Below are 57,671 nucleotides of genomic sequence, written 5' to 3'. Positions count from 1 at the left end.
TCCCTGCCCCAGAAAAAATCATTTCTCACCACTCTGGCGCGATACCCCTTTTCATTGACCTTTTTGCCCCATACACTCTGACCGGTCACCGCCTTCGCATAGGGATCAAGAAGAATATGGTTTTCATCAAACAACAGACCTTTTTCCCTGTCCCAGACTCCCCCCAGCCGGTAAGCATACTCGAACTCCCCGATATCCAGGCCAAATACCATCATGGAGTAAACATCCCCGATTTTAAAGTGTTCCGGAAATCTGAGGACCGCATAAGGCTCCTCCTGGGTCCTGTGAAACAGAAGCAGCTCACAGAATTCAGCCCCTTTGGAATGCACTGTAAAATTAACGGCTGTCTGGAAGACCGTGGCACCATAGTTGCCATACAGGCCCGGACAGACCTGAAATCCTTCCACCTCATCTGTAGGTATCCACTTTTGCAGTTCATCATTCATATTGCCATCCCTCCCCGGATATTCTTACGACATCAGTCAGCGCGGTTTCTCCTGTCTTAAACCATTCCTTGTCTTAGACCATTCCTGCACGGAAAGGAAAAAGCCCGGCAGCAGCCAGGCTCCGGAAGTCTCATGCATTCTGCCGCAGCACTGACAACAATTTTCTCATCTGCTCCAGACGCTCCTCAAACTGTGCATAAAAATCCGCTCCGCTTTCATACGGTTTTGTATAAAAAAGATTCAGGACATACATATTCAACTCTTTTGTAAGCTGCTCATCCTGGTTTTCTTCCAGAAGATTCTGGATATCTTTCAGCAGAAAATGCCATGCTGCGGCAAACTCCTCATATTTTTTCAAGTCCGGCATATCCAGCCATTTGCCCACCTTGATCTTGGTCTTATTTTTCTTTGGACATTCCTGACTCTGCAGGTAATAGGAAAACCCGCCCTCCTCATAATACCTTCCCAGAGGAAAAAGGCGGCAAAGCCCCGGGCGGAACCCATGGACAACGCATCTCCCCTCCTCATTCAAAAAGGTACAGCGCTCTTTTGTTCCCTGCATCCTCAGATTGGGCAGAATACTTCCCTCTGTTATATGCAGCTCCATATGGCTGTTCATCAGTTCCTCAAAGGTAAGGCCCAGGTTCGTTTCCAGCCTGTATACATCAAGCGGGTCCAGCTTAATGGAATCCCCCATACCCTGACAGCATGCGGAACAGCCCTGACAGCCTCCGCAGTCAGCTTTTACCAGATCTCCTGCCTTATATAATTTTTTTAAGTCCTCCGCAAGAACTTCTCTCTCCATGTGTAAAACCTCTCTGTCTTATGTATTTCTGTATTAGGGCCTTCCATTGCCAGGCGCTCTCATGGGACTAGTACAGCATTGCGTAAATACCAGTGAAGTCAGTGCCTGATATCTGCGTCAGGTGTGCGTCTGCAAAGCGACGGCGTAGTGGGCGCTACGACTAGCTTTGCAGGCGTGCTCCTGGCGTAGATAGCGGGTGCTGAATTCACTGGTATTTGCGCAATGCTGTACTAGTATGGCGCTTTACCTAGTATGGGGCTTTATCAGCTGTCAATAGCCGGGAGACCCCTCTTGCTACACGCCCCTCCGGGTCATCAAAATGCCCACCCGGGTTGCTCTCAAGGATGACCGGACATGATCTTTCCCAGTGAGCAGCCAGAAGTTCTGTATTCTTTTTCACAGAAGCCATACGCGCATTACGCACCTTATGCTCCCGGCTGCCAAGAGATACATAGATGACCGGCTTTTCCGCTTTCATGGTGTGGCTCAATGCGTGATCCGCCCAGCCGTCAAACCAGAGGGATCCGGAAATGCTTCCGATTCTTCCAAACTTTTTCGAATGATACATGGCATATACGGCAAATAATCCGGCCATGGAATACCCCACGATGCCTCTGTCTTTTACTTCAAAAGAAAGGGCATGTTCTGTTTCCGGAAGAATCACATGTTCAAAATACTGCAGATACTCCCCCGCACCGCCTGAAAAATCCGTGTCCTTCCCATAGATCTTATCCGCCTTCCAGGGAGAAAAATCCCGGTTCCAGTCTCTTCCTGATACACAGGCAAAAACGCAGGGTTCTGTGATCCGGCTCCATATTTTTTCTCCTTCCTCCCGGGAAAAAATATGACACCAGATCACAGGAACCGGTTCTTTTGTCTCCTCTCCCCAAAGGAAGATTTCGTACCCTTCTTCTCTCCAGCTCTTCATGACAGCCATCATACCTTTCTGTGTAACGATCATTTTAATTATAAAGGAAGGGATGCAAAACCGCAATCCTTTTATTCTTGCCAGCATATGTCTGTCAAAGGCCACTTGAAGACCGCGAAAAATGTAGTATAATGATGAGTGTCCGGATAATTTCCCAACTGCCGGACCAAAGAACAGAAAACTGCATGGGAGGTTCCTTGAAAATGGATCTGATATTCCGAAAAAATACAAAAAATGCCGTGGAACGTGTCCTTCATGTTCCGCATAATTATACGGGTGGTATTCTGGAGATGACATTTGTGGTGGATTATGCGCTTCCAAAAGAAACTGCCGTATCTGTGACAAAAGAGACAGCCGCTTTACTCCGCTCCCACAGCCAGGTCTTCCAGAATGTCCGGCTGAACCTGCTGCACTGGAAGACAGACAGCGTACTCACAAACCAACCAATCCCCCTCTCTATGCTGCAGCTCGGCAGAGGACTGGAAGGTTATGAAACCCTGCCCGAAAAAAAATCTTTAGATGCCCTGACTGATACCCTGAAACGGTTTCATGCCAGATCCAAACTGGTTATCTGCCTGCTGGGTAAGGACGCCGTTATGTTGGATGAGAAAAGGATCCGGGAAAATCTGCAGCCCTTTCTGGGACGGAAAAGTATCTTTTTATGTATGCCTGAAAATGAGGTGGATGGGCGCCCTGAAATTGTGATGGGGGCTGGGGTTCTTGCGAAAATGTGAGGATGCCAAAACGGAGACTGGAGTAGCGGTGAGTATCTCCACTGACTCCAGTCTCCATTTTCTTTTGTTCCCTCTGCTTCCTGGCCTATTCTGGCAGGGCCTCTTTTATTTCCGGTACTGCCTTCTCCACGACCTCTTTTATCCTCCCCAACGCCTCTTTGTCTGACGCCTCTATCCGAAATGTCATGGCCTGTTCTGTCACAGATTTTCTGAGCAGGAACCAGCCATCCCTAAACTCGATACGCACACCGTCCATTCTGCTCATGGGATAAAACTTTCCCATCTCTGCCGCCTTTTCCAGCCATCTCTCCTGATCCTCATAGGGACAGAAAACTCTCAAATCGGCCGTAATGACTGAATCCGGAAATTCTTCTGCCATCTGTGCCAGACTCCTCCCATCCGATTCTATAATTTCGCACATTTTCAGAGTTGCGTAGAGCCCGTCATCTCTTCCGATTTCATGAAAGAAAAAATGTCCGCTGATCTCCCCCGCCGCCAGAGACTCAGCTTCTAAAAAGCGTTGTTTAATAAAACCATATCCGCTCCGCTCCACAATAGGTGTTCCGCCGTAGGCCAGTATTGTGTTTTTCACCAGGGAAGCACTTTTCTGATCATACACGAAAGAACCTGTCTCTGCCTTCAGATAATGCCGGATAAAAATAGCAAAACTTTTCTCACTGGTCAGATAACGTCCCCGGTTGTCAATAAAAACCACTCGGTCTCCATCTCCATCATAGGCTGCTCCTAAGTCTGCGCCTGTTTCCAAAACTTTTTTACAAACGTCTGCAAGGCATTCATATTCTGCGGGATTTGGATTCCTGTTCGGAAAATTCCCATCACTTCCGCAGTAAAGCGGAATTACTTCATAGCCCATTTTTTCCATGATGTCCGGCACTATTTTGCTGGCAGCACCATCACAGCAGTCAAGGACTATCTTTAGTCTGCCTTTTCTGCAGTGTTTTTCTATAAAGACCGCATACTCCCCATCTATGCGTCTTGTTCCATAGGACCCGATTCCTGTGCAGAAGTTTTTCAGATGCACCAGCTCTTCCACCTTTTTAATCTCTTCCGCTGTCACCGGGGCGTTTCCGAACATCATTTTAAACCCATTATACCTGGCCGGGTTATGGGACGCTGTGACCATGATCCCTCCCTGGGGCGCTGCCGCATGAAAAAACTCTGCGTCTAAAGCAAAGTAAAACATGGGTGTTGTCACGCATCCTATATCCAACACATGTATCCCTGTTTCCATCAGTCCCTGAATAAGATATTTTTTCAAAACAGGGGTGGAAAGGCGGACATCCCCGCCCACCACCAAGGTTTTTCCTCTGTGCAGAGTTCCCACTGCTTTTCCGATGAGATACGCATCCTCCTTGTCAAATTCTTCTCCGTAGATCCCCCGTATATCACAGTCTTTATAAATACTCATGTGACACTCCTTTGCCGTTCATTCCTGTTTCAGCTGGTAACTATTCTGTATATAAATGGTTGGATCATTGCCTGGCTGAATACGTTCTTCGGCCAGCGCAGTAAAGGCGCAGCACTACCGAACAGTTACACGATACCTTTCTTTATATGCCTGAAACGCCCTTTGATAAAGCTGATCATATGCTGCAGTAAGCCTATGCACCGGCTCTATGATCTTTCTGTAAGATACCATGTGTCCGGCCGCCTCTGTCAGGCTGCCATAACAGGAAGCAGATGCCGCCAAGATCGCACATCCAATGGCGGCCCCTGTATGCTCCGGCACTTTCAGCACCCTGTCCAGCACACTTGCCCGAATCTGCAGCCACTCCGATGAACTGCAGGCACCCCCTGTTGTGTAAATCTCATTCCCCACAGCAGCACCGCAGTGCTGCATATGTTCTAATGCAAACCGCTCTGCATAAGCTACTCCCTCCATCAACGCGGCATAGTGGATTTGAGGGTCCGAGATATCTCCCAGAACAAATGCTTTTGCTTCCGGGTCCAGAAAAGGAAAACGTTCCCCCCGGCCATGGAGCGGATAACTGATGACCTTGGTGGGTATCACATCCATCACTCCACGGTTCCACATCTCAAACTGTTCTTTGTCAAAAGAATCGTTCAGGCACCTTCCTCCTATATTGGAAGCGCCCCCGAACATCCAGTCACCGGAAGGCAGTTTATGAGAATAGCTGCTTCCCCCTGCATCACAGAGCAACTTTTCTGTTACCCCTTTCAGAACCATGGTTGTACCTATGACAGATGCCCAGTCACCTCTTCTGACTGCCCCTGTTGAAATGGCAGATACATAACCATCTGTTGCCCCTGCAGCAACCACTGTATCTTTCGACAATCCGAATTCCTCTGCAGCTCTTTTAGTAATAGTTCCTATACCCTGTCCCGGCGGGATCACAGACGGGAAGATCGTCCGGTCAAGCCCCAGTACATCCAGCAGTTTTGGCCACTCCTCTTCCTTCAGATCAAACCCGCTTTTCAGCGCATTGGAATAGTCTGTCACCCCATATTCGCCTGTGAGCATTCCCACTATGTAATCTGATTGATGCACCATATGTCTTGCTTTTTCATACACATATGGTTCCTCCTCTTTTATCCAAAGAACTTTCGGCAGGGCAAAGGAAGCGTTAAAGAGATATCCCATCTTTTTTTCCAGCTCACCAGCATACCTGTGTATCTTCTCCGCCTGGGCTGCTGCGCGCATATCGTTATAAAGGAGTGCATCCCTGAGAGGACGTTTCTCTTTGTCTAAAAGTACAATTGTACCGGATGTCCCGTCTATAGTGATGGCCCGGATCTGTGAAGGTTTTCTGCCTGTCTGCAGGAGGCTATCCATACACTCTGTTATAACCTGTTTAACCGCGTTCCACCACATGATCGGCGCCTGCTCATATTGTCCTTCCTTACAGCTTGTGTTCAGACTTCCAAAATTACACGTCCCCTGTGCAAATACCTTCCCCCGTTCATCACACACAATCCCTCTGGTCCCCTGGGTTCCCAGGTCAATTCCCAAAAAAAGCATTCCATCACCTTGACCCTTTCAGCACTTCCGGGTTCATGAGAAACCTGGGTGTCTCTCCAGCAAAATACCGCTCTGCCTGCGTCAGGACCATGGCCGGACTATCTGCAAAAGCTTCCACCGTATCCCCGCTTTTATGACAGCTGAATGTCAGATTATCCAGATTGAGAAGCGGACTGTCCTTTGGCACTGGCTCCACCTCATAGTTATCAATGGCCGCCCCGGTGATCCACTGTTCTTTAAGCGCCTCATAAAGAGCATCCATATCAACCAGAGGGGAGCGGGCTGTATTAATAAAGACCGCTGTTTTCTTCATTATCCGGAACTGTTCCCGGCCCATCATACCCTTAGATGTCTCAGACACCCTTGCATGCATGGAGACAATATCGCTACATCTTAACAGTTCCTCCAGGCCGACTGCCTCCCCTCCTGCTTCCCGTATCTCATGCTCCTTCACATAGGGATCATAGACCAGCAGTTTTACCTTGAACGCGGCTAAAAGCTCTGCGACGGCCCGCCCAATCGTTCCAAATCCGATCAGTCCCACTGTCCTGCCTTTCATTTCATGGATTCTGCCAAAGTTTGGAAAGTGTTCCAGCCATTGGTGGTTTACCCGCATGGATGCATGACAGCGGCCGATATTTCTTGTCTCTGCAATCATCAGACCTATTGTCATCTCAGCTACGGCATTGGCATTGTGTGCCGGATTGGCGAGCACAGGAACCTCCGCCCTTGTGGCGGCTCCCAAATCAATATTTTCAATTCCTCCCCTGTTTGTCAGCAGCAGTTTCAGATGTCCTGCCTTTTCAAACACCTCCGAAGGAATAGGACACTGATGCGTCTGAATCACATCTGCATCCACTATCTCTCTCATGATATCGTCCGGCACAGGAACACAGCGCGAACCTGCAGTCTCCATATTTTTTATGTAAATCCGCATCTCCTCATGGGATTTCGGCCCAAAATAAAAATATCTTTTCTCATCATAACGCTGAAAGTTCTCCGTAGCCCTTTCCATCATTTCCGGTGGAAGGAGCAGGTCACCGATGCACACAATCTTCATACGTTTCCTCCTCCAATTGATATGTCCCTCTGCTTTTCTGTCTCAGCATATGCGAGTCAAAGCAGGGAAGCAGACATTTCTGCAGTTCACAATACGTTTTATAATTTATTTCATACTGCCTTTGATTTTCAGGATCGGGCAAGTATGTCCGGCCAATGGTCTTCATCTTTCCTGCCCCTTCTTTCAGGTTGGAAAATATACCGGCCGCGCAGCCTGCAACCACCACATCCCCTATAGCTGCACCCTCTGTATTTTCCTGTATGGTCACCGGAATGCCCAGGATATCACTGAGCATCTGCATCCAGGCACTGCTTTTACACGGGCCTCCTGTGGCAACTATTCCCTCGACGGCATCCGGCTTCATCTCCTGGGCATCCAACACAATATCCACATTCTGCCTGACTGCATAACAAGTTCCTTCCATTACCGCTCTGAGCATCTCTTTTTTCGTTGATGTCCCTGACAATCCAAAGAATACACCCCTGGCGTTGGGATTATAGATAGGAGACAGTTCCCCTGCAAGATACGGAAGAAATACAATTCCGTTTGCTCCGATAGGCGCCTCCGTCACATAGTCACTCATAACAGTAAACACATCCTTATGCAAAGTCACTGCACACAGGGTTTCCATATCACAGACCGCCTCCTTCATCCACTTGAAGGCTCCACCTGTGTTGGACATGACCCCAATATTCATCATATAATCTTTATCCGCATACCCAATGGTGATCAGCCGGTCATCCGTCTTATACGTCTCCTTCTCCGTGCATTCCCGGAGCATGACCACACTGCTTCCTGTCCCGCAGGAATAGGCCATTTGATTTGTATTGAAAATACCCGCACTCAACGCAGCCATAGCAGTATCTGAAGCACCTGCCGCCACCAGGATATGTTTAGGCAGGCCCAGCTCCTGAGCTGCTTCTTCCGTTATACACCCTATTACCTCATTGCAGTCGCAGACCTCCGGAAAACAATCCAAATCTATCTGTAGTTTTTCAGCCAATCCGCTGTCCCACTTTTTTTCAAAGATATTATAGAAATGATAGTTTGTGGCCATGGAACGATCAATGGTAAAACGTGAGGTAAGTCTGTATGTAATGTAATTGCTGCAGTCCAGAAACATGACTGCCCTGTCATAAATATCCTTCTTATGCTTTTTCAGCCAGAAAAGTTTCGAGATAATATGGTATGGTCTGATGAAGGCAGGATTCACCAAAGCGATCTCCTCCCCATAATCTCTTCGCAGTTCCAGGCTCTCGGACACGGCCCTACCGTCTGCCCATATCATACCGTTCATCAGAGGTTCTCCGTCCTCTCCTATGGGTGTAAGTGTCGGCGTGTGGCTGCTGACACACAGGGCCGATACCTGGTCCTTTTGAAAAGTGTTCTCTGCCAAAAGTTTGCCTATACACCAAACAAATGCATTCCACCATTGTTTCGGTATATGCTCCGCCTGATTCTTATAAGGGGTCACCACTGGATAACTTTTATAGGCGGACATCACTACTTTTTCCTGTTTCACACTATATGCCACAGCCTTCACTCCATTGGTGCCAAAATCAAACCCCATCAGAATTTTATCATCCATATATATCACCTCTTTTGTCACTTATGTAAGCGGATATCTTCCAAACTCATGGATAGCTTCATACATGGCGATCACATTTTCCATAGGTACACCGCCCTGTATATTATGAGAAGGAGCACACAGATAACCTCCGCCCTGCCCCAGATCATGAATCCTCTTTTTCACTTCTCTTCTTACATCCTCCTCGTTTCCAAGAGCCAGTACATTTACGCTGTCTATGCCGCCATGAAAACAAAGACGGCTGCCGAACTCGTGCCCGATAAGCGCTGTGTCCATCCCCGCCGCGGACGGCTGGATTGGATTTAGAATGTCTGCACCGGCTTCTATAAAATGCGATATAAAAGGATAGACGCCGCCGCAGGTATGGATGGAAAGTTTTCCCTGAGGATTGTATTTTCTAAACTCTTTTTTTACATGGTTCCATTCTATCTGGTGACGTGGTTTTACTACCTGTTCGTAATATATTGGATTGATCAACGGGCCATTCTGTGTTCCCACATCTTCCCCGTTCAGTCTGACATAGGTAAGGTATTCCCCTATGGTTTCCATCACCATGGTTTCCACTTTCATCTGGATTTCCCTGGTCTTATCCATGATAGCTTCCACAATCTCCGGTTCTGTATATAGATATGCCAGATAATCTTCAAATCCCAAAAGAAACTGTCCCATTTCAAACAGATGTCCTCCTACCTGACAGGTAAGCGCAAAATCCGTCTCTTTATACAAGCTTCTCACCAACGGCACCGCTAAATCCGGGTCATAGAGCTCCTCCGGTTTCGGCCAGTGATAAGCGTAAACATCCGCTACATCTTCGATTCCGGCCAAAGGTGCATCTCCATTGATATACATAAAGTCTGTATCTGTATCCCAGATCTTTTTTCTGAGTACCCCCCACTGGTCCCGGAATTCATCCTGTTCGATAGAAAAATCCTTTGGTACAAAGGCATTTGCAGAAAAATGCATGATATCAATATCCAGTTTTTCCAACACTTCCACGGATGCAAAAGCATGATTGCAGTCATCCCACCAATATGGTTCAAAAGGCACATGCAGATATTCACACAGTTCCATATACGCCGGGGGCGCAATTGTCATATCACAGGGAACCCGGTCCGGCTCCCGGTGGTTCAGTGCAGTCTCAACACGTTCTCTTCTGGAATATACTTTACCCATATTCATCCTCCTTTTTATTCTCTTATCCGCTCTCCTGTCTCTCTGTCAAAAAGATACAGCAAGTCCTCCTTCATTTTTACATATATCTTATTTCCCTTCTGGAAAACCAGCATATCTTCTATGACTATTGTCAGAAAATCCTCCAGGATACGGATGCTGACAATTCTCTCATCACCCAGGTTTTCAAATACATCTACAGTAAATTCTGCGTCAAAGTCAATCTCATCTGCAATGGTAATACTGGTAGGACGGATCCCCATAGTATACTGCTGGCCCTCATCTAAAACGGAATTGAATTTAGCAGGGGCTTTTATCTTCGTCCCGTCCTGCAGGACAAAACAGAAGCCGCCGTTCAGTTTTTTTACCACCACAGGCAATAGATTCATAGGCGGTTCACCGATAAAATCCGCCACAAAAACATTGACCGGGTCATTGTAAATCTCATCCGGTGTACCATACTGCTGCAGAACTCCCAATTTCATGATCGCGATGTGGTCAGCCAAAGACAGTGCCTCCATCTGGTCATGTGTCACAAGAATAGTGGTACATTTCATCTCCTTATGCAGTCTTTTGATTTCACCTCTTAATATCTGCCGCATCTTTCCGTCCAAATGAGACAAAGGTTCATCCAGCAATAATATCTTCGGATTCCTTACAAGGGCTCTGGCTATATTGACTCTCTGTTTCTGTCCTCCGCTCAGTCCCTCCACTTTCTCATCCAGCAGGTCATCCACCTTCATGATTTTTGCGATTTTTCTTACTCTTTGGTCTATTTCTTTTTTATCCACTTTGTTTGCTTTCAGGCAAAAAGCAATATTATTGTACACGGACAGAGGCGGATATAAAGCATAATCTTCAAACGCCAGGCCGATTTTTCTCTCTTTCGGATGGGTATTGTTGATAACAGTATCCCCGATAGCGATCTCACCTTTTGTAATCTCTTCCAATCCGGCAATCATACGCAAAGTCGTGGATTTTCCACATCCGGAAGGGCCGAGAATACCGAGAAATGTTCCGTCTTCAATCTCCAAATTCAAATTGTTTACCGCGTATTCATTGTTTTGCTGTATACTTTTTTTCTTATTTTTCCCATTGCCCTGTTCATACATTTTATATAGATTCCGCAGCTTTAAATTAGCCATTTTCTCCACCGCCTCTCATGATTTCCTCATTATGGCGTACCAGATATTCTTTTGTCTCACTGTGAAAAAAAATACCTTTATCCATGTTAAAACGAAGATAAACTGTCTCATCAATTTCAAATTTCTCGTCCACATGTACAATAAAACGAATCATGTCATCACCAAGGCTTACCGTAAGCTCTACTTTGTTCCCAAGTGGTTCATGGGTATAAATACTGCCCTTGATAAACCCTTCCTGCGGATTCCTGCTATAGTCAATAGCCCATCCTCTAAAACCGATATCCACCTGCTTCACGTCCGCGCTTTTCAGCTTATCTCTGATGTCTTCCGGTACCGGATAGCTTTCCTGCCCGTAAGGAAGACGAATACTGATTTTTCCTTCCTCCTCCACAACCTGGCCCTTTAGGATATTAATCTCGCAATCCCCGAAAAGTTTTGCCACAAATTCTGACTTAGGCAGATAATACACTTCGTTGCCTGTACCCACCTGACAGATTTTCCCCTGATCTATAACAGCAATTCTATCGCCAAGGCTCATAGCCTCTGTGTAATCATGTGTCACATAAATTGTGGTTGTGTGAAATGCTTCCTGCATAGATTTCAACTCTTTGCGCATAGAATTTCTAAGTTTTGCATCCAGATGGGCCAGCGGTTCATCCATAAGAAATACATTTGGATTTCTAACCAGGGCACGGCCCAGGGCAATCCTCTGCCTCTGTCCATTACTGGCCTGGGCGGGCCTTCGTTCCAAAAGCTCAGAAATATTCATAAGCTTTGCCACTCTTTTGACTTCACGGTCAACAACCGTTTCCGGCTGCCTGTGTTTTTTTGTCCTCATACTGGACGCAATATTTTCGTACACTGTTTTGTGGGGATACAGGGCATAATTTTCAAAAACCATTGCCACATCCCTCTCTCTGGGCTCCACGTAATTCATATTCGTATCATCAAAGCGGATGTTCCCCTCCTCCGGGTCTGCGATCCCCGCTATCAGATTCAAAACAGACGTTTTGCCTGCACCTGCCGGACCGAAAATAACATAGAATTCGTTATCTTGTACATCGATAGATACATCCTCAAGCGCTGTGATTTTTCCATATTTTTTTGTTACGTGTTCCAGCCTGATTCTCGCCATACCACTCACCTATCCTTTCACAGCACCGAAGCTAAGTCCACGGACCAGATGTTTCTGAATACACAGACACAAAATTATCTCAGGAGCAATGGCGATCAGAGAAGCTACAGCCATCTGTCCGTAATGTATGGTATCCGTAGCAATATAAGTCAGTGCGGAAACTGTAATTGTCTGGATGTTAAATCCACACAGCATCAGCCCAAAAGTAAAATTATTCCAGCAGAAAATAAATGTCAGCAGGGCTGCTGCCACAAGCCCCGGCCGGATCAGTGGGATCAACATTTTAAAAAACACCTCAAACCAGCTGTATCCGTCAAGCTCTGCCGCCCTCTCCATTTCTACAGGTATATCTTCAAAATAACCGCGCAGCACCCATATTAACAGCGGAAGGCCTATAAACTGATAAATCCAGATCATTCCGAAATAAGTATCATATAAATGCAGTTTTTGGAATATTGCAAATAGCGGGATTATGATCAAAATCTCGGGGGCAAATTTGAAGGAAAGTATAGTAAATGCCACGGTCTCTTTCCGTTTAAAATTATACCTTGCCAGAGCATATGCTGCCGGAACGCCTACGATCACAGACACCAGTACTGCCCCGGCACAGATAATAAAGTTATCTCCAAACGCCTTTACATAGTTTCCCGTGGTCAGGACATTTCTGAAGTTATCCAGTGTGGGTTTGAAAATAAAAAGTGTCTTAAACATATCCACATCACTTTTGAAAGATATGATAACCATCCATATGAGCGGGAAAACTGAAAAAATTGTGTATATCACAAGAAAAACTGTACTGCCAATCCCCAGCAGCTTAGTAAATTTCGATTTGTTCTGATACATGGCTTATCCTCCCCCTCTACCCGTTATTCGTCGACTTTGCTTTTAGCCAAGCTTTGACTAATTTACTGCTGATAAAGTTTATGATCACCCACAAAACCAATATCTGCGGAACTGCTTTTCCGATGCTGGAGTAGGTGAATGCATCCCGGTAGGCGCTGAGTGACAGATTCATTAAAGTATCACCCGGTCCCCCCTTTGTTGTTGAATAAATAATAGAGAATTCCTGTATTGCGGCACAGAGCCTGAATATGAGTGTGATCAGAATAACGGGCTTTAAAAGTGGCAGCGTGAGGGTCTTAAAAGTAAACCAGGCACTCCCCCCGTCTATCAAAGCTGACTCATAGGGAGACTTTGGCAATCCCTGGAGTCCTGCTAAGATCAACAACAGCACAAAGGGTGTATATACCCAGGTATCAATCAAAATAACAGAAAACAACGCGGTGGAAGAATCAGCTGTCCATGGAAATCCATATACGCCCAGTAGATTCAAAAAACGCTCCACAACTCCAACAGATGAGTTGGTCATCAATTTGAAAAGCAGTGTAGCAATGACCGGGGATACCATAAGTGGAAAAATCAGGACCACCTTCAGTATTCTGGTGAAAATATTGTCTTTCCGATTCAGGGATAATGCAATCACCAGTCCCAGCCCCATCTCCACCACCAGAGCCGCTATGGTATATTTTGCTGTAACCCACAAAGAATGCCAAAAATTCACTCCTTTGAACATTTCCAGCCAGTTTTTTATCCCTACAAAATGCCAGACTGGTTTTTTTAGTGAATAATCCGTTAAAGAATAAAAAACAGCCTGATAAAACGGATATAAAATACCAAGTGTCACCACCAAAGTAGGCAGTATGATCAGCCACGGCCGCAGGCGCAGATTCAAGGGTTTTTTATTCATGACCCAACCTCCTCATTTTCGTAAAAACGGTCAAAAAAAGCCCGCCCAGACACCAAATCAAGGCGGGCCCGGTTTTTACTCCGTAATCTCTATGTGTGATACGATTTCATCCAGCTTCTCTTTCAGTTTATCCATTCCCTCCTGCGTGGATGAATATTTTCCTTCCACCAGTTCCTGCAGTGTCTGACACCAGGTCTGTGACACCTCAAAGAAATATGTTTCCGGGGTGTAGTACATCTTAGTCTCATCTACTGTGGCATCAAAGGTTTCTACAAATCCCTCTGAATTTTTAAGCAGTTCCTGGTATTCTGCCTGGTCATAGCTGGACTGCCTGGGGGTATTCACGATCTTTGCGCTTACAGAAGATTCATTCTGGTATTCTTTACCTGAGAAATACTGTAAAAACAGCCATGCAGCATCCTTATGGGCAGACGCACTGTTCATTGCCAGAGACCAGGTCCAGAGCTGAGATTTTGTATCTGCGGCTGTCTTTCCATCAGGAAGCGGTATTGGAGCGATCACCAGGTTCTTTGCCTCTGCCGCATTTTCAGGGATGGTCTGGGAAAAAGCATTGTTGGTGGCATCCAGCATTATGGCTGCTGTTCCGGCTCCCAGTTCACCGCCGCAGGATGACCAGGTCGCACTGGCCCAGGTTGGGCTTCCCCCTTCCTGAATCAGCTTTACATACCAATCTGTCATCTCCACAGCTTCCAGGCTGTTTACTTTTGAAACCAGTTTATCCCCCTCCACTTCAAAGTCAGTGGCACCCCACATCTTATACAGACTTTGATAGGCAGTGATGATGGTTCCCCAGCCTAACTCCCCACGGAGTGCAACGCCATAAGAATTCTCCCCATTATGTTTCTGCAGTGCTTTGGCAGTCTCTAAAAGCTCAGAAGTTGTTTTTGGAACCTGCAGTCCGTTCTCCTCCAGGATTTTCTTGTTATAGATCATTACATTGGATTCAAAACCCATAGGCAGTCCCAAAAGGGGACCCTCTCCCATTTCATGACCTTCCACGCCGTCCCAGCGTGCAGAGTCCAGAATAGACTGGAAAAAGTCATCCGGATCAAACTCTGGGTTTGTTTTCTTATCATTGTCAATGTAAGGCTGCAGATCTTCCATATAGCCGGCACTTCCGTATTCCCAGATCTGGTAAGGTCCTGTCATAAAAATATCCAGCTTATCTGATTTTGCATTTAAAAGAGTTCCTATCTTGTCAAAATAATTGGATTCCGGTATGGTTGAATGTTCCACCTTTATACCGGTGAGTTTCTCAAAATCCTCCATTTTTTCTATGATCGGTGTTACATACTGATGTTCATTGAACAGTACCGTTATTGTGTCCCCTGAGCACATATCCCAGGAAAACTCCGCATTTTCGCTGCTGCTTTCCCCCTGTGATTCCTCTTTCTTCTCCGAACCGCAGCCGTTTAGTGTAAATATCATACTCACAGACATTATTATCCCTAAAAACTTCCATACCTTTTTGTTTCTCATACGGTTTTATCCTCCTCCCGTTCTTTTGCTTTTACCTCTCTTATATAAACTGTTCAGACAAACCGTGCGCACTTGGAGTCTGCCCTCATCAGCCATACAATTCATAACACTGTATCCTTCCAATAATTTACAGGTTCATTCCCGCAGATAACCCGTACCCCCTTCAGCCTGAGCTGTTCTACAAACTGGATCGGGGCGCCCCAGTCTGTAAGTACAGTATCTATCTCCTTGATCGGACAGATTAAAGACAAAGAATCATCACCAAATTTTGAATGGTCCAGGACTATAAAAGACTCTTTGGATGAGTTCATGACCGCTCTTTTAAAGTTCGCTTCCCCTATATTCGGCGTAGTAAAACCGTGCTCCAGAGAAATATGGTTTCCGCTGACAAAGCCTTTATCAAAAAACAGTCTCCGCACCATCTCATCCGCAAAATTACCTGTACAGCAGAGGATTCTGTGTCTGACTTCACCTCCGATCAAAACAACCGGAATATCCTCCGCCTCTGCAAGTTCCATGGCAATATTGATTGCATTGGTAGTCACCATTATTTTCCTTTTAGGGCCTTTTTTTATCAGCCTGGCGATCTGTAATGTGGTAGTTCCCGAGTCCAGCATGATGGCATCCCCGTCATTGATGCATTCATATGCGGCTTTTGCAATTGAAAGCTTTTCTTTCAGATACTTAGGGACCTTTTCGGAATGGGAGTATTCCTGCAGAGAACCTTCCACGCTGACTGCTCCGCCCCACGTCCTCTTTATTTCTCCTTGTTCTTCCATCCTCATAAGCATCTTTCTGACACTAACCTCGGACAGTTGAAAAGCCTTACTAAGTTCCGCAACTGTTACCGATGATTTTGCATTGAGTAAATTTAATATGTACTGCTTCCTCTCTTCCTGTAACATTGCTTCCTCTCTTTTTCCAGTTGTTCCTTCCATCTTTTCCGGATGCCGGCTGCTTCATCTGAAATTCAAATCTTTAGTTCCTCGTAACTTTCATAAGTTAATTCTACAAAAGCTGTGCCAAATTGTCAATCTATTCATAAACAATTCACACATAATCGGCATATTGTTTATTCTTATCTTTCTTTTTATGATATATCTTACAATTTTCAGTTTCGTTTTCCTGTTTTGCGCTTTCAATTTCCGCAGCACTCGAAACTTTTCGTAACTTTTGTTATATTTCAGACGACTAAATATGCTATTCGGAAATCATTTTCTCCGAATTCCGGCTTCTCCTTTCCTATAATCGCAACACAAACAAAAGGTTTCATAACAATTTAAAACCTGCATCTTATGAAACCTAATATCTTTTGGAAGTATTATAATGAAAAATTGCAGATAATAACAGAGATTATACGGTATTTACTGAATGGTAATTATTACCATTAGAATTGATGGTTTTATAATAGACAAATCAGAATTGTATCCCACAGCAATCCGACAAAATGCAGCTGCCCCCAGCCTACTATACATCACAATATAAAAGGTGCTGCAAACTACGCAGCACCCCATCATAGAATATACCCTGCAATTGCAGGAAATACTGTCACATAATTATCCTCAGGCAACGGAAGCCTTATAAATGGAATCAATGGACTCCTTCAGCATTTTATGAAACGCTTCCTCTGTCTGGTCCACATTCAGCCCCTGGGTAAGTGCCCTGGAGAAGCTTGCGATCAGTCCGGGATTCCGGGCCAATCTCTCATTTGCCTCATCTCTGCTGTATCCCCCGGAGAGAGCAACCACACGCACCACATGGGCGTCCTCCATAATATCGGAATAAAACCCATCCACATCCGGAATAGAAAGCTTGAACATGATCCGGATACTGTCATCCAGTTTTGCCAGATACTCTTTCAGATATCCTTTCATGATCCTTTCTGACTCCGCTTTATCTACACTGAAAATGTCAATCTCCGGTTCCAGGATGGGAACCAGCCCGGCTTTTGCGATCTGAACCCCCAGTTCAAACTGTTGCTTTACAACAGCACGGATTCCCGCCTCATTGGCTTCCTTGATCACAGAACGCATCTTGGTTCCGAATATATGACGTTCCTTTGCCCGTTCCAGCAGTTCATCCAGTCCGGGAATTGGTTTCATAAGCTGCACACCGCTCTCTGCCGGCGCAAGTCCTTTATCTACCTTCAGAATCGGCAGGATATGCTTCTCTTCCCACAGATAATCTGCAGTCAGCTTTCCTTCCACTTCCCGCTCCATAGTTTTCTCAAACAAAATCGCTGCCAGGATGTGCTCTGAAGTAAATGCCGGACTGGTCATAATCCTTGTCCGCATAGCATGTACCATGTCAAACATCTCATCATCCCCGTGATAGCTGTCCTCGGAAATGCCATAAAGCTTCAGCGCTTTGGGTGTGCTTCCGCCGCTCTGATCCAGTGCTGCAATAAATCCTCTGCCTGTACTCATTCGATTTACCTGTTCTGTGTTCATGCTTCCTCCTTTCGCCGTTTGTCAGTACCCATGCTATGTCCGCATACGGTGAAATCTGTTCTCCTCATACGCAGGCAAACCGGCTGGCTGCGCGGTCTTACGGTTCTGACAGCCAGACTGCTGCTGCCAGTATTGTCATGTTGTCTGCAATACCCGGAATATAGTAATATTTACTAAATCCATAACAAAAACATATCACTTTTTGTCAGATTTGTCAAACATTATCCAATAATTGTTCCCCAGAAATTCCAGGTTCGGTCATGGAATAAGGATTTAATATCACATTCAGTTCCTCTTCCCCCAGAAGGCCGTCTCTTATGATCAGACTGCGCACAGAAGCACCTGTCAAAATTGCTTCTTTTGCGATCACAGCGGCTTTTTCATATCCCACATGGGGACAGATAGCGGTGATGATACCCACACTGTTTTCCACCATATCCCTGCAGTGTTCCCTGTTTGCCGTTATCCCTGTGATGCAGTTGTCAACCAATGTGTGCACAGCAAAGGTCAGTGTCTCAATGGACTGGAACAGATTGTAGAAGATGATCGGTTCAAACGCATTCAGTTCCAGTTGTCCCGCCTCTGTAGCCATGGCAATGGTCATATCGTTTCCAATGATATTAAAAGCCACCTGGTTGACCACCTCCGGAATGACAGGATTCACTTTACCCGGCATAATAGAAGACCCATTCTGTTTTGCGGGAAGATTGATCTCTCCCAGACCGGCTCTCGGACCGGATGATATCAGGCGAAGGTCATTGGACATTTTGGAGAGATTCACTGCGCAGGTCTTCACTGCACCGGATACGGATGTATATCCATCCAGATTCTGTGTGGCATCGATCAGGTCATAGGACTGGACCAGGTCCAGGCCGGACACCAGGGCTATATTCTTCACCACTTTCTGAAGATACTGTACATCTGCATTTAATCCCGTACCTATGGCCGTTCCGCCCAGATTCAGGGAACTCATCTCCTCCTTTGCATGTTCAAATCTGGTAATATCCCGTCGGATCGCCGTTGCATACGCCCGAAACTCCTGCCCAAGACGGATGGGCACTGCATCCTGAAGCTGTGTCCTTCCCATCTTGATCACATCGTCAAACTCCTCCGCTTTTTCCATAAGGGCTCTGTACAGCCGTTCCAGTTGTTCTTTTGCCCGATACAGAAGCTTCAGCGCTGTGATCCTTCCACAGGAGGGGAAAACATCGTTGGTAGACTGCCCATAATTCACATGGTCATTGGGGTTGACAATGGAATAATCCCCTTTCCGGCCCCCCAGAATTTCAATGGCCCTGTTCGCGATCACCTCATTGGCATTCATATTCAGGGATGTCCCTGCTCCTCCCTGGATCGGGTCTACGATAAACTGATCATGGAGCCTGCCGGAAATAATTTCATCACAGGCCCGAACGATCGCATCCGTTCTCTTTTTATCCAGCCGCCCCACTTCAAAATTAGTGATAGCCGCAGCCTTTTTTATCTGCGCCACACTGTTGATCAATTCCGGATGCATATTCATGCCTGTTATGTAAAAATTCTCTGCGGCACGAAGTGTCTGAACTCCGTAATAAGCCTCTGCCGGCACTTCTTTCGTTCCGATCGAATCGTGTTCCTGTCTTGTCTTAGGGTTCTTTATTTTCGTTTCCATACGTTCCTTACCTCTTTATCTCTTTTTCCCGGGACCTTCTCTGTCTTACTTAGTCCGTGTATATTTCCGGCATCTTCATTTACCTGCCATTTTTTGTTATCTACATTATAAGATGGCCCTTCATTAGAAGCTAATACATATATGTATATATTTATTATAAACAACTATTTATATACGGGAAAATTTATGATAAGATAAATGAAAATAAGAAATAGAAATGCAGGTGTACCTATGTTTGAAGGAAAAAAATATGTTTATGAGGTTTACAAAACAAGAAGTTTTTCAAAAGCCGCATCGAATCTGTATATCTCCCAGCCTTCCCTGAGTGCTACCATTAAGAAAATTGAGACCCGGCTGGGGACACCTATTTTTGACAGAAGTACCAGCCCCATACAACTTACTGAATGTGGAGAAAAATACATACATTACGCAGAACATCTTATGGATATGGAAAATGAATTTGAGAATTACTTAAATGACTTTGAAGCGCTGCGCACAGGGCATCTGTCCGTGGGAGGGAGCAATCTCTTCGCATCCTATGTCCTGCCCCCTCTGCTCTCCGAATTTATGGGGAAGTATCCTTCTGTTGATGTGAAAATGACCGAATCCACAACCAATGACTTGGAAACACAATTGTTTTCCGGCAGCCTGGATTTGGTCATTGACAACTATCCTTTTTCCGACAGCATATATGAACGCCATTTTTTCTGCAGGGAACAGCTTCTCTTAGCAGTTCCGGCTGCACTTGTCCATGGAAAGCAGCTGGAAGCCTTCTGCCTGGATGCTTCTTCCATAAAAGACGGTTCTTATGAGGACAGTGCCGTCTGCCCTTCTATCATACAGTATTTTGCATCTGCCCCTTTTCTGCTGCTGCGGGCAGGCAATGACACACGTGAGCGCTCTGACCTGCTCCTGAAAAATGCAGGTCTTACGCCCAGTGTGCCCCTGAAGCTGGACCAGCAGGTCACTGCATACCACCTGGCCTGTTACGGTATGGGGATTGCCTTTGTCACGGATACCTTGATCCGGCATGTGCCTGTTGATTCCAATATTGTTTTTTATAAACTGGAGCCGGCAATTTCCCAGAGAAACATCTATTTTTACCACAAACGTTCCCGGTATGTGACGAGAGCTATGGAGGAATTCTTAAAGATCGCAGACTCTGCTTTTTCGGTACAGCCATAAAGTACGCTATTTTTTATTATAATACCGTCTTCCGTATTTTCTGGCCTCATCCTCCACCCATGCAATCTTTTTCTGCATATCCTCTGACTGACCCACAGGGCTCAGATCCCAGAACACATAACCTCCGCCTTCCGCGAACTGGTCAATAGCTGTTCTCGCAGACTGCCGCACAACTTCTTCGGAGGCCCCGGGCATTCCGGCTTTTCCCTGGGAATCCCAGCCCCCGTTCAGTACCAGGCGGTTCCCATACCTGGCCTTGATCCCTTTCAGATCATTCATAATCTGTGCCGGCTGCCAGATACTGACCCCCATTTCCACAAAATCAGGTATCACTTTTTCGCAGCATCCGCACATGTGAAGCTCAACAGGCAGTCCGAATTCCTTTGCCACATTGATAAGCCTCTGATAAAAAGGACGGAACCTGGCCCTGAACGTGTCAAGAGAGATAAAAAGGTTGGTGGCAGAAGCCATATCATCATCAATGATCACCACATCCGGTTTATAAATAGGAATCAAATGCCTCATGGACTCCTCTGTCAGCACCGTGACCGCTTCAAACAGTTCATCCACTGCTTCCGGTTCCTCAAGGAGTGCGCATAGACCCTCCTCAAACCCCATCATATTCATCAGCGGAATAAAAAAGTTTCCGCCGCAGCCATCTGTCCGGTATCCCATGGCTTTATTGGGATTATGGAGTTTCAAAGCCTCCGCTGCCATCTGCTCCCAGTTAATTTCTGAAGTATCCGGAAAATTCACAAAATCACGCCACTTTGTCACATCCTCCAACAGTTTTCTGTTTGGCTTAGGCATCTTGCCTGACTCATGGATTTCCCACTCCACATTAAAGATATCGAATTTCCTTTCTTTATTTACATAGTCAAGCATGAACCCTGTAAATACCCAGTCACAGGCATCAAAATATAAGGGCACCCAATCCGGCTCTTCTCCCCGGATCACCTTTAGATAATTTTCTTTCTCCGCTGCCTCACCGCCAACCGAGCTGCTGAATTTCATCCAGTCCAGCACCATGTTCTCTGCCATATTCCACTCCTCCTTCTACATAAATACTGCAATCGCAGAAAAAATAATATTAATGACAACGGATGGAAGTATCACACTGGTTATACAGACAGGATAGGACTCTTTCAAATCCGTTCCCGCAAACCCCATCACCCCGTGAAGGCCGCCCGAATGAGGGGATAACGTGATTCCTCCCGCCGTATTTGCCACGGTTATCTGCCGCAGCAGCCCCGGGTTTACAGAGGGGTTGGCCAGCCATCCCTGTCCGAATGTCCCCAAAACAGTCTGTGCAGTCACCGCACCGCCTCCGGTTATAAATCCCGTTACACTTCCGGCTATAAGACACTGCATATACGGATTGCCTCCCACCTTCTGCACAGCCTCCGTAAATAACTGGTATCCCTGTGAGCCTGTAATGACTCCCAAAAAACCAGCGATCACAGCAGCCGCAAACGTCGGGTTCAGACCTCCGGCCATTCCTTTAAAAATAATATCCTTTTCACTGCCTCTGAGTGTTTTCAGGTTGAGAAGATAACACGCAATACATGCAATGCCCATGGAAGCCAGTATGCTGTTGGATGCCTCAAGCCTTTTTATTCCCACAAACGCAAACCATCCCGATGTCAGGCCGGTATACAAAAAGATTACCAGTATCATGGGGATCAACGCCACTGCCAGCCCCGGCAGATTGTCTCTTTCAGGTCTGACCATCTGCCTGTCAGATTCTGTCTCCACGTATCTGCGTCCCTTTGCCTCCCACCGCTTTTCCGTTCTTCTGATAATGAGATATCCCACTGCTGCATAGAGAAGAAACATCACCAGACAAACCAGCGGAACGGTTCCTGCAGACACCTGCAGTATTTGTGATACAACGGTATTTACCATACTGGGATTTCCCGGAAAAAGCTGTGCAGTAAACAATCCCAGATAAAAAATGGAAAGCCAGATTCCCCTGTGTATGTTAAATTCTTTTGACAATACGACTGCCATGGGCCATACAATAAATATCTGCACATAAGGATTTACACCGCCCAGATTCAGCAGACAGCACACAATAAACATGACCAGCAGTATCTTATCTTTTCCAAAGACATCCACCAGCTTATAAGCAATGGCTGAAACCGAGCCGGAACGTGACATGAACTCCGAATATACCGCGCCGATGGTAAAGATCAAGAACCAGGAACCAAAAAATCCCACAAGACCCGGCATATAGTAATCACTGAAAACCGCCCACAAGCCAATACCACTTGTAAGCCCTACAATAACCGCACACAGCAGGCTGACAAGAAGCATATTCCATTGTTTAAAAGCCAGGAACACCAGCAAAGCAATGGCTGCCGCTATCCCTAAAACACTTACCATATGAATCCTTCCTTTCTCCATTTTCTCTGTTCGTTTCGGTTGAAAGAAGATCTTCTTTTATATTTACATCTTAACATTGGCAAGTGCGAAATCATATGCTTATAACACCGAAAGTTTGGGATGCTGTTTGCTATATTTTGTAGGAAAGATTTTATGCCTATATATCCACCATCTCAAACATGATCATGAGATATAATCTTGTCCTGTATTCCTTTAACTGCCAGCCGGTTATCTCCTCGATCCTCTTGATCCTGTAAAGATATGTGGTCCGGTGCACATGCAGGATTTCCTGGGCAGCGGCTGCACTGCCGCTGTTTTCCAGGCATATTTTCAGTGTGTAAACCAGCTCTGTTCCGTGTTTTTGATCATACGCGGTCAGAGAAGCCAGAGGAGGGGAGATATAGAACTCTTTGTTATGTTTCAGGCAGGCTGTCTTTACTATGTAATCCAGGATATATTTTTCATACAGGTAAACTCTTTTTGTATGGTCTGTTTGATGGCCTGTCTCAAAAGCGATCACTGCCTGGTGAAAATACATGCCTGCTTTTTCAAAATCGTGAAACCAATTGCTGCAGCCAATATAAAAATCGTGACGTCCGGCAAAGCTTTCCAGGATCTCATATATCTTTTTGTTTTCTCCTTTTGGATAATGCAGAATGAGATGAATATGGTTTTCATGAACAAAGGCATAATTACTGTCCAAGATCCGGTGGAGATACAACATATGCTCCGCCAGCCTGGAATGCCGGTTATTTTCAGAAAAGCTGGACAGATATACATAGAGATAGGTATCTGACTTTTTCCATCCATAGGATTGGAGTATGGAGTCATACGCATCCAGATAAGGCCGTTCAAAGATTGTGAGTTCTTTCACCATGTGGTCAAACTCCTTCGTCTCTCCCAAATTGACAGGACAGATGTCAAGATACGCCATTTTCACGTATTCAGATATGAGCATGAGAAATGATAGATCGCTGTTTTTGCAGGGACGGTAGACCTCATCTGCCACCAGTCTGCCCAAGTATTCCTGCCGATGAAAAATATTACAGTATATCTTCCGAAACCCGTACATTTTCTCTGAAAAAATGCCGGGGACTTTTGTCTTTAGTGTCTCTTTATACTCCGGGTCAGAGACAACAACCATATATTCATCATCCGGCAGATAGGTATTTTCAGCCAGTGAAAAATTCTTATCATGTTTTTTCTTCCCCGGCACATACATCATGATCCGGAATACAGGCGTTGCGAAGGAGACCGGGTTCTCCAGCACCTCAAAAAGGATTCTGCCTATTTCATTCATAGGCGCGTGCTCCACGAGACACGTTAAGATCCTTACCTCCATGTCCTGAAAACGCCGGAAAATTTCAGCTGCCTTCTGAAACAGTAGGACGATATCCGTCTTCTCCTCCACGCACAGATACTCACAGAGTACCTGTCTGTAACGATCCGGCAGTTGTCCGATACAGATAAGGGAAATCCTGTTTTCTATGACCGGTACGCTTGGAAGATTTTCTGCATCCGCTATATAAAGGCAGGATTCCTGCCATACTTTCCCAGTGCAGACCTCCACCCGTTCCAGATAAAAATCAAAGGGGCGGTTTATCTGCCCCTCTGTTATCTTCGGACTGTCCAGATAATCGGAAATCATTGTCATATTCAGCTTCATACCTTTTCCTCCTCAAAATGAACCTTCCCGGATACCTGCATACCTGCTTTCTATTCCAGCCCGTACCTTCTGTAGCAGAATGTAAAAAGCAGAATCACCACCAGGAAATTAGAGCCTATGATCACCATACTCTCCGCCTTAGCCGCATGTGATCCAATCCCTTCCATAATCTTGCTGCACTGTTGGGAAAAAAGAAATTTTGATACCTTTGCTATTTTTTCATTAAAGGATGCCAGCATAGGAAGGAAAGAAAGTACCATCATAACCGGAACCGCAATGGATGTGGCTGCCATCTGCCCTTTGCTCCTAACCCCAATTGCCGCCCCCAGAAGCAGGGAGATCAAAATGCCAACACACATAGCAAGCACAAAACCAGCCAAATCCGCTCCCCGGTAATGGCCCAGGATACCGAAAAACAAAGCCCCTAATGTGCATATCATAAACACGTAACCACCGGTTCCGATCAGGTATTCCCCTGCTTTTACATTGGACATGAGCAGTACACGCAGTGTACCCCGCTCTTTCTCCTCTGAGAGTATGGCAGCCATGGCTGTGAGCGGTGCCATACCGATGTACATGGTGGCAAAAAGGGAAATAAAATAGTTCTCAGGCATTCCCTCAATGTTCATACTGCGCTGCATCACTGCAGTCAGTAACGGAAACAAAATAAACTGGATCAGTATCTCTTTATTCTTCAACGTGTCTTTTATCTGCTTTTTCCATATAGCATAAATCTTTCTGCTGTCCATATCTATTCAAACCTCCTTCCGGTCAGTTCCAGGAATACCGTTTCCAGATTTGGCTCTGTGGAATGGATACTCTCCACCTGCTCTGACGCAAAAAATTCCCGTATTTTATCCGCAGCATCACTCTCATTTTGGAGGGTCACTTCCCTGCCGTTTTTCAGAAGGATCCTGATTCTGTTCTGATGATTGTATTTCCTGCAGATTTCTTCCGGATGTCCATATTCCACGATCTTCCCTTCGTGAAGAAGTGCCACATGGTCACACAATTTTGCAGCTTCCTCCATATTATGGGTAGTCAGAAAAACGGTAGCACCTTTTTCCTGCTCCCTGCGGATCAGAGCATGGATTTCATTTACTGTGGATGGGTCCAGGGCACTGCCGGGCTCATCCAGAAATAAGATTTCCGGATCGTGCATCAGGGCTCTTGCCATGACAAGACGCTGCCGCATTCCTTTTGAAAGCTTGTTGACCGGACGTTTTTCTGCTTCCAAAAGCCCCACATCCTTTAAGATCTCCCGGATCTTCCCTTTTGGCAGCCTATAAATCTGAGCAAACAATGCCAGATTGTCCCGGCAGCTCAAACGCTCATAAAGGCCGGTGTTGTCCAGTACCATACCCATTTTTGTGTAGATGCTGCTGGTGAGTTTTCTGGTGTCTGTCCCCAGCACTTCCGCGCTTCCTCCTGTCTGCACAAGCTGGCCTGTTAGGATTTTGATCAGCGTAGTCTTTCCCGCCCCGGAAGGGCCCAGAAGACCAAAGATCTCCCCTTTTCCCAACGTCAGATCAATATTCTTCAGCACGGTCTTATCGCCAAAAGTTTGACTGATACCCATCATTTTAATACTGCTGTCATAATTCACTTTATTCTTCCTCCCCTGTCTCTTCCTCTTTCCACTTTTTCTGCATCCGCTCCAGACCTTCCTTCAGCCTGCGGTCCTCAGCCTTTGTTTTCAGGTACATGACGCCTATACTTATTGCCACACTGATGAGGAAACTCAGCAAAAAATATACCCATGGCTGCCACATATTTATGGGAAACCATGCAAATCTCCAGATCGCCAAGCTGGTTACGATCAAAATAGATCCCAGCATGCAGATTGTACGCCAATTTACAGACATATGTCTGAACACTTTTTCCGAAAAAAACAGATACTGGATACCTGTGATCAAAAATGAAGTCAGCAAGAACTCTGCCAGGACCTCCAAAGGGATCCCCTCATTTCCAAGCCAGAACATTCCCGAAATTTCTTTTGCCGAATCCCCAAACAGCAAAGCAAACAAGATCAGCAATGCTGTGGTAATCCCATACATGCAGAAAACATTTCCCAAGAAATCAAATATCGTTTTATCTTTTTCCATACTCTACCGAACCTCCAGTTTTTCTTTCACATACTCTGCATATTGTCTGGACACAATCAGTTTTTCTCCGTTTGTCATAGTCACTAACAGCCGCCGGTTCAGCTCAGACTTCAGGGAGGCAATGTGCCGGAAATTAATGATACAGGACTTGTTTGCCCTGAAAAAATCAGCGTCCTCCAACTGTTCCTCCAGTTCATAAAGTTTAAGTGTGGTCTCATATATTTCATTTTTCGTATACAGAAATGTCCTTTTATCTGCCGTATCAATATACAATACATCAGCCGCTTCGATCAGATGCATCTCGCCTGCCTTATATCCGGTCAGCTGCTTGTTCAGCATGTGCAGCATGGAGAGGATCCGTTCAACTTCAGGTGTCATACTTTGGCAGGTTATGCTGATTTTTATCTCTTTCTCTTCTGTGCCCGTGTGCACTGTTATCTTCAAACTGCCAGCTCCTTTCCCATCTGCCTAAACCTTACCAGACTCTGTGGGAATACGCAATAGCATGAAAGCTTAGTTGCCGGATATGGCAGCTAAGTTACCAGGATACAGCACCGTCTTCGCAAAGTACACCCGCAGACAGTCTTCCAAAACCAAGTCCGGTAAACAGCAAAAAATATCAAGTTTATATTCCTGGTTCCTATTATAATCATTTGTAACTGTTCAATACCCTCACAGTTACAGGCAAAGATCCATGCAAAATTGCCTTTGGCGATGGGATTTTTGCTTGACCGTGGTACACTTTCTTACGGTCAGCGCAGTGAATGCGCAGATCTACTGAATAGTTACAATCATTTTACCCAAGAAAGGAATGATATCAATATGGAAAAAACAAATGTATATCTAAAAAATTTTACCGGTACAAGTTATGAGGTGGGTACGCAGATTGGAAACTGGATCTTATCGGCTCCTGATTTGCTGCAGCGGGCTTTACTTCCGCCGGATACTTATCCACATGACAAATTTGAACAGATCACAGCCCTGCTGGACAGCTATTGCCCAGGAATCAACCAAGAGATCAGAGGGTTTTCGGACACTGTGGGTGTAAATGCAGAGCAGATTATTTTCTATGCAATGACCTACCTGGAGCGGGGATGCAGTCTCATGGCGGCACTGCCGTCAAAGACTGACAATCATCATACAATGATGGCCAGAAACTATGACTTCCACGATGAAATGGAGGAAATGTGCTTCGCCTATACTGCTATCAAGGGAAAATACCGTTATATAGGCTCTACCCTGCATCTGTTCGGAAGAGGCGACGGCATGAACGAACACGGCCTTGCTGTGTGCCAGGCCGGAAACGGACTTCCGGTAGGCAATTTTGATGGTGCACAAAAAGCAGGCGTAACAGGATTTCAGCTCTGGATCGTTATCCGCAGCATACTGGAAAACTGCCGGACGGTGGACGAAGCAGTGAAATGGGCCATGGATGCGCCTATCGGTTTTAATATTAATTTGATGTTAGCTGACAGCTATGATAAAATAGCATTATTACAATGCATCGACGGACATAAGGCTTATGAGATCCTGGATGGCAAAGACGGCAAAGCATATCTCACATCCACAAACCATACCTTGTTTGAGGATATCAGACCATACGAAAAAACGGTGATTGAAAATTCTGTTATCCGCAATGATACTATAGTGGAACTGTTTGAACAGGACAAACGTATTTCAAAAAAGGAAATAAAGGAACTACTGTCAGCCTCTTATCCGGACGGGCTTTGCTGCCACTATTACAAAGAATTTTTCGGCACACTGCGCACTATGGTATTTGATGTGACAGACAAAACCATTGAGATGACATTCGGTTCCCCACAGGCCAATGAATGGCATACATTTTCAGTTGGCATGCTGAATGCCGGGGAAATACAGGCTCTTTTTCCCCAGGAAAAAGCAGACCCGGATTTCTATAAAATATTGTGATCGACTGATCAACGGAAAGGAGGAAGCCGTCTTTGAATGACCGGCATATCATTGGGCAGGCTATTGTCTTCATTGAGAATCATTTATATGAAACGATCACTGCGCGGGATGTTGCAGAGGCAGTTTCCTATTCTTACTACCACTTTCACCGCTATTTCAGCGCAGTCATGGGGGAAACCATCGGAAGTTATATCCGAAGCAGACGATTAGCACAGGCCGCATGGGATTTGACCCACAGTGAAAAAAAGATTATTGATATTGGACTTTCTCTGTATTTTGAGTCCGCTGAAAGTTTCACCAGGGCTTTTAAAGACAGATATTCCATGACACCCACAGAGTACAGAAAACACGGGATCGACGTTTTGATCGGAAACAGGCAGTCCGCACAGATGCCTGATAATACTATCGTCACTTATGCCGGTTTAAGTCCAAACATTGTCACCATACCTGCCATATATATTATGGGGATCCGCTTTTACACAACGATCAGCGGCAGTGAATCTTTTGCTGTATGGCAGCAGTTCAATAAGCAGATTCCCCCGGCACTGCGTTTAAATAAGCGGTACGGCGTCTATGAAGCCGGCGATACCTGCGCCCCCCATATCTTTCATATTGACAGCGCATCTACTGCATTTGTGGGTGTTGAGATCCCGGAAGGATATCCTGTTATAAAAGATATGGAAGTTAAAAAGTTATCCGGGGGAACATATGCTAGATTTATCCATAAAGGGACTGTGGACACCCTGCTTCAAACATATCATTACATTTGGGGTGTCTGGTTTCCAAAAAGCGGATTTGAACTTGCACGGCGGGATGATTTTGAATGCTATGCGGAACGATTTACAGGCCCGGATAATGAGAATTCGGAAATTGATATCTATTTTCCGATTCAGTGATGAGAGGCGGAAACAAAGTTTTCTGACAAGGCTGGGCATATATTTTTAACTTTAAAATGCCATTGCCTCGGAAAATGGCAATGGCATTTATACCGCCTGTTCGGAATCATCTGCAAAATCTCTGTGATTCTTTAACAGAACAATTGCTTATCAGCAGCTTTTCATAAGCCTGATATAAAATTCTACTGTCTTTACAAGGGTTTTTACGGGAACTCTCTCATTATTTCCATGAATCATTCCTCTCTCCTCTTTGGACAGCTTCATAGCAGAAAATTTGTACACCCGGTCGGTAATTCTGCAGTAGTGCCAGGAATCACTGCAGGCCATCATGAGATAGGGAGAAACCAATGCTTCCGGCCAGGTATCGCATACTGCCTGGGATAACAGTTCCCACTCTTTGCAGGACGTGTCAGATTCCGCTGAGGGGTTTCTTCCCTCCACTACAGACACTTCAATATTAGGGTTCTGTATGGTGCGCGCCAGATATTCCCTTGCAGATTCCACAGTATCTCTTCCGATCAGTCTGAGGTTCATGCCCACGGAAGCTTTCGGCGGAATCACATTGTAGGCCTTTCCCCCTTCCATTTTTGTCATGGCACAAGTGGTCCGCATCATGGCATTCAGCTCACCGCCGGACTTTTTGCAGACTTTATCAAATACGCCCTCAAAACACCAGAGATTTGCAAAGATCACTTTGTATAATAAGGTGGAATGACGGCCCAAGATATCCAGCATTTCCCTCACAGGTTTTGTGAGCTGACGCTGGAACGGATGGTTCTCCACCTCTGTCACTGCCTGGGCCAATTCCCCCACAATGGTGTGGACCGGGGGCATAGAAGCATGACCTCCATTGCTTTTTGCATGGAATTCAATGTTAGTAAGTCCTTTCTCTGCTATGCCGATCAGCGCACATTCCCGTGACACACCCGGAAACACGTTCTCCACCACAGCACCGCCCTCGTCCACTACCATTGCCGGTGAAATCCCTTTTTTCTCAAACCAGTCCACAATAGACGGGCAGCTTGGTCCGTTAATCTCCTCCTGACCGGAAAAAGCAAAATAAATATCATGCTCCGGCACATACCCCTCTTTCAGAAGCTGTTCCGCTGCCTCCATAATTCCGCAGAGGGTCCCTTTCGTGTCCAAAGTCCCTCTACCCCAGAGAACGCCATCTTCCACGATCCCCTCAAAAGCAGGTTTTTCCCACTGCGATTCCTCCACAGGCACCACGTCATAATGGGACATAAGCACAACCGGGCGCCCCTCCTTTTTTCCTTTCCAGTGATACAGCATACCGTTCACCCCAACAAACTGGCGGCTCAAGCAACTGTGGATCTCCGGGTAGATCTTAGGGAGCAGTTCCCGGAACTTCTTAAATTCCGCCTTGTCAATCAGGCTTTCGTCATTATAAGATACGGTTTTGCAACGTATCATTTCCGCCATATCCTGTACTATTTTTTCTTCATTTACCATTACCTGTTTTCCGGAAGGCTTTCTCTCCGGTTTTGGTTTGAACATAGCAGCCCGCACAAATATAACGGCCAAAAATGCCACCACGGCTGCCAGCAAAATCCATAATATGATCTCCAACATTTCCATTCCCTCCTATAATTTGTAACAGTTCAGACAAGCTGAACTGTTACGCATCCAGCCATTAAGAATCGCTTCGCGATGGGCCGGATAAAGCTGACACTACTTTTTCATACGGTCAGCGCAGTAAATGCGCAGACCTGTCTGAACTGTTACTATAATTTCCCATTCTTATATAAAAATCTTGCAGAGCCAATGGCGATCACTGCCCCGACCGGAACCAGCACCCCCACAGACCCTGAAAGGGACGGCACCAGAAGAAACAGAATGACCATAAATAACAGCGGCGCAACGGAAATCTTCCAGTTTTTGCTTACATACACCACCGCCAGGCCGCCGAACAGGGACGGAAGTATATTGTCAAATGCCGGTTTCACTGCAGGGTTGTTCAAGATGGGCGTCAGCGGCACGAGAAGTGCCACGCCGAGAGCGATCACAATGGTTGTGACAATAGAGGAAGTGGCCACCGCAATGGTAGATATCACCTCACCCTTCTCTGTTCCCGGTTTTACCCTGGCATTCTCCATGGCAGTGAGTGCTGCCGGGACCTTCAGGTTTGTCAGATTCCCTGTGACAAAAGCCAGATAAGACCCTGCGGTCCCCAGCATGGGAACAAAAGTCACCACCTCGATCAAACCCACGGTCCAGAAAATAGGGGCCACACCCAGTAGTCCTTTGAGCACCGGCTTCCAGCCCGGCCACGCCTGATAATAGATACAGGTGACAATAGGATAGGCAAAGATCATGCCCAGAGCACAGAGGATCCAGATGCGCCCGTAAATATGTGTCATATCTTCATACGTTCTACCGTTTTTCTTCATTCTGTCAGCCTCCTATCATGGGCGTTATGACCGCCGCGAATATCATAGCTCCCAGCATACTGATGGGAAGTGCATAATTCTCCAGCCATTTCCAGCCGCATTTCTTAATGAGAATTCCACAGATCCCCATAAGAAGCGCGGAAAACAGCAGGACAAAAATAGGGATCCACCCTTTCAGCCCAATACGGATATCGGAGAACACCATTCCCAGAAACGCGGATATCATGCCTAAGAACATGGCAGTCATAAAGATATCTCCCCATTTGCTGTCCTTGTTTTTTATCTTCAAAAGACCGCCCTGAATTTTCTTAATGAAAAGCGGTACCCATATAAGCCCCGGAAAAATACCAAGAGTCATAACCCAGCAGATGGCTGTATAAACCTTTGGGTCTGTTATGGTTTCCGACAGGGAAATATGCAGCGCATTTGCTGTGGAAGTAGCCGCAGGAAGTTCATAAGTAATAGCCCCGATCACACTAAGCCTCAGCCATGGCAGCGGCAGTCCCAGAAACTTTGACAAAGTGATAACCCCCAGCAGTATCGATACCGCCGGCGCAAGGGTAAAAACGGCTGTTGACACAATCGTTTTCTTCATCTGTGCCGTCTCGATCCCCAGGCTTTTCCCCCGTCTGTAAGCACGTACCAGAAAAAATATGGACTGTGCAATGACAAACAATATCACCAGCCCTGCCAGGGTAAACAAAAATGCACTGTTTGGTTGAAATTTCATTCTCTTTCCTCCCTCATTTCAAGATTTTGGTTCCGTCTCCCCTCAGCCCCAGGCAGGATCCACGGGGAACCACCTTTGCCGGCAGGAATTCTACATTACTGCGGAACCGTTACTATATACCAATCATTATACATACAATTCCCATACAAATCCAGAAAAAGTAAAGATACTTTGGCTTTTCTCTTCAATCCCGAATACATAAAAACGGATACCCCGGCATACATTCCGGCGCATCCGCTAAATACTACTTATTCAGTTTTCATATGCCATTTTTACGAAGCAGGACTTTCATCCCTGGTCAGTTTTCGTATCCAGTTCCCATAGTGCGATTCTAAAAATGCAGGAATGCATTTAAATATCTGGTCCGCATTCAGGCAGCATACCACCACTGCCGGAGATGCCTTCATAACAAACGCCATAAAGAAAGATAACGGTATGACGATGAGCCATATACTGATCAAATCCATCTTCACCACAAACATGGCATTGCCCCCGCCCCTTATGATTCCATTGTTAGTGGGCATCTGATAAGACATTCCAACACAGACTACGCTAAGAATGATCAAAAATGTATTTGCCATATCTTTGGTGGCGGAAGACAGATCATAAAGATTCAGAACGGGGATTCGGATAAAGAACAGGAGGATACCCGACAAGATCCCAATCACCAGAAACATTCTCTGCATTACTCTTGCATAGACTTTCGTCAGCGCTATATCCCCTGTTCCAATGGTCTTACCTATGATAATGGACGCCGTGGAGGCCGCCCCCACGGCTGTGGATTTCACCATCAAAAACAAAGTGGAGGCAGCACTGTTGGCAGCAATCGCCGCTGATGTCATATGGCCCAGAATTACAGTCTGCAGTGCAGTATTGACTCCCCAAAGACTCTGCACCACCACCATAGGGGCTGTGATCCTAAAATAATCCTTACAGAAAACCTTGTCAAACTGGAGATAATCCTTCAACCTGAGATTCAGGTTCTTTTCCTTCTTTATTATGTATATGATCAGTACCGCACACTCCACGATCCTGGCAGTCAGCGTCCCCACCGCGGCACCCGCTGTCCCCATTTCCGGTGCACCGAAATTTCCATATATCAACACATAATTGATTCCGCAGTTGATAAAAAATGTCATAATGGAGAGGCAGAACGCAATCTTTACCACCTCCACGCTTCTAAGGGCTGCCAGCAAAAGCTGGGTGACTGCAAAGAATAAATAAGTAAACCGGATGATATTCAGATATTGTACCCCTTCCTCAATAATAAGCCTGTCTGTGGTAAAAATCCCCACAGCCTGGTACGGAAAAAGGCTGACTCCCACAAACAACAGGACTGCCACCACAAGTCCGGCATGCATGGCTGTGGCAGCTATTTTTTTCATAGGTCCGGTCTGCTTTTTTCCCCAATACTGGCTGCAGAAGATCACCAGTCCGTCTCCGAGTGCCATGAGGATCTGCTGAAATACAAACTGAATCTGGTTCACCGCTGCCACACCTGCCAGCGAAGTCTCACTGTAAGCCCCCAGCATCATATTATCCGCCAGATTTACGCTGAGCGTGATAACATTCTGCAGCACCAATGCCGCGTAAATAGAAAAAAAACTGTAATAAAATGTTTTGTTTACCTTGCTGTGTAAGTTTCTGCTTTCTGTCCTTTGTACTCCTGTCATTTCACTGTCTCCATCCCTCTTTTATCCATGAACTTCTGAGCCCCGATGCTCCCGCTTTCCATAGTTTTTCTTTTCTAAGCATTATACCTGTTTTTCCCAATCCGCGCAATGAATTTTCCTTTTCATTGCAAAGCTTTGCAAGGAATACTATAATAAAAGAAAGTAACTGTTCAGTACCCTCACAGTTACAGGCAAAAATCCATGCAAAATTACCTTTGGCGATGGGACTTTTGCTTGGTTGTGGTACACTTTCTTACGGCCAGCGCAGTGAATGCCCAGACCTACTGAATAGTTACAAAAGAAAAACATAAGACGGCAGGAGGCCAGAACTTGTACCATATATTGATCATTGAAGACGATACCGACATCCGCAGTGAACTGAAACTGATGCTGGAAAACGCTCTGTATCATGCAGACAGTATAGAAAATTTTTCCGATGTTCCCGCCCAGGTGCAGGCACTTTCCCCTGACCTGATCCTTCTGGATATCCAGCTGCCGGGGCTTGACGGCCTGTCCCTGTGCAGGGAGATCCGTAAAACAAAGGACACGCCTATCATCTTTGTGACAAGCCGCAGCTCCTCCATGGATGAACTGAACGGCATAATGATGGGCGGGGACGATTATATCACCAAACCATATGTAACCCCCATACTTCTGGCAAGGATCGCGGCGGTCCTGAAGCGCTCGGGCCGGGAAAATGCGGTATCTGATTCCTGTATCCTGACCTGCAGGGGATGCAGGCTAAATCTTTTGAACAGCACACTGACCTGCAGCGGCAAAACAGCGGAGCTTACCAAAAATGAGCTGCGCATCTGCTGGAATTTGTTTTCCCGGTGCGGTGAAATCGTACCCAGAGAGGACATTATTGATGATTTGTGGGATAATCAGATTTTCATTGACGACAATACACTGAGTGTCAATATCACCCGCATCCGCAGTAAACTGCGTGAAATCGGTGTGGATGATCTGATTGAGACAAAGAGAGGACAGGGCTACCGAATATGAATTTTGCGGATTATTTAAAGGACAAGACACTGACCATACTGCTGCATATCCTGTGCATGATCGGCAGTTTTATCTACTTATACACCTGCGGCCTCAGAAAGAATCAGCTTCTGCTTTTCTATATTTTTTGGTTCTTTCTTTTGGCTGCTTATTTTATCGCTGACTGGTACAGAAAAAACAGATATTTCCGGGAGCTGTTTCACATTTTAGATTCCCTGGATAAGCCTTATCTCATCTCGGAAATCATGCCGGATTCTTTCCGCCTGGAGGACCGGCTCTATAAGAGGATCCTCAGAAGCTCCAACAAAGCTGTCATTGACGCGGTCCACCATCTGGAATCTGAGCGCACAGAGTATAAAGACTTTATCGAAAACTGGATCCACGAGGTAAAACTCCCCATCACATCCATGAATCTGATCTGTGACAACAACAAGACCGCAGAGACAAGAAAAATCAAGGCCCAGCTCACGGAACTGGAGAACGATGTGGAGAAAGCACTTTTCTATGCCAGATCTGATACGGTGTACCAGGATTATCTTATACACAAGATCACACTGAAAGATACGGTATTGACTGCCATCCAGCGCATCCGCCCTTACCTGATAAAAAATAATGTGCAAGTGGATCTGCAGGGATGCGAAGAAACGGTATACTGTGATGATAAATGGTTGGAATTTATCCTGAACCAGATCTTCCTCAATGCCGTCAAATATAAAAAGGGGGAGGACTGCCGCATCTCCATCCATACCGTCAGGGAAAACAACCGGACTACGCTGTTCCTGGAAGACAACGGTATTGGCATACAGGACAGTGAGATCGGACGCATTTTTGATAAAGGATTTACCGGAACCAACGGCAGGCACAATCGGCAGTCCACAGGCATCGGCCTGTATCTGTGCAGAAAACTGTGCCGAAAGCTGGGAATCTCCATAGAAGCCCAGTCTATAGAAGGGGAATATACAAGGATTCTGCTGCATTTTCCTGACGGCAGCAGCCATTTTTCCAGACACGGACAAAATGAAGAATAGTAAGTCAATCTTTCAAAATTGTAAGGTTACTGCAAACTAGTTTTATATGAAACACACATGCTTTCCGGTATCATAGAATCAGAACAGGGAAAGCCCCTGTACTTAAACCGGAAAGGAAGGATAACAGGATGGAAGAATTAATCCGAGTGGAGGATGTTGAAAAATACTACGGAAGCAAAAACAATCTCACAAAAGCTGTGGACCGCATCTCTTTTGCTGTAAACAGAGGCGAGTTCACCGGTATCATGGGTGCCAGCGGAAGCGGCAAGACGACGCTCTTAAACCTGCTTGCAACCGTGGATATGGTGACATCAGGACACATTTATTATGGCCAGGAAGATATTACGGGATTTAGCGAGGACAAAATGGCGGATTTCAGGAAGAACAACCTGGGATTTGTGTTTCAGGATTTCAATCTGCTGGATACTTTGACAATACAGGAAAATATCTCCCTTGCCATGTCTCTGACAAAAAAAAGCAAAAAGGAAATCCAGGAACGGACTAAAAAGATCATGGAACGCCTGGACATTCTGCCCCTGTGTGATAAGTTCCCCTATCAGGTGTCCGGCGGGCAAAAGCAGCGCTGCGCCTGTGCAAGGGCACTGATCAATCATCCGAAAATTGTTTTTGCCGATGAACCCACAGGCGCTCTGGATTCCAAATCTGCCCGGATGCTTCTGGAAACTTTTACCCACATGAATGAGCAGATGCACGCAACCATACTGATGGTCACACATGACGCTTTTTCCGCAAGTTACTGCAAGCGTATCCTTTTTCTGAAGGACGGAAAAATTTTTCACGAACTGCAGAAAGGATCCAAAAGCAGAAAGGAATTCCTGAATGAGATCCTGGATGTGCTCTCCCTGACAGGAGGTGATGGAGATGCTGAATAAGCTGGCTCTTCGCAATGCCAAACGCTCCTTTCGGGATTATCTCATCTATCTTATGACTATGATATTTACCGCTGCTTTGATGTTCTCTTTTGACTCCATGATCTTCTCAGATGATATAAATAAGCTCTGCTCCGAAGCTGGGATGATGGGCGCCATGCTGGGGCTTGCCACCTTTTTTATTGTATTGATCATCATATGGCTGGTGCATTATATGATGAAATTCATGGCAGAGAAACGAAGCAGGGAATTTGCCACTTACCTGCTGCTGGGCTTTCACAAAAAGCAGATCGCAAGGTTATTTTTAAAGGAAATGCTGCTTCTCGGACTGGCTGCCTTCATCATTGGCCTGCTCCCCGGTCTCTTTCTGCAGCAGTTGATCACCACACTGATCTATGCCATCGTACAGGCTGAGTATACCATTCATATCCAATGGAATATGGGTACCTTTTTCATGACAGCCGGTATTTTCTTTGGTTCTTATATCCTGGCAATGTTTCGGAGCAGCCGGCGTTTTAAAAAGATGAATATCCGGGAAATGATGTACCTGGACCACCAGAATGAGGAGCTGAAAAACGGGAATCGATCAGGGAAACAGTGGATGTTTTTCGTCTCTTTATTTATAATCCTGCTGTTTGGATGGATGCTGTATTTCGGACATTTCAACGAATGGAATGTATATCCCATGATAGCGGCACTTATGGCCTCTGTTTATTTTCTCTATATGGGACTTTCTGCTTTTCTTATCAGCTATATCCGAAAGGGAAAGGCAGGCGTGTACACGGGTGCCAATATTTTTCTGCTCCGGCAGCTTGCCTCCAAGGTAAAAACCATGCAGTTTACACTGGGTACACTCACGATCCTTTTTATGGTTGCTCTGGTCGGGGTTTCGGATGCCCTGATGCTGAACCAGTTTCAAAACACCCAGGCACAGGAAAAGTATCCTTTTGACGTATGTATTTACAGTGAACAGACCAATCATGAATTCAAGGATGAAAAAGAGCTGATTGAAAAATATGCTCAGATCACAAACTCTCTGATCTATAACATTTATCAGGACAATACCGGCACGTGCAGGCAATATCTGGTGGAACAGCTCCCGGAGACAGACAGCTCCTACTATTTTCAATATGACACCTATATCCGTCTGAGCGATTATAATTCCCTGCGGCAGATGCTGGGCCTGAAACCGGTATCCCTGACCGGGAACCAATATCTGATCCAGACAAAAAAACGGCTGAAAAAAACATGGATCCCTTTTACAGAAAAACCTCTGAAGATTCAAAATGTGGATTACACCTGTGCCGGGATCTATACGGAGCCATTTGAACAGAGTGGTCACAACGGTGCCGATTATCTTCTGGTTGTTCCGGATGATTCAACTGTCTTTATGACCCCCTATTACTCTCTTATGGCTGCGGAGATAAAGGGCAGTCTTCCTGATACGCTCTATGATCAGGTACTTGCACAGCGGGGGATTGAAACGAATAATGATTCTTACGAGGAAATTGACAACTATATAGACAACCTGGACCGGGGAACCGGATCAGATGCCATCTATATATCCGATAAGTTAGTCTTTCTAAAAGACAATGACACAAAGGAAATGAAATTTCTGCTCTCCACCTTGATCTTCCCGCTGTTTTATGTGGGGCTTGTATTCCTCTGCGTTGCACTCACCGTGCTGGCTGTACAACAGCTCTCCGATTCCGGAAAATACAAGTACCGCTATCAGCTTCTGGGCAAACTGGGTATGCGCGCAAAGGAATTAAACCAGGTAATATTCCGGCAGCTTGTCATCTACTATATCTGTCCCTTTGCAGGAGCCGTTCTGCTAAGCGGAGGCATTGTTGGCTTTATCAGTCATAACTTTGTAAAATACTCCGGTATTCAGGCGCCCTCCTGGTCTTATTTCGGGCTTGCACTGCTGCTGTTTGGAGGCGTATATCTGATTTACTTTATTGCTACTTATATTGAGTTCAAGAGGAATATTATGTCGGCGCAAAAGACGCCTGAAGTGGAGTAAAGAAAAAAACCTTGTTCCGCAAATCTATATGAGCATGAATGCTATTTTGGGGAAGTCTGATAAAACAGACTTCCCCAAAATATTTTTCTTTTTGTTGTATTGATCTTATGCTTTTCTGTTCTGAAAATAATACTGGTAGGCTTTACCTGTGAATTCGGAGGCTCCCTTACCGTACATCTTATCCAGACTTTCTATCAGGACTTTTTCATGCAGATAACTGTCTACCATGTTATCCCAGAAATTATTTCCCATCTCCATTCCTTCATACAGTTTTTCTGTGGTTTCCACACATTCCCTTATAATCTCCTGTACTTCCTCGCAACCGGGGTCTCTCGTCAGATCAGACATCAAAGCCTGGGTCAGTTCTTTGCTACGCTCCAGTCCCCCGCCTTCCCCGAGTTTCTTTCCTTTTTCCATCAGATCAGGCATTTTTTCCAGGTTTTTTTTCATGGCATCTATAAACTCTTCCATACTTCCATAGTTTTTCTTTGCAGAGTCAGCAAGTATGGATTCTTTTCCTTTCCATTTACTTACCCACTCATCAAAGGCCTCTACGCTGCCAAAACTTTTTATGACGGAATCTTCATGCTCTTTTCTGAATTCGGACAACATTTTAAAATATTCTTCTGTATCAAATTCTTTAAAACTCATACACGTTTCCCCCTGTTCTAATTTACCCAGCAGACAGATCATTTTGTCCAGCCGTTTTCGTTTCGTTTCCAATAGGCGTTTCTGCTGCTTGTACGCTGCTATCTTGTCATAGCAGGGATTTTCTATTATGCCTTTGATCTCTTTTAAGGAAAAATCCAGCTCTTTGAAAAAGAGTATCTGCTGTAATGTCTCCAGCGCATCCTCATCATATAACCGATAGCCGGAATCCGTCAGCTTTGTTGGCGCCAGAAGCCCTATCTCATCGTAATACTGTAATGTCCTGACACTGATTCCCGTAAGCTCAGAAACCTGTTTTACTGTTTTTATATGATCCCACTCCCTTCTGTTTGTATGTTTTGCTGCTCTGTATCATATTTCTTTTTTATGATGATTTTATCATACACTATCACGGAACGTGAGAGTCAACCATTAATTTGACTAAATTTTGACATTTTGGTGTTATAAGTTTCATATAAGCCTTATTTATTAAAACAAGGAGTGAAAATTTATGAAGGAAACATATAAAATTTTAATCGTGGATGATGAGCCATCCATTTTGGATATGCTGAAGCTGCAACTGGAATCAGAAGGATATGTTGTTTATACAGCAATCAATGCCAAAGAGGCTTTGGATAAATTATCAAACTGTCCCGATATTATTTTATTAGATATTAATATGTCCGGTATGAACGGACTTGATTTATGCGTGTCTATTCGAGATTTTGTATCCTGCCCTATTCTTTTTCTCACAGCCAGAGTATCCGAACAGGATAAAATAAATGGGCTTATGGCAGGTGGAGATGATTATATAACAAAGCCTTTTTCCATGAGCGAACTGCTGGCAAGGCTCTCTGCACATTTACGCCGTGAAAACAGAAGCCATAAGAAAACGAAAAATAAATTTTCAGAAGAACTTATCATTGATTATTCGGACAGGAGCCTTTATATCAAAAATAATCGGATTGAATTATCAAATAAGGAATTTGAAATCATTCAGCTATTATCTGCAAATGCAGGACAGGTCTTTGACAGAGAAAAAATATATGAGATCATTTGGGGGTTCGATAGTAACGGAGACAGCACAGTCATCAAGGAGCATATACGGAAAATCCGCTCAAAGTTTTCTGAATATACAGAGAAAGCCTATATTTCTACTGTTTGGGGAGTGGGGTACAAATGGATAAAATAAAAAAGCTGCTTCAAAATATGTCATTAAAAAAATCACTGGTGTTACTGGCGTTTTTTTGTTTAGGGATCGTCAGCATACTTTCACTCCTTACAATATTTAGACTTTCTAATATACAGCAAAGTATACTGGATACAAGGCCCATTATTGTTACCGGCTATACAAGTGAACACAATGCTGATACAGAAAATGGTTTAACGGTTGTTCCAAAAGAATATGTACACGGCGAACTGTCGGATGAAAAGCAAATCTATTATTGGATGGTAACAGCTTTAATGGTAGTCTTTCCTGTTTTCTATATTATAATTGCTTCTGTAATCGTTGCTAAATTCTACTATAAGTTGAAATTGCAGACGCCGCTTGAGGATCTAAAAAACGGAATGCATTATATTTCGGAGCAAAACTTGGATTTTCAAATAAAATACCGTTCGGAGGATGAATTAGGAAAATTATGTGATACCTTTGAACATATGAGAAATGAAGTATATAAGAGCAATCGTAAAATGTGGGATATGCTGCAGGAGCGAAAGGCATTGACTGCTTCTATCTCGCATGATCTAAGAACGCCGATCACTGTGATCAATGGTTATCTTGACTATTTAGAAAAATCAATGGAGAAAGGTATCCTTACAAATGATGTTCTGCGGACAACGCTTCAAAACATGGTAGGTGCGACAGGCAGACTGCATAGGTATGTGGATTGTGTCAATGATATTCAGAAAATTGAAGACATTGAGATCAAAAAAGATTTTTATGACTTGAAGATATTTATATCAGAGATAACACAAGGATTTTCATTATTGGCAGAACAACATAAAAAACAGTTAGAAGTACAAGATCTTTCTAAAACACTGCAAGTTCAAACGGATAGGGATATCCTTTGTAAAGTGCTGGAGAATGTTTTTGATAATGCACTCCGATTTGCCAATGATAAGATCTGGTTAACCATAGAAGAAACCGAACATTGTGTTTCTTTCGTTATCCAGGATGACGGTATAGGGTTTACGCCGGAAGAATTAAGTTCTGCAGCCTCATTCTTTTACGGTTCTCCTACAAACGGTGGTAATTTTGGTATAGGACTTTCTATTAGTAAGATACTTTGCGAGAAGCTGGGGGGCGTTTTATATTTAAGAAACAGACCGGAACACGGAGCATCCGTTACAATAAAAATCCATAAATAACCGGAAACTTTTCTAAAAATTGACTTTTCTATGAAATAATCTCCTTACAGACAAACGTAAGGAGGTTTTTTATGGAAATTATAATTGAACATCTGCATAAAAATTATGGAAAACAAAAGGTGTTACAAGATATTTCCCTACATATACCTGTTGGTATGTATGGATTACTGGGGGAAAACGGTGCCGGTAAAACAACTTTAATGCGTATATTGGCAGCCATGTCAGAGCCATCGGCAGGAACAATAAGAATAAATGGGATTGATATAAAAAACAAAAAAGAAATCCGTAAAATTATCGGATATCTTCCGCAGGAGTTTTCGGTATATCCAAATATGAGTGTATCTTCCTCTTTAGATTATCTGGGGATTTTAGCTGAACTGCCAAAGAGTATCCGGAAAGAACGCATTAACGAATTATTAAAGCAGGTTAATCTTGAACCTGAAAAAAATAAACGATTTAAGAATTTATCCGGTGGCATGAAACGACGGTTTGGCATTGCACAGGCCTTGTTAAATCACCCTAAAATCTTGATCATTGATGAACCCACCGCAGGGCTGGACCCGGAAGAAAGACTGCGTTTCTATAATCTTCTTTCAGAGTTAGCTATGGATAGGGTCATTCTATTATCTACGCATATAGCCGGCGATATTGAAGCAGCCTGCACCAAAGCAGCAATCCTATGTGCCGGTAAGGTTATTTTTGAAGGAAACATTGACAGCCTATTAAAATTGGGGAACGGTAAAGTCTATACCACTATTCTTCTGCAGAAGGAACTGGAGGAATTTAAACAGAACTACCATATAATCAGCATTTATCAAAACGGTGCTAATATATCCTGCCGTTTTTTATCCAATGAAGCTCCCCGAAAAGAGTGGGTTTCCTGTAATCCCACCATTGAGGATAGTTATATGTATTTACTGTCAGATCATAAGATGGAGGTGGAATAAATGCTGTTCATAAAAGAATTAAAAAAAGTCTGTTTTAGTTTTGTGTATGTGTTATTCATTGGCTTGCTTATGTTTAGCTGGTATGAAAATTTCTATGGAGAAACAGAGCAGGAAATTTCTACTTCTCAAGATAATTTGAGTTCTGTTTATTCAGAGTTCACGGGCGGTTCCCTTTTAAAAAAACCGGAAAAGAATGCAGATAGTTACGGAATGAAAAATAAAGAAGTATCAGAGAAAATCATGTCTGGCGGTACAGATATGCTTATAATCGAATTTTCAAAAAATTCCTATTCCACTTATCCTTACTCATACTATAAAGAAATTGTTTTAAGCGATAAAGAGCAGCAAGCAATATTGGAAATCATCAGTGAGATAACCGGTCTGGATGAAAAGCAAATTCGTAATCTTCCAGACAATTATTTTCCAGATATAAATGGCAACATCATACATTTCGGAGCTGACATAGAACAGAACGAAAACGGAAGTTTTTCTTTTGAAATGGGTGATCATGATAATCATACTTTTATCCCTCAGGTATCCTATCAAAGATTTAAGGAACTAATGGCAGAGGCAGAAAGTATAATCGGAAAAGGTTCTAATTATTCTATGGAAAATCTATTGCAGTATTATGGTCTGTCTGAAGTGACCTATGATGAAGCTATTGAAGAATATAACAAGACAATCTATGACGATAAAGTCAGTAACGCCTTTGCAAGGCTGTTCTGTGATTATACCGGCAGAGCAATCGGTCTGTATCCTGTTTTTGCAGTAGTTATTTTCTGGTTAAAGGACAGACGAAACCGTATGCATGAACTGATAGATAGTAAGCAGACGGGAACGGCAAAGCTTATTGTCATCCGCTTTTTTGCCATGCTCACTGCTGTCATGCTGCCCGTTGTACTTTTGAGTTTGGAGTCTTTCATACCGTTAATAAGCTATTCGGCAGATACGGGTATTGCAATAGATATGTTTGCTTTTATCAAATATATTATGTGGTGGCTATTGCCTACAGCTATGATCGTGACGTCATTGGGAATGTTTTTGACAATTTTAACCTCAACTCCATTAGCGGTCTTGGTACAGTTTATATGGTGGTTTGTTGACACCTCTGTTACCGGATTATCTGGCGATACAACCCTTTTTACACTGATGATACGACATAATACGTTAAATGGCTCCGAAATTATAAACCGAAATTTCACTTTAATCTGCTTGAACAGAGGATTGTTTGTGTGTATAGCACTGGTGCTGATGGTATTATCTATCATTGTATACGACCAGAAAAGAGGTGGAAGATTCAATTATGCTTACTTCCTGCAAAAACATTTTGGATTTTTTAAAAATAGATTTCGTTCTTACATTCAAAAATAGTCTGCTGCTAAGTATTGCTCACATATTGCTCATTCCTGTGATAAGAGGTATTTCAAATTTAGATAATATACATTCTGCCGGAGTGCTAGGGCAATCGGCTGCTTTAATTGGGGCAATTATCCTTATACCAATAACGAAACAGGAATTAGAAACAGGAATAAAGGAAATCCTTTATACAAAAGCATGGTCGTACATGAAAAGTGTTGGCTTCCGGTTTTTATGCGGTTTTCTGTTGATTGCTGTTGTGATTACTGCATTTGCCATGATCATGCTATGTAACAACTGTATATTTCCATTTTGGGGGTATATCACGGTAACCATACTTTATGCCGTTTTTTTAGGGCTTTTAGGACTTGTGTTTTCACAAGCTGGAAGTAATGTCATTATCGGGTATTTATCAGCTTTAGCGTATTGGTCTTTCTGCCAGCTTGAAATTATAAAAGAGAGCAGTATTGCCTATATGTTCCCTATTGTAAACGGAACCCTTGAAATTCAAAAACTGGTCACTCTATTTCTTACGGTTATTATTTTATTAGGGGTGCTCCTGGCCCTTATTAAATACAGTATCCGCAGAATATAAATCTAAAAGGTAAAGGAGCCCAGGCTATATGCCTGAACTCCCTGCCTTTATTCCTCATGATGTCCGTTTCTGTGCCCATGCTCCCCATTATCATTTCCGGAAGCATCGGATGACCGGATTCTTTGTTGATTCTCCTGCTGCCCCCCTGGTTGATCCTTCAGCTGACCTTCCGGCTGACTCTTCTGCTGACCTTCCGGCTGGTTCTCCTGCTGACCTTCTGGCCAATTCTTCTGCTGACCTTCTGGCCGATTCTTCTGCTGACCTTCCGGCTGATCCTCCTGCTGACCTTCCGGCTGATTCTCCCAAAAGGCATCCCCATGTTTTCTGCCATATTGCCCGCTGTGTTTTTCCCGGTGGCCTTCTGTCTCTTCCTCATGTTCCTGACCGTGATGTTCCCGGTATTGCCGGCCATAGGAATGACACGTCTCATCCGCACTCTGCTGCATATCCGCTTCCTGCTTGTCATCATGACAGGAAACTTTTACCTTTGCCCTTCCTCCCTGGCACTCCTGATAGGAATCTGTTTCCATGATAGCCTGCAGGGCTTCCCGGTAATGCATTCCTGTGACATCCACCTGAGAGACAATATTTTCTCCGTCCGCATTCAGCCCTTCTGCTGAGATCACGGTATCCTTCCCGTTTACGGAAAGCCCAATCTCAACCGGACCTTCCATAGTGATATAAGCTGCCTCAGCTTTTATCTCATAAGCCTTCATACTCCCCGCAAACACCAGGACCAGCAGCAACGCTCCGGCCAATGTTCTATAAAACACAGGTCTTTGATAAAAGCGGCGTTTAGAACAGTGCTCCAGTTGGGCCATCAGGTTTTCTTTGGTTTTTTCCTTCATCTGTTCATCCGCTTTTACAGAATCGAATGCATCTCTGATCTTCCTGCTCATTCCACGTCACCTCCCACCATTTCTTTCAGCATCTGTCTGGCGCGGTTCATCCAGGTATAAATTGTGTTCTCTTTTTTATGGAGGATGCCCGCTATTTCCACTGCCGAGTAGCCTTCATAATAAAAAAGATAGATGACCGATTTGTATTTGTCCGGCAGTTTTAGGACTGCTTCTCGGATGTAAGATAAATCCTCTTCCTCCTCTATGGGTATTTCCTGTATTTCCTCCAAAGAAGCATGCCTACGGAAAATGTTTTTCAAAAAATCTTTACATTCATTAATGGTAACCCGGATGATCCAGGCCTTTTCATGCTCTTTTGAATCAAATTTCGGGTTGGCACGCATTAGTTTTAAAAATACATTCTGCATAATGTCCTGGGTATCATCATAATTTTTTCCATAAGAATAGCAGATACGGGTTATGGTATCTGCGTATTCTTCCACTATTAGATTGATATCCCATTTTGTCATCATGTAAATAAAATCCTTTCAGCTTTATATGATGAAGCAATCCACATTATTTTCCGTGGTGGCCTCCATGGTTTCCGCCATGACGCGCACCATGGCCCCCTGCTGTACCGGAAGCGGAGCCGCTGTACTGGGAATTCACACATCCCTCCCGGTTCTGACAGCCTTCTGTATCCATACAGGCCTCCCGGTTTTCGCAGTTGGTCCCATTCACGCAATTTTCCTGATTCGGGCAATCAGTTCCGTATACAACTTGTGTTTGATTCTGACCAGCAGCGCTGCTTGCACTTCCTGCTTTGCTTTGACCGGCAGCGTTGCTTGCACTTCCTGCTTTGCTTTGACCGGCAGCGCTGCTTGCACTTCCTGCATTGCTTTGGCTGGCAGCGTTGCTTACACTTCCTGCTTTGCTTTGACCGGCGGCGCTGCTTGCACTTCCTGCATCACTTTGGCTGGCAGCGCTGCTTGCACTTCCTGCATCACTTTGTCTGGCAGTGCTGCTTGCACTTCCTGCTTTGCTTTGACCGACGGCGCTGCTTGCACTTCCTGCATCACTTTGATCGGCGGCGCTGCTTGCACTTCCTGCATCACTTTGGCTTGCAGCTCCCTTTACAGCATCCACTCTTGAAAGGTCTTCCATATTATCTATTCCATTTCCCTGTCTTTGTCCGGTGAAACTGTTTACACAATTTTCCTGATTCCGACAGTTGGAACCGGACACACAGTCTTCCCGGTTCTGACAATCCGCCCCATGCTGGCTGCACACAGTTTCCCTGCACCACAGACGGCTGTAGTCATCCTTCCCGCCAGCCATAACAATTGTACTCATAGTCCCCACCAAGATCACACCTGCTGCAGTTACCCCCAGAACTTTTCTCTTATTAAATTTCATATTCATTCCTCCGATTCTTTATCATACCTTTTATTCTCTGCGATTACTTTTTCCGCCACACCAGACGAAAAATCGGCCGGCTGAAAAATCCTCGTTATATTAATAAAACGATTGAAACGGAGAAATCCTTTCAAAAATAGATGAAAAATTTTAATATCATAGATGGATCCTAATTATACTGATCAAAAAACTTTCCCTTAAAAAAATTTTCATTCTCAAATTTCTCAGCCGTCATCCGAAACATAACACAGCCATCCGGACATACAATATCCTTGCAGTATTTGCTGCTGCCGCCAATATTTTCTAAATCCCCGCCGCTCCTGACAGCCTCCATGACCGGAAACATCATCATCATGACCTTAGAACAAATCCCCTGTCCATCCGCATTTACAGGACAGCCGTAAGTACAGGTATACTTATCCCCAATCTCCTCACCGTTTCGGCAATATCGTTCTGTATGGTCACCGCGAAGGAACCCTATTACCTCAATTTCCCATTCATACTCCTCATTATACCATTTTTTCATGCTTAACCTCCAACTTTTTATTTCCCAAACATTTTAATATGACAGTATCGGGACAATCCCTATTATAAAGGAACAAGTAAATTACCGCTTGATTTCACTTGTCATTATTTTTCATGCCACATTCCTTGCTATATGATATAATGTAGCATTATAAGATAAAGGCGCAGGCAGAGTGACACACATGAGGTGGCAAACATATGTACCAATGGCAAAAACAAATTCAAAGAATCGTTGATGAAATTGACAACTGTATCAAAAATTATGATAATGAAGCCTTGACACTTCATCATCTCTCCCATATGCTGGGATATTCCGAATTTTACACAACCAGGAAATTTAAAGAAATATCGGGAATGCCGTTTAGAGATTATCTGCGGCTCAGAAGATTAGCCTTTGCTCTGAAAGAGGTGCGGGACAGTACAAAAAGTCTTTTGGATATTGCTTTTGATCATGGCTTTTCCTCTCATGAGGCCTTTACCAGGGCTTTCAAAGGAACATACGGCATCGCGCCCAGTGACTATAGGAAAAATCCGAAACCTCTTGTTCTCCGTACAAAGATCAATGCGTTTGACCGCTACTTTTTCGGTTTAGGAGAGATTGGTATGGTAAGATCAACAGACGGCGTCAAAATTTATTTCATAACCATTCCCAGGCACAAATTTTTGTACATTAGAAACCGTGAAAGTAACGGATATTGGGATTTCTGGCAAAAGCAAAGTCTTATTCCTGGGCAGGATCATGACACAATCTGCGGATTGCTGGATAGTATCAAGGGTAAACCGGATGATGATGGCGGTAGCGAACCCAACTGTAAAAGCGGTCAGATCATGGCGTACATAAACGACCCGGACGGCAGGCTCTGCGACTGGGGTTTTCTGCGTTCCGAATGTTGGGGGGTACGGCTTCCTTTTGATTTTGAAGGGGAAGTACCGCCGCAAATGTACGTGGCTGATATTCCCGAAGCCGAATATATTGTTTTTGAACATGGACCATTCGATTATGAGCAGGAAAACCGCAGTGTAGAGGATAAAATCGAACATGCAATGGCATCTTTTGATTTTTCTCAGACGGATCACTGCATGGATACCTCACCCGGCAGGATCATGTACTTTTATTATGATCCGGCACAATATTTCAAGTACATCAGACCCGTACGAAATAAAGAATAGGGAGCGGGGGCACCTCTGCCCTTGCTCCCTGCTCTGTCTACTATTTATTTCACATAAAAGCACATATCAAGTATTACATTGCCCTCTTCGTCAGGCGTAGTAAAACGTGGGCAGCTATATCGCTCAAAGCACCACATGACTCCATCTTTATCTGCTTTCCACGCAAACCCTTCCTCTTCAAGCCGGCTCATGCAGCAATGGGTATAGATATCCGGCTCCTTGCCGTATACCCAGCATACAGCAATATCCCCCGCATCTAATACAACACTGTCATATCCATCCGGTACTGGGGTATCCAGCGGCATGAACACACCGATCCAATACTGAAACGGCTCCCCCTCTTTGCAGCGGCATAAGCCTATGTAGGCATCGCAATCCTCAAATGGCTCCTCCCCCGCATCGGACAGTTGAAGCGGTGCAAACAGGTCATTTTGAAACCACTCACCCCACTTGTTTGCAAATACACCGTTTTCTTTATCCTCTTCCCTGTAGCATCTGCCCACCAGCTTCACTGCCGGCATTGTTTGGCGGTATACACGTTTAATTTCAGCCATAAGTAATCTCCATTCTTTTTGATTTTTGTCCCATTACATAAAACGGCCTGTCTATACTGATGCTTTATTATACCATGTTTCACTATGTATATCCACCTTATTTCCGGCACTCCACATGGACTTTCGTGTGGCCAACTCGGGATTTTGCTGCGCATCGCGCAGCATCCTTTTTGGAAAACACCTCCCGGGACATTGGACTGTTAACAGTAACGAATAGATGATCTACGGAAGCTTTAAGATTTTTCTACTTTCAGGTAAGTATCCAGCCCTTCAAACTGCTCCAGGTAGCTGACCGCGTCCTCATACTGGTTAGACTTAAGGATCAGTTTCACTGTATTGCAGATACAGCGTTTCAATTCCTGGATATCCAGTGTCCCTGCCTGCAGTTCCTGGCGGATATTCTCATGGTCTTTTGGAATCCCCGGCATTACCATATCATTGCCTGCGCGCATACAGCCGGCGGCTGTACATTCCCCTCTGGGAGACGCAAAGGTAGTTGTCCAGTCTGTCATGACAGCCCCCGCAAAGCCCCATTCGTCCCTGGCTGCTCTGGTACAGATATCATAGCAGTTGGCAGCGTGTACACCGTTGATCATATTATAAGATGTCATAATGGACATGGGCTGGGAATTTTTCACTGCAATCTCAAATCCCTTCAGATAGATCTCCCGCAAAGCCCTTTCGGACAGCACGGAGTCAGACCCCATACGGTTATCCTCCTGATTGTTGCAGGCAAAATGTTTGATCGTAGTCCCGCATCCCGGTACCTTCTGCACACCAAGAGTCATGGCAGAAGCCATCATACCTGACAACAGCGGATCTTCGGAATAGTATTCAAAATTCCTACCGCAAAGCGGATTCCTGTGGATATTCATACCCGGAGCAAGCCATAACGTCACCCGGAAAAGCTCCATCTCTTTTCCTATCATTTCGCCCACTTCTTTTACCAGTTCCGCATTCCAGGTCTGGGCAAGCAATGTCCCCACCGGAATTGCTGTACAATACTGATAGTAAGCCGTTCCCTTCTCCTCGGACGGCTCTGCAAAAAAGCCCTTCTCTATGGATTTCATGAAATTCTCGGGCACAATCTCCCCGTCTACCACCTGGTATTTCTGGTTCAGGCGCAGCCCCGCAGGGCCGTCTGCCAGAGCCATGGACGGCAGATTCCAGGGGTCTTTGGATGCAGCCAAGGAAGTCTCAGCCGCTGCTCCCGGTACCGTGAATCCAGCAGAACCAATAACAGCGTCCTGTCCTTTCCCCGGGTCTCCGCAAGCCATCTGTACCAGCTGTTCCTCGGAAAGAGATTCCACGATTTCGCCTGCCCTGCCATTAAAATGTTTGGGCAGTTCCGCATATACCACCGTTTCTTTCACGATTTTTTCGGCATAGATCTGTACAGAGGGAAGTCCTGCTGCCAGCTCAAGCCAGGCAGCCTCCTTCGCTTTCATCTTCTCCCTGTCCGGTACCAGTTCCGTCAACTCCTCTTTCAGAGGGCAGATATGTTCACACTGTACCAAAAGAGCATCCTCGTTCAGGCATAGACTGCAGGCCAGCTCCGCGTCCTGAATGGAATTTCCGACCCAGATACCATATGTTCCTTGTTCCAGGATCCAGGCTGCATTTTCCTCACAAAAGGAAGCCAGCTGATAAACCGGGAAGGTAATGGTCATGCGGCAGGTTTCTCCCGGTTTTAATTCCTCTGTCTTGGCAAATCCGGCAAGGCGGCGGTACTCTTTTTCCAGCTTCCCCTGGGGGCAGGAAACGTAAATCTGCACAACTTCCTTTCCACAGTATGTATCTCCCGCATTGGTCACCTCCACAGTTACCGCGATCTCCGGTTTGCCGTTTTCTGTATTTATTACTTTGATATCCCTTGTGCTGATCGAAAAGTCTGTATAAGACAGTCCATAACCGAAAGGATAGTGCACGGGCACGTCAAAAGTATCAAAGTAACGATATCCCACATAAATGCCTTCCTGGTATTTTTCTGTATTCACGTCCCCGTTTTTAAAGCTGAACGTGTCACTGTTGGGATAATCTTTATAAGTAAGAGCCCATGTATCCGCCAGTTTGCCGCTTGGAGTTACTTTGCCGGATATCACATCCGCGAAAGCGTTTCCACCCTCCTGTCCTGCCTGTACAAACTGGAGAACAGCTTTGATATTGTCAAATTCCTCCACAAAGGCCAGATCCACAAGGCCTCCTGTGTTGATGACCAGCACCAGGGAGTGATATGCTTTTGACAACTGGGCGATCAATGCTTTTTCCTCAGCGGAAATGAAATAATCCCCCTCTGTATCATGGCGGTCCGCATTTTCACCTGCAATACGGCTCAGCACATAGATCGCCGTATCCGCACCATCTGCAGAAGCCTTCTCCATATCAACCGGATCTCCGCAGGGCATGAAAAAGGGAGTCGTGGAGTATGCTTCAAAGAAATTGTCATGGTATGCTTTCAGTTTTCCTAAAATTTCATCCCGCCATTTAAGCCGTGTCTCCTCATAGAGCGATGCATAGGCATCCAGCCAGGCATCGCTGGTGATCTCATACCCGGCATTTTTTAAGCCCTGGCAGATGTTGATGCATTCTCTCTCGTTTACGTCACCGGAGCCTGTACCGCCCTTTATGGTCTTCACAGCACCTGCCCCGTACAGGCCAAGCTTTATTCCCTTTTTTAAAGGCAGGATATGCTCCTGGTTTTTCAGAAGAACAAATCCTTCTGCGGCTGCCTGGCGGGCCGTTTTTCTGTTTTCGGTCTCTCTTACTGTCACTTCATTTGAAGTTGTTCCCGTAAATGTTTTCTTTTTTAACTGCATGGTATTCCTCCCAGATAACTTGTCTTTCTTTATGTACTATTATGACCAATAACCTCCCAAATTTCTACGGCTCTTTTTAACTATTTATAGGCTGATATTGATATTTTTCCCCCGGTTTGCTAGAATATTACCAGAAGGTTCTCTGTCAGTATTGACAAACACACGCCAGTGCTCCGCCCGGTCTTGTATCTGACCGGATGGAGCACTGGCATTGATGATAAAACAACGTTATCAAAAGGAGGCAAACATGCCGTACCAATATGAGAAAGTCCGGGAGACAAATGGTCTGCCTGCAAAATTTATGCTGTCCCAATGTACGGACCTGACCATTCCTGCCCATTGGCATGATTATCTGGAGGTTTTATATATGATGGAGGGGGAACTGACCGCGGTCGTGCAGGCGGGTTCCTATCTGCTCACCCCCGGCGATCTGATGATAATCAACAGTAAAGAACTCCACATGACCCGGGCCAATGGCTCAGTTTCTTATATCCTGCTGCAGATTTCCGCTGAACAGCTCCAAAGTTTCCTGCCCTCCGGCACAAACCTGCACTTTCAGACAATGATCTCACCGAGAGATCATACAGAAGACTTCTCAAACCTCCGTGTGTGCCTGGAGCAGATGCTGGATGCCTATACATACCAGGAAAATGGCTATCAGTTCTTTTTTGCTGCCAATCTCTATGAATTTTTGTACCACTTGTATAAGAATTACTGTTCCCTCTCCCCCGCTGCGCCGGAAGTAAGAACTAACAGAGATTTAGAGCGGGTTACCCAGGTTATGGACTGGGTCCGGGTCCATTTTCAAAAACCGCTGACACTGGATGACGCCGCCGCAAGCCTTGCCGTAAGCCGCGAATATTTCTGTCGTCTGTTTAAAAGGTACACAGGACAGACCTTTCTGGAGTATCTGAATTCTGTCCGCACCATGCATTTATATGATGATCTGAAAAATACAGATGAAAGTATCACTGTACTGATGGAAAGAAACGGAATCAGCAATTATAAAGTTTTTATGCGCACCTTTAAGAAGCTGTACGGTGATACACCCCAGAGAATACGAAGCGGGATCAGGGAATATTTTTCACCGGAACTGCCATCCTAAGTTTATACTATCATGGAGGTCCGCATATATGTTTCCAGACAAAATCTACTATGAAGAAGCAGCCATGGGCTATGAACTAGGAAAATACCTGAAACAAAAATACCAGGACAGAACCTGGATTCCCATTGACAGCCATAATAAAATAGACGAACTGCGCACAAGGCCCAACTCTGATTTCAGAGAAATGAAGCAGTATCTCATTATCGGCATCCGCAAAACCCACCGGCATGTACCCAACGCCAAAGTCTCGGATTTTCTTGTACCTTATACCTCATCCGGCTGTATTGCAGCCTGTCTGTACTGTTATCTGGTCTGCAATTATAATAAATGCTCTTATCTCCGTCTTTTTGTAAACCGGGAAGAGATGCTTGACAAGATCATGAAAACTGCAGACCGTTCATCCGAAAATCTGACCTTTGAAATCGGCAGCAACAGTGACTTGGTCCTGGAAAACACCATCACCCACAACCTGGAATGGACCATAGAACGTTTTGCTGAAAGTGGAAAAGGCCGTCTGACTTTCCCAACTAAATTTGCCAGTGTGGCCCCCCTTCTTCCCCTGCACCACGGCGGAAAAGTCATTTTCCGCATGAGTGTAAATCCCGATAAGATCATCCGACAGATTGAACTGGGCACTTCACCTCTGAACAAACGAATGGAAGCTCTCAACCAAATGTGTGAGGCAGGATATCCCTGCGGAATCCTCATTGCACCTGTCATATTTCTCCCCGGATGGCAGGATATGTACAGTCAATTGATCACGGTTCTTTCTGAAAAACTTTCCGAAAAAGTAAAGAAAACCGCATTTATAGAAATCATTTTTATGAGCTATAGCTTTGTCCACCGAAAGATCAATGAGGAGGCCTTCCCGGATGCCCCGGATCTTTATGACAAAGAAAAAATGCAGGTCCGGGGCCGGGGTAAATACGGTTATAATCAGCCTTCCAGGCAGGAAGGAGAACTTTTTTTCCGGACTGAGCTAGCCAGAAAACTTCCGCATATGGAGATTTTGTATTTCAGCTGAATCTATCAGATGATTACCGGAAATAAACGAAAACACAGGTGTCAACCTGCATCAAAACGCCGCCATTGGAGACAATGGACGGCGTTTTTCTTGCAAAGAAAGATACGTTAACCACCAATCCTTATTGCTTTGCTATAAACGCAGTGCTGCTTGACAGGAGCAGAAATAGCTTGTATAATAAAAACCAACGGTCGGTTTTTAGTGGAAAGGGGTTATAGGATGACCAGAAAGAACAATCCAAAACAAGCAATTGAAAATATCATTACCATTTCTGCAAAGTTATTTGCTGAAAAAGGATATGATAAAACAAGTATGCAGGATATCGCAGATGCTGTGGGAATGTCAAAGGGTGGGATCTTTCATCACTTCAGTTCTAAAGAAGATATTTTTAATGCGGTTATGGAAAGGCAGTTTGAGCAGATAACAGAAACGGTAAAAAAATGGCTTGATGAAATGCACGGACTTACAGCAAAGGAAAAGCTGAGAGGTTTGATTAAGCGGAATTTAATGGATGAAAAGATTATCAAAGAGTCCGGTAATATGATCTCAAGTGCGGCAGAAAGTCCACAGATCATACTGGCCTTTACACAGGATAACGTAAAAAAACTTGCACCAATCATAGCAGATGTTATACGAGAAGGCATAGAAGATAGAAGCATCTCTACAGCGTTTCCCAATGAATGTGCGGAGGTTCTTCTGCTGCTCTTAAACTTTTGGTGTGATACGGATATCTTTCAGGGTGATTTTTCCACACTTCAAAAACGATTTCGATTTTTGCAGCATCTTATGAGACAATTAGGTGTTGATATACTTGAAGATGAAATCATAAATTCTATTAGTGATTTTTACGAAAATAGCTCTGTGTGACAGATGAAGCCGATGCTCTTATTATACAAATAACGGTTGGAGGAGCTGCCATTGTGACTGAAAAAAGAATACTCATAAGGAGGTATCAAATATGTTGTTAATCACTTTTTGCTCACTGATCGCTGTTTTTATTCTGGCGTTTGCATGTTTGCGGCTGATAGCCCCTGCGATCATACGAACAAGACATAAAATCAAAGCTCCCGGCATAGACCGCATGGAAATGGTGGAGATCGGCGGCATAAAGCAGGCATTATATATCCGGGGACAAAACGCAGACAACCCCATCATCCTGTGGGTGCATGGAGGCCCCGGTAATTCAATGATGCCACTTTTACATCTGTACCAGTATGCGTGGGAAAATGATTTTACTGTGGTCAACTGGGATCAGCGCAATGTAGGCAAAACATACTTTGCGAACGATCCGGCGACAGTTTTGCAGACCATGCGTGCGGAGCGTGTTCTGGAAGATGTCCATGAAGTGACGGCGTATCTACAGCAGCAGTTCAACAAGAAAAAGATCATCCTCGCAGGCCATAGCTGGGGGACGGTGCTGGGAACCATGGCTGTGCAGACCTATCCGGAGGATTACAGCGCGTATATCGGGATTTCGCAGGTGGTTAAGATGGCGGACAATGAGCGTGTGGGCTATGAAAAGACGCTGGAAGTGGCGAAAGCGGCAGGAAACCAAAAAGATATCAAGGCGCTGGAAGCTGTTGCACCATATCCGCCATCGGATTACGGTCCAAACTATATGGCAGATCTGATGACCGTAAGAACGTATCAAAGCAAATACGGACTTTCCGTAAATATGGGTTTAGGTGATGTGATCCGCATACTGGCAACTCCGTATTATTCATTTAACGAACTAAAAAATTCGTTCCTATTCAACCAGCTTCATGTATTTCATGATCAAGGGGACGTGATGCCGTTTTTAATGGAAAAAGCCGACATAAGAAACTACGGAGCTGATTATCAAGTTCCGGTATACTACATAATGGGAGCAAATGATTATAACAGCCCCTATCTTCTGGCAAAATCTTTTTTTGATGAAATAGCGGCACCGGATAAACAGATTTTTTCAATTCCGGATGCAGATCATATGCCCTTTCTTAGCAACAAGGCAGAATTTGACCGCATATTGTTAGAGGAAATTGCGCCGAAATTGGCAAATCGCAGCTAGTACAGTGTTGCGTAAATTCCTGTGATACAGCACTCGCTATCTACGCCAACAACACCGCCGGCACTGCCTGTTTTGCCATCTGCCGCATGAATCGGAGGGACCGACTCCGCTTCATGCGGCAAACAAGCGAACAAGCGGCGACATTGGAAGAACGAAACCATTGTCACTTGGCATTATACCAGTGTCAAATACCTTTATATATTTTTATCACATGTATTCTCTAAGATTCTAAGATAATGGTTTGCTTCCCGCAGCACATGGTCTGCAAGCAGGGGCAGGATAATGGACGAGATCTCACAGTCGTTAATTCCTTTTGTACCTGCCGTCTTGAAATCTCTATATTTTTCTGTTTCCTGTAATGTTTTTTTCGTCAGATCACCCATAGTTCTGTTATTTTTATTCCTGGCTTCGCATAAAAGTTTTTTATAGTCTCCTGCAAACTCATCAGCAGCGGCGATCAGCTCTTCCTCCGACGGGTCCAGTAATCCACGGATAAATAAGGCATGTTCCATCATGATCTGATTCCAGAACATTTCGGTCTCACGCATGCTTTTTGCACTGATCGTACCACGTCTTTCCAGTTCCAATAAAAATGAACGATATAATTTTGCCTCCCTTATAATGTGTTTTATCAGCAGCGGATAATTGGCTGTAAACAACCTGCATCCTTCCGTATCTGCCAGGATCCCTTCTTTAAACTCGATCAGCCCGTTTAGCAGATGCAGAACTTTCTGGTTGAGCATCCTTACCTCGTTCCTTGTCTCCCTGCTGCTGCATCCGTTTCCGGCCGTGAGCTTTTCTTCCCTGACCGTAATACATGTATCAATGGGTATCCCTGTAAGCTGTGATGTCTTTTTCTCTGACTGCCTTGTAAAATCTGTCACCACTTCCTGTGATTCCAGCACCCCGCACCCCACTAGGCCATCGCTTAACTGCACAACTTCCCCTAAAATCTTCTCAAACTGTTCTC

The 57,671-nt window shown here is 44.9% G+C and carries 53 protein-coding genes and 1 pseudogene (2 of these 54 cut by a window edge); 18 read left to right on the top strand and 36 right to left on the bottom strand.

Annotation, left to right across the window (positions count from 1 at the left end; all coding sequences use genetic code 11):
• From glgX to CI595_RS22095, 3 genes are all read right to left on the bottom strand, one after another.
• A protein-coding gene (gene glgX, locus CI595_RS22110; RefSeq protein WP_095175784.1) for a glycogen debranching protein GlgX crosses the window boundary here: on the bottom strand, positions 1-446 show its 5' end (the start). It extends 1,642 nt beyond the left edge of the window; only the first 446 of its 2,088 coding nucleotides appear in the window; it begins with the start codon at positions 444-446; its stop codon lies off the left edge, out of view.
• A gap of 130 nt (positions 447-576) precedes the next feature.
• Entirely contained in the window at positions 577-1,251 is a 675-nt protein-coding gene (locus CI595_RS22105) for a YkgJ family cysteine cluster protein (RefSeq protein ID WP_095175783.1), read from the bottom strand.
• A 247-nt stretch (positions 1,252-1,498) separates the two neighbouring features.
• Entirely contained in the window at positions 1,499-2,179 is a 681-nt protein-coding gene (locus tag CI595_RS22095; protein ID WP_162291946.1) for an alpha/beta hydrolase-fold protein, read from the bottom strand.
• A 203-nt stretch (positions 2,180-2,382) separates the two neighbouring features.
• Between CI595_RS22095 and CI595_RS22090 the strand changes: the two genes are divergently transcribed.
• Entirely contained in the window at positions 2,383-2,913 is a 531-nt protein-coding gene (locus tag CI595_RS22090) for a hypothetical protein (RefSeq protein ID WP_162291945.1), read from the top strand.
• 85 nt (positions 2,914-2,998) lie between these two features.
• Here CI595_RS22090 and CI595_RS22085 read toward each other — a convergent pair whose 3' ends face one another.
• From CI595_RS22085 to aspA, 13 genes are all read right to left on the bottom strand, one after another.
• Positions 2,999-4,342, bottom strand: a complete 1,344-nt coding sequence (locus CI595_RS22085) for a phosphomannomutase/phosphoglucomutase (RefSeq protein ID WP_095175780.1) — start codon at positions 4,340-4,342, stop codon at positions 2,999-3,001.
• Positions 4,343-4,456: 114 nt separating this feature from the next.
• A complete protein-coding gene (locus tag CI595_RS22080; RefSeq protein ID WP_095175779.1) occupies positions 4,457-5,914 on the bottom strand; it encodes an FGGY-family carbohydrate kinase in 1,458 nt (485 codons plus the stop codon).
• 4 nt (positions 5,915-5,918) lie between these two features.
• Positions 5,919-6,974, bottom strand: a complete 1,056-nt coding sequence (locus tag CI595_RS22075) for a 2-hydroxyacid dehydrogenase (RefSeq protein WP_095175778.1) — start codon at positions 6,972-6,974, stop codon at positions 5,919-5,921.
• Positions 6,952-8,562, bottom strand: a complete 1,611-nt coding sequence (locus tag CI595_RS22070; RefSeq protein WP_095175777.1) for a xylulokinase — start codon at positions 8,560-8,562, stop codon at positions 6,952-6,954. Before CI595_RS22070 ends, CI595_RS22075 begins: the two co-directional genes overlap by 23 nt.
• A 21-nt stretch (positions 8,563-8,583) precedes the next feature.
• Positions 8,584-9,735 carry a uroporphyrinogen decarboxylase family protein gene (locus tag CI595_RS22065; RefSeq protein WP_158661658.1) on the bottom strand — a complete coding sequence of 384 codons (1,152 nt, stop codon included), beginning with the start codon at positions 9,733-9,735 and terminating at the stop codon, positions 8,584-8,586.
• 14 nt (positions 9,736-9,749) lie between these two features.
• The gene (locus CI595_RS22060; RefSeq protein ID WP_095175775.1) at positions 9,750-10,877 is read right to left on the bottom strand and encodes an ABC transporter ATP-binding protein; all 1,128 of its coding nucleotides are present in this window, start codon (positions 10,875-10,877) and stop codon (positions 9,750-9,752) included.
• Positions 10,870-12,012, bottom strand: a complete 1,143-nt coding sequence (locus CI595_RS22055; RefSeq protein WP_095175774.1) for an ABC transporter ATP-binding protein — start codon at positions 12,010-12,012, stop codon at positions 10,870-10,872. The genes CI595_RS22060 and CI595_RS22055 overlap by 8 nt, the downstream gene beginning before the upstream one ends.
• Positions 12,013-12,021: 9 nt before the next feature.
• On the bottom strand, positions 12,022-12,855 hold the full coding sequence (locus CI595_RS22050; RefSeq protein WP_095175773.1) for a carbohydrate ABC transporter permease: 834 nt from the start codon (positions 12,853-12,855) through the stop codon (positions 12,022-12,024).
• Between the two features lie 16 nt (positions 12,856-12,871).
• Positions 12,872-13,759, bottom strand: coding sequence for a carbohydrate ABC transporter permease (locus CI595_RS22045; protein WP_095175772.1), 888 nt, complete (start codon positions 13,757-13,759; stop codon positions 12,872-12,874).
• A 75-nt stretch (positions 13,760-13,834) separates the two neighbouring features.
• Positions 13,835-15,259, bottom strand: coding sequence for an ABC transporter substrate-binding protein (locus CI595_RS22040; RefSeq protein WP_095175771.1), 1,425 nt, complete (start codon positions 15,257-15,259; stop codon positions 13,835-13,837).
• A gap of 101 nt (positions 15,260-15,360) precedes the next feature.
• Positions 15,361-16,164 carry a DeoR/GlpR family DNA-binding transcription regulator gene (locus CI595_RS22035; RefSeq protein WP_242987103.1) on the bottom strand — a complete coding sequence of 268 codons (804 nt, stop codon included), beginning with the start codon at positions 16,162-16,164 and terminating at the stop codon, positions 15,361-15,363.
• Between the two features lie 657 nt (positions 16,165-16,821).
• The gene (locus CI595_RS22030) at positions 16,822-17,709 is read right to left on the bottom strand and encodes a fructose bisphosphate aldolase (RefSeq protein WP_095175769.1); all 888 of its coding nucleotides are present in this window, start codon (positions 17,707-17,709) and stop codon (positions 16,822-16,824) included.
• 214 nt (positions 17,710-17,923) lie between these two features.
• Complete coding sequence (gene aspA / locus CI595_RS22025) at positions 17,924-19,360, bottom strand: aspartate ammonia-lyase (RefSeq protein ID WP_095175768.1); 1,437 nt, start codon at positions 19,358-19,360, stop codon at positions 17,924-17,926.
• Between the two features lie 231 nt (positions 19,361-19,591).
• Between aspA and CI595_RS22020 the strand changes: the two genes are divergently transcribed.
• Positions 19,592-20,545 carry a LysR family transcriptional regulator gene (locus tag CI595_RS22020; protein ID WP_095175767.1) on the top strand — a complete coding sequence of 318 codons (954 nt, stop codon included), beginning with the start codon at positions 19,592-19,594 and terminating at the stop codon, positions 20,543-20,545.
• Between the two features lie 6 nt (positions 20,546-20,551).
• Here the strand turns inward: CI595_RS22020 and CI595_RS22015 are convergent, their stop codons facing one another.
• From CI595_RS22015 to CI595_RS21985, 7 genes are all read right to left on the bottom strand, one after another.
• The gene (locus CI595_RS22015; RefSeq protein WP_095175766.1) at positions 20,552-21,586 is read right to left on the bottom strand and encodes a uroporphyrinogen decarboxylase family protein; all 1,035 of its coding nucleotides are present in this window, start codon (positions 21,584-21,586) and stop codon (positions 20,552-20,554) included.
• Positions 21,587-21,601: 15 nt separating this feature from the next.
• Positions 21,602-22,930: a GntP family permease gene (locus CI595_RS22010; protein WP_162291944.1), complete on the bottom strand. Its 1,329-nt coding sequence runs from the start codon at positions 22,928-22,930 to the stop codon at positions 21,602-21,604.
• 157 nt (positions 22,931-23,087) lie between these two features.
• Positions 23,088-24,596, bottom strand: a complete 1,509-nt coding sequence (locus CI595_RS22005) for a PucR family transcriptional regulator (protein WP_095175764.1) — start codon at positions 24,594-24,596, stop codon at positions 23,088-23,090.
• Between the two features lie 50 nt (positions 24,597-24,646).
• Positions 24,647-25,345 (bottom strand): ABC transporter permease, encoded by a 699-nt coding sequence (locus CI595_RS22000; protein ID WP_095175763.1) that lies wholly within the window; start codon positions 25,343-25,345, stop codon positions 24,647-24,649.
• Positions 25,346-25,347: 2 nt separating this feature from the next.
• Positions 25,348-26,202 (bottom strand): ABC transporter ATP-binding protein, encoded by an 855-nt coding sequence (locus CI595_RS21995; RefSeq protein WP_243135236.1) that lies wholly within the window; start codon positions 26,200-26,202, stop codon positions 25,348-25,350.
• Between the two features lies 1 nt (position 26,203).
• Positions 26,204-26,701: a hypothetical protein gene (locus tag CI595_RS21990; RefSeq protein WP_095175762.1), complete on the bottom strand. Its 498-nt coding sequence runs from the start codon at positions 26,699-26,701 to the stop codon at positions 26,204-26,206.
• A 3-nt stretch (positions 26,702-26,704) separates the two neighbouring features.
• Positions 26,705-27,145, bottom strand: coding sequence for a LytTR family DNA-binding domain-containing protein (locus CI595_RS21985; protein WP_095175761.1), 441 nt, complete (start codon positions 27,143-27,145; stop codon positions 26,705-26,707).
• A gap of 378 nt (positions 27,146-27,523) precedes the next feature.
• Between CI595_RS21985 and CI595_RS21980 the strand changes: the two genes are divergently transcribed.
• Both CI595_RS21980 and CI595_RS21975 read left to right on the top strand, forming a co-directional pair.
• Entirely contained in the window at positions 27,524-28,630 is a 1,107-nt protein-coding gene (locus CI595_RS21980; protein ID WP_095175760.1) for a C45 family autoproteolytic acyltransferase/hydrolase, read from the top strand.
• A gap of 32 nt (positions 28,631-28,662) precedes the next feature.
• Entirely contained in the window at positions 28,663-29,526 is an 864-nt protein-coding gene (locus CI595_RS21975; protein WP_095175759.1) for an AraC family transcriptional regulator, read from the top strand.
• A gap of 150 nt (positions 29,527-29,676) precedes the next feature.
• Here CI595_RS21975 and CI595_RS21970 read toward each other — a convergent pair whose 3' ends face one another.
• From CI595_RS21970 to CI595_RS21955, 4 genes are all read right to left on the bottom strand, one after another.
• Positions 29,677-31,119 (bottom strand): M20/M25/M40 family metallo-hydrolase, encoded by a 1,443-nt coding sequence (locus tag CI595_RS21970; RefSeq protein ID WP_095175758.1) that lies wholly within the window; start codon positions 31,117-31,119, stop codon positions 29,677-29,679.
• A gap of 152 nt (positions 31,120-31,271) precedes the next feature.
• Complete coding sequence (locus tag CI595_RS21965; RefSeq protein ID WP_095175757.1) at positions 31,272-31,937, bottom strand: hypothetical protein; 666 nt, start codon at positions 31,935-31,937, stop codon at positions 31,272-31,274.
• Positions 31,938-31,941: 4 nt separating this feature from the next.
• On the bottom strand, positions 31,942-32,667 hold the full coding sequence (locus tag CI595_RS21960; protein WP_095175756.1) for a DUF5058 family protein: 726 nt from the start codon (positions 32,665-32,667) through the stop codon (positions 31,942-31,944).
• A gap of 272 nt (positions 32,668-32,939) precedes the next feature.
• Positions 32,940-34,340: an MATE family efflux transporter gene (locus CI595_RS21955; RefSeq protein ID WP_095175755.1), complete on the bottom strand. Its 1,401-nt coding sequence runs from the start codon at positions 34,338-34,340 to the stop codon at positions 32,940-32,942.
• Positions 34,341-34,670: 330 nt separating this feature from the next.
• Between CI595_RS21955 and CI595_RS21950 the strand changes: the two genes are divergently transcribed.
• From CI595_RS21950 to CI595_RS21935, 4 genes are all read left to right on the top strand, one after another.
• A complete protein-coding gene (locus CI595_RS21950; RefSeq protein ID WP_095175754.1) occupies positions 34,671-35,345 on the top strand; it encodes a response regulator transcription factor in 675 nt (224 codons plus the stop codon).
• Entirely contained in the window at positions 35,342-36,373 is a 1,032-nt protein-coding gene (locus CI595_RS21945) for a sensor histidine kinase (protein ID WP_095175753.1), read from the top strand. The genes CI595_RS21950 and CI595_RS21945 overlap by 4 nt, the downstream gene beginning before the upstream one ends.
• A gap of 128 nt (positions 36,374-36,501) precedes the next feature.
• Positions 36,502-37,266, top strand: coding sequence for an ABC transporter ATP-binding protein (locus CI595_RS21940; protein ID WP_095175752.1), 765 nt, complete (start codon positions 36,502-36,504; stop codon positions 37,264-37,266).
• Entirely contained in the window at positions 37,256-39,289 is a 2,034-nt protein-coding gene (locus tag CI595_RS21935) for an ABC transporter permease (protein WP_095175751.1), read from the top strand. The genes CI595_RS21940 and CI595_RS21935 overlap by 11 nt, the downstream gene beginning before the upstream one ends.
• A 105-nt stretch (positions 39,290-39,394) precedes the next feature.
• On the opposite strand, the gene CI595_RS26965 is transcribed toward CI595_RS21935, so the two are convergent.
• Together CI595_RS26965 and CI595_RS26960 are read right to left on the bottom strand one after the other, a co-directional pair.
• On the bottom strand, positions 39,395-39,940 hold the full coding sequence (locus CI595_RS26965; protein ID WP_330397469.1) for a TipAS antibiotic-recognition domain-containing protein: 546 nt from the start codon (positions 39,938-39,940) through the stop codon (positions 39,395-39,397).
• Positions 39,941-40,072: 132 nt separating this feature from the next.
• A pseudogene (locus tag CI595_RS26960) lies at positions 40,073-40,267 on the bottom strand (MerR family transcriptional regulator); the annotation flags it as partial.
• 181 nt (positions 40,268-40,448) lie between these two features.
• On the opposite strand from CI595_RS26960, the gene CI595_RS21925 reads away from it, so the two are divergent.
• The 5 genes from CI595_RS21925 to CI595_RS21905 all read left to right on the top strand — a co-directional run bounded on the left by CI595_RS21925 (position 40,449) and on the right by CI595_RS21905 (position 45,205).
• On the top strand, positions 40,449-41,129 hold the full coding sequence (locus CI595_RS21925) for a response regulator transcription factor (protein WP_095175749.1): 681 nt from the start codon (positions 40,449-40,451) through the stop codon (positions 41,127-41,129).
• Positions 41,117-42,307 (top strand): sensor histidine kinase, encoded by a 1,191-nt coding sequence (locus CI595_RS21920; protein WP_095175748.1) that lies wholly within the window; start codon positions 41,117-41,119, stop codon positions 42,305-42,307. Before CI595_RS21925 ends, CI595_RS21920 begins: the two co-directional genes overlap by 13 nt.
• A gap of 71 nt (positions 42,308-42,378) precedes the next feature.
• Positions 42,379-43,254, top strand: coding sequence for an ABC transporter ATP-binding protein (locus CI595_RS21915; RefSeq protein ID WP_095175747.1), 876 nt, complete (start codon positions 42,379-42,381; stop codon positions 43,252-43,254).
• The gene (locus CI595_RS21910) at positions 43,255-44,625 is read left to right on the top strand and encodes an ABC transporter permease (RefSeq protein WP_095175746.1); all 1,371 of its coding nucleotides are present in this window, start codon (positions 43,255-43,257) and stop codon (positions 44,623-44,625) included.
• Entirely contained in the window at positions 44,582-45,205 is a 624-nt protein-coding gene (locus CI595_RS21905) for a hypothetical protein (protein ID WP_243135235.1), read from the top strand. The genes CI595_RS21910 and CI595_RS21905 overlap by 44 nt, the downstream gene beginning before the upstream one ends.
• 47 nt (positions 45,206-45,252) lie before the next feature.
• On the opposite strand, the gene CI595_RS21900 is transcribed toward CI595_RS21905, so the two are convergent.
• The 4 genes from CI595_RS21900 to CI595_RS21885 all read right to left on the bottom strand — a co-directional run bounded on the left by CI595_RS21900 (position 45,253) and on the right by CI595_RS21885 (position 47,986).
• Positions 45,253-46,104 (bottom strand): anti-sigma-I factor RsgI family protein, encoded by an 852-nt coding sequence (locus tag CI595_RS21900; protein ID WP_095175744.1) that lies wholly within the window; start codon positions 46,102-46,104, stop codon positions 45,253-45,255.
• Positions 46,101-46,577 carry an RNA polymerase sigma factor gene (locus CI595_RS21895; RefSeq protein ID WP_095175743.1) on the bottom strand — a complete coding sequence of 159 codons (477 nt, stop codon included), beginning with the start codon at positions 46,575-46,577 and terminating at the stop codon, positions 46,101-46,103. Before CI595_RS21895 ends, CI595_RS21900 begins: the two co-directional genes overlap by 4 nt.
• Positions 46,578-46,620: 43 nt before the next feature.
• Positions 46,621-47,460, bottom strand: a complete 840-nt coding sequence (locus CI595_RS21890; protein WP_095175742.1) for a hypothetical protein — start codon at positions 47,458-47,460, stop codon at positions 46,621-46,623.
• 169 nt (positions 47,461-47,629) lie between these two features.
• Entirely contained in the window at positions 47,630-47,986 is a 357-nt protein-coding gene (locus CI595_RS21885; RefSeq protein ID WP_095175741.1) for a TIGR04076 family protein, read from the bottom strand.
• 197 nt (positions 47,987-48,183) lie between these two features.
• Here CI595_RS21885 and CI595_RS21880 point away from each other — a divergent pair, with 197 nt between their 5' ends.
• Positions 48,184-49,155, top strand: a complete 972-nt coding sequence (locus CI595_RS21880) for a helix-turn-helix transcriptional regulator (protein WP_095175740.1) — start codon at positions 48,184-48,186, stop codon at positions 49,153-49,155.
• Positions 49,156-49,199: 44 nt separating this feature from the next.
• Here CI595_RS21880 and CI595_RS21875 read toward each other — a convergent pair whose 3' ends face one another.
• Positions 49,200-49,709: a GyrI-like domain-containing protein gene (locus tag CI595_RS21875; protein ID WP_095175739.1), complete on the bottom strand. Its 510-nt coding sequence runs from the start codon at positions 49,707-49,709 to the stop codon at positions 49,200-49,202.
• A gap of 233 nt (positions 49,710-49,942) precedes the next feature.
• Positions 49,943-52,525: a beta-glucosidase gene (locus CI595_RS21870; RefSeq protein ID WP_095175738.1), complete on the bottom strand. Its 2,583-nt coding sequence runs from the start codon at positions 52,523-52,525 to the stop codon at positions 49,943-49,945.
• Positions 52,526-52,772: 247 nt separating this feature from the next.
• Between CI595_RS21870 and CI595_RS21865 the strand changes: the two genes are divergently transcribed.
• The 4 genes from CI595_RS21865 to CI595_RS21850 all read left to right on the top strand — a co-directional run bounded on the left by CI595_RS21865 (position 52,773) and on the right by CI595_RS21850 (position 56,701).
• Positions 52,773-53,630, top strand: coding sequence for an AraC family transcriptional regulator (locus CI595_RS21865; protein WP_095175737.1), 858 nt, complete (start codon positions 52,773-52,775; stop codon positions 53,628-53,630).
• A 28-nt stretch (positions 53,631-53,658) separates the two neighbouring features.
• Positions 53,659-54,654: an SPL family radical SAM protein gene (locus CI595_RS21860; protein ID WP_095175736.1), complete on the top strand. Its 996-nt coding sequence runs from the start codon at positions 53,659-53,661 to the stop codon at positions 54,652-54,654.
• A 219-nt stretch (positions 54,655-54,873) separates the two neighbouring features.
• Complete coding sequence (locus tag CI595_RS21855) at positions 54,874-55,521, top strand: TetR/AcrR family transcriptional regulator (RefSeq protein WP_095175735.1); 648 nt, start codon at positions 54,874-54,876, stop codon at positions 55,519-55,521.
• 91 nt (positions 55,522-55,612) lie between these two features.
• Positions 55,613-56,701, top strand: a complete 1,089-nt coding sequence (locus CI595_RS21850) for an alpha/beta fold hydrolase (protein WP_162291943.1) — start codon at positions 55,613-55,615, stop codon at positions 56,699-56,701.
• Between the two features lie 194 nt (positions 56,702-56,895).
• Here CI595_RS21850 and CI595_RS21845 read toward each other — a convergent pair whose 3' ends face one another.
• Positions 56,896-57,671 carry the 3' portion of a DUF2935 domain-containing protein gene (locus tag CI595_RS21845; protein WP_095175734.1) on the bottom strand. The gene runs 133 nt beyond the window's last position, so only the last 776 of its 909 coding nucleotides appear in the window; its start codon lies off the right edge, out of view; it ends in the stop codon at positions 56,896-56,898.

The sequence above is a fragment of the Blautia hominis genome, from assembly GCA_002270465.1.
In the GTDB taxonomy this organism is placed as follows: Bacteria; Bacillota; Clostridia; order Lachnospirales; family Lachnospiraceae; genus Blautia; species Blautia hominis.
Note: the sequence above shows the minus strand (reverse complement) of the source record. Positions and strands in the feature narration are given on the sequence as shown.

What these genes read in the sequence shown, in the direction of transcription:
- CI595_RS21855 (WP_095175735.1), top strand. Translation starts at nt 54,874, where the DNA reads ATGACCAGAAAGAACAATCCAAAACAAGCAATTGAAAATATCATTACC.
- CI595_RS22090 (WP_162291945.1), top strand. Translation starts at nt 2,383, where the DNA reads ATGGATCTGATATTCCGAAAAAATACAAAAAATGCCGTGGAACGTGTC.
- CI595_RS21915 (WP_095175747.1), top strand. Translation starts at nt 42,379, where the DNA reads ATGGAAATTATAATTGAACATCTGCATAAAAATTATGGAAAACAAAAG.
- CI595_RS26965 (WP_330397469.1), bottom strand. Translation starts at nt 39,940, where the DNA reads ATGAGTTTTAAAGAATTTGATACAGAAGAATATTTTAAAATGTTGTCC.
- CI595_RS21920 (WP_095175748.1), top strand. Translation starts at nt 41,117, where the DNA reads ATGGATAAAATAAAAAAGCTGCTTCAAAATATGTCATTAAAAAAATCA.
- CI595_RS22010 (WP_162291944.1), bottom strand. Translation starts at nt 22,930, where the DNA reads ATGGTAAGTGTTTTAGGGATAGCGGCAGCCATTGCTTTGCTGGTGTTC.
- CI595_RS22050 (WP_095175773.1), bottom strand. Translation starts at nt 12,855, where the DNA reads ATGTATCAGAACAAATCGAAATTTACTAAGCTGCTGGGGATTGGCAGT.
- CI595_RS22075 (WP_095175778.1), bottom strand. Translation starts at nt 6,974, where the DNA reads ATGAAGATTGTGTGCATCGGTGACCTGCTCCTTCCACCGGAAATGATG.
- CI595_RS21850 (WP_162291943.1), top strand. Translation starts at nt 55,613, where the DNA reads ATGTTGTTAATCACTTTTTGCTCACTGATCGCTGTTTTTATTCTGGCG.
- CI595_RS21925 (WP_095175749.1), top strand. Translation starts at nt 40,449, where the DNA reads ATGAAGGAAACATATAAAATTTTAATCGTGGATGATGAGCCATCCATT.
- CI595_RS22085 (WP_095175780.1), bottom strand. Translation starts at nt 4,342, where the DNA reads ATGAGTATTTATAAAGACTGTGATATACGGGGGATCTACGGAGAAGAA.
- CI595_RS21955 (WP_095175755.1), bottom strand. Translation starts at nt 34,340, where the DNA reads ATGACAGGAGTACAAAGGACAGAAAGCAGAAACTTACACAGCAAGGTA.
- CI595_RS22080 (WP_095175779.1), bottom strand. Translation starts at nt 5,914, where the DNA reads ATGCTTTTTTTGGGAATTGACCTGGGAACCCAGGGGACCAGAGGGATT.
- CI595_RS21865 (WP_095175737.1), top strand. Translation starts at nt 52,773, where the DNA reads ATGCCGTACCAATATGAGAAAGTCCGGGAGACAAATGGTCTGCCTGCA.
- CI595_RS22035 (WP_242987103.1), bottom strand. Translation starts at nt 16,164, where the DNA reads ATGTTACAGGAAGAGAGGAAGCAGTACATATTAAATTTACTCAATGCA.
- CI595_RS22105 (WP_095175783.1), bottom strand. Translation starts at nt 1,251, where the DNA reads ATGGAGAGAGAAGTTCTTGCGGAGGACTTAAAAAAATTATATAAGGCA.
- CI595_RS21885 (WP_095175741.1), bottom strand. Translation starts at nt 47,986, where the DNA reads ATGAAAAAATGGTATAATGAGGAGTATGAATGGGAAATTGAGGTAATA.
- CI595_RS21910 (WP_095175746.1), top strand. Translation starts at nt 43,255, where the DNA reads ATGCTGTTCATAAAAGAATTAAAAAAAGTCTGTTTTAGTTTTGTGTAT.
- CI595_RS21870 (WP_095175738.1), bottom strand. Translation starts at nt 52,525, where the DNA reads ATGCAGTTAAAAAAGAAAACATTTACGGGAACAACTTCAAATGAAGTG.
- CI595_RS21970 (WP_095175758.1), bottom strand. Translation starts at nt 31,119, where the DNA reads ATGTTGGAGATCATATTATGGATTTTGCTGGCAGCCGTGGTGGCATTT.
- CI595_RS21990 (WP_095175762.1), bottom strand. Translation starts at nt 26,701, where the DNA reads ATGGAAAAAGATAAAACGATATTTGATTTCTTGGGAAATGTTTTCTGC.
- CI595_RS21860 (WP_095175736.1), top strand. Translation starts at nt 53,659, where the DNA reads ATGTTTCCAGACAAAATCTACTATGAAGAAGCAGCCATGGGCTATGAA.
- CI595_RS22070 (WP_095175777.1), bottom strand. Translation starts at nt 8,562, where the DNA reads ATGGATGATAAAATTCTGATGGGGTTTGATTTTGGCACCAATGGAGTG.
- CI595_RS22015 (WP_095175766.1), bottom strand. Translation starts at nt 21,586, where the DNA reads ATGGCAGAGAACATGGTGCTGGACTGGATGAAATTCAGCAGCTCGGTT.
- CI595_RS22045 (WP_095175772.1), bottom strand. Translation starts at nt 13,759, where the DNA reads ATGAATAAAAAACCCTTGAATCTGCGCCTGCGGCCGTGGCTGATCATA.
- CI595_RS22000 (WP_095175763.1), bottom strand. Translation starts at nt 25,345, where the DNA reads ATGGACAGCAGAAAGATTTATGCTATATGGAAAAAGCAGATAAAAGAC.
- CI595_RS22020 (WP_095175767.1), top strand. Translation starts at nt 19,592, where the DNA reads ATGTTTGAAGGAAAAAAATATGTTTATGAGGTTTACAAAACAAGAAGT.
- CI595_RS21875 (WP_095175739.1), bottom strand. Translation starts at nt 49,709, where the DNA reads ATGGCTGAAATTAAACGTGTATACCGCCAAACAATGCCGGCAGTGAAG.
- CI595_RS21960 (WP_095175756.1), bottom strand. Translation starts at nt 32,667, where the DNA reads ATGAAATTTCAACCAAACAGTGCATTTTTGTTTACCCTGGCAGGGCTG.
- CI595_RS22065 (WP_158661658.1), bottom strand. Translation starts at nt 9,735, where the DNA reads ATGGGTAAAGTATATTCCAGAAGAGAACGTGTTGAGACTGCACTGAAC.
- CI595_RS21965 (WP_095175757.1), bottom strand. Translation starts at nt 31,937, where the DNA reads ATGAAGAAAAACGGTAGAACGTATGAAGATATGACACATATTTACGGG.
- CI595_RS22005 (WP_095175764.1), bottom strand. Translation starts at nt 24,596, where the DNA reads ATGAAGCTGAATATGACAATGATTTCCGATTATCTGGACAGTCCGAAG.
- CI595_RS21895 (WP_095175743.1), bottom strand. Translation starts at nt 46,577, where the DNA reads ATGATGACAAAATGGGATATCAATCTAATAGTGGAAGAATACGCAGAT.
- CI595_RS22030 (WP_095175769.1), bottom strand. Translation starts at nt 17,709, where the DNA reads ATGAACACAGAACAGGTAAATCGAATGAGTACAGGCAGAGGATTTATT.
- CI595_RS21880 (WP_095175740.1), top strand. Translation starts at nt 48,184, where the DNA reads ATGTACCAATGGCAAAAACAAATTCAAAGAATCGTTGATGAAATTGAC.
- CI595_RS22040 (WP_095175771.1), bottom strand. Translation starts at nt 15,259, where the DNA reads ATGAGAAACAAAAAGGTATGGAAGTTTTTAGGGATAATAATGTCTGTG.
- CI595_RS21945 (WP_095175753.1), top strand. Translation starts at nt 35,342, where the DNA reads ATGAATTTTGCGGATTATTTAAAGGACAAGACACTGACCATACTGCTG.
- CI595_RS22095 (WP_162291946.1), bottom strand. Translation starts at nt 2,179, where the DNA reads ATGAAGAGCTGGAGAGAAGAAGGGTACGAAATCTTCCTTTGGGGAGAG.
- CI595_RS21900 (WP_095175744.1), bottom strand. Translation starts at nt 46,104, where the DNA reads ATGAGCAGGAAGATCAGAGATGCATTCGATTCTGTAAAAGCGGATGAA.
- CI595_RS21980 (WP_095175760.1), top strand. Translation starts at nt 27,524, where the DNA reads ATGGAAAAAACAAATGTATATCTAAAAAATTTTACCGGTACAAGTTAT.
- aspA (WP_095175768.1), bottom strand. Translation starts at nt 19,360, where the DNA reads ATGGAAACGAAAATAAAGAACCCTAAGACAAGACAGGAACACGATTCG.
- CI595_RS21940 (WP_095175752.1), top strand. Translation starts at nt 36,502, where the DNA reads ATGGAAGAATTAATCCGAGTGGAGGATGTTGAAAAATACTACGGAAGC.
- CI595_RS21890 (WP_095175742.1), bottom strand. Translation starts at nt 47,460, where the DNA reads ATGAAATTTAATAAGAGAAAAGTTCTGGGGGTAACTGCAGCAGGTGTG.
- CI595_RS22060 (WP_095175775.1), bottom strand. Translation starts at nt 10,877, where the DNA reads ATGGCTAATTTAAAGCTGCGGAATCTATATAAAATGTATGAACAGGGC.
- CI595_RS21935 (WP_095175751.1), top strand. Translation starts at nt 37,256, where the DNA reads ATGCTGAATAAGCTGGCTCTTCGCAATGCCAAACGCTCCTTTCGGGAT.
- CI595_RS22055 (WP_095175774.1), bottom strand. Translation starts at nt 12,012, where the DNA reads ATGGCGAGAATCAGGCTGGAACACGTAACAAAAAAATATGGAAAAATC.